This window comes from Actinobacillus succinogenes 130Z (assembly GCF_000017245.1).
GTDB lineage: Bacteria > Pseudomonadota > Gammaproteobacteria > Enterobacterales > Pasteurellaceae > Exercitatus > Exercitatus succinogenes.
In genome coordinates this window covers 1,900,906-1,958,576 of sequence record NC_009655.1, presented here as the reverse complement: position 1 = coordinate 1,958,576, position 57,671 = coordinate 1,900,906, and the positions used below count along the sequence as shown (strand labels likewise).

Genomic DNA, 57,671 nt, shown 5'->3' with positions numbered 1-57,671 from the left:
ATTTTTAAAATGGATAATGAATTCGACGAAACCAAGTTACACGTACGTTTGCCGCTGAATGATATTTTGGTGGGACGTTTCGGTTTGGAAGGTCGTTTGCAGGCGTTATTGCAAGGCTCGACACCGCAGTTTAGCAATATTGATTTGAAACTGGACGGACAGGCAAGAGAATTTATTGCGGGGCTGAAAACCGTTTTTTCCATTCGGGATAAACGGCAGAAATTAAGACGCATTGAAAATATCGTGTTAAACCGTTGGGATTGGAGTGTGCGGGGCAGTGCCGTGTGGAAAGCGTTAAAAACGCCGTTGAAAGTAAAAGGCGCGGGTTTCTGGGAGGGTGATCATGTGGAATTAACCACGCTACATGCCGATTCCGGTAATGTGGATACGGCCGGTGTGAAAATTCCTAAAATCGAACTGGAACTGAAAGATCGCCTTCGCTGGAATTACACGGAAAACCATTTACGCGGACTGATGCAAGCACGTGCCGATTGGGTGGAATTCGATTACGGCGGGCGCTTTATTCGTCCCGTATTCGGGGTGGGTGTGGACGGAAAAAGCATTTCGGACTTTAATTTAGCCGGTGATTTGAAAGCGGGTATGCTGGGACCGCTGGATGTTCGGGCGCACTACGGCGATAACAAAATGGTGGGGAAAATCGCTTGGAACGAACAATCCGCCCGAGTGTTCCAACCGCTTTTCCCGTATAAATGGGAATGGCGCATTCATCGGGGCACGATTAAAGGCGAAACGGATTTTATTATTGATGAAAACGGAGTGTTGATGGACGGCGATTTGAATGTGCGTAACGGTGAAATTTCTCTGCCGGACGGTGAAATCAAAGGCATTCGGATTCAGTTTCCGTTTCGTTATCACAATTATCAGTTGAGTGCCAATCGGAAACCGATTCAAGTGAGTATGCGTTCTCTCCGTTTGGGGGCGTTATCAATTGATGATGCGAAAATGACGGTACAGGGAGACTATCCTTATTCGACGGCCAAGCCGTTCAAATTGCGTAATATTTTTTTACGTGCCTTTGACGGAACAGTGGAAATTCCTCGTTTGAATTTTCCGCAAACCCGGATTTCCGAAGTCAAACTGCATGGGATTGATGTCGATAAAGTGCTGGGTATGGCGGATTATCACCACTTAACGCTGAAAGGACGGATTAATGCGTCATTACCGTTTTGGCTGAATGATCATGATTGCGTGATTTGTAACGGCACGATTGAACAGGCTGAAACCTTGTATCTTAAATTGGGCGACGAGTTGGTGACAGGGTTAAAATCCGGCGGTTGGACGGAAAGTATTTTGGCGGATTTGGTTCAGGAAATGAATTTAGAAAGCTTAAATGCATCCGTAAATCTGGCACCGGACGGCGTAATGAATCTGAAATCGCAAATAACCGGTTATAATCCGCAAAAGAAAAGTCACAATCCGATAACCTTGAATTATAATCATCGGGAAAATATGTACGAATTGTGGAGTATGATCGATTACGGGTCGCAATTTGAACAGAATTTAGAATATCAATTAAATCAATAATTATGAAAAAATCATCGAAATTCGGACCGCACTTTTGCGGGCGGTATATTGCATTTTTATTCGCTATTCCGGTGTTTAACGTGACGGGATTAACCGGCTGTACGCCGAAGGTTCAGCTGGAAACCCCTAAAGAGGGGATTACCATTAACATGAATGTGGTTGTGGATCACAATATCAGTGTAAAAATGGACGATAAAACCCGAGAGGCGGTAACGGAGCGATAGGATAAAAGTATGTTTGAACAAGAACAATGGCAGCCGACGGCAAATGTGGAAACTTTATTTGCCCGTGCAAAAATTATAAACAATATTCGCCGGTTTTTTACCGATCGCGGCGTATTGGAAGTGGAAACGCCGATATTAAGCGAGTTTGGCGTAACGGACGTGCATCTTTCCACTTTCAGTACGGAATTTGTGGCGCCACAGGCGGAACGGTCCAAAACCTTATGGCTGAATACCAGCCCCGAGTATCATATGAAACGCTTGCTCGCTGCCGGTACGGGTGCAATTTTTCAGCTTTGCCATGTTTTTCGTAACGAGGAGGCGGGCAGCCGTCACAATCCCGAATTTACCATGCTGGAATGGTATCGACCGCATTTCGATATGTACCGTCTGATTAATGAGGTGGACGATTTATTGCAACAGATTCTGGATTGCGAACCGGCGGAAAGTATGAGTTATCAGTTTGCTTTTCAGGAATTTGTCGGTGTCGATCCCCTTTCGGCGGAACGTCCTATTTTAGTGGAATTAGCGCGTAAATATAATTTTATGTGCGATTTAGACGAAGATCGCGATACCTTGCTGCAATTTTTATTCAGTACCGTAGTCGAACCGAAAATCGGACAGGAACGTCCTGTCGCCGTATATCATTTTCCGGCGACCCAAGCGGCGTTAGCGCAAATCAGTTCGGAAGATCACAGGGTGGCGGAACGTTTTGAGTTTTATTACAAAGGATTGGAGCTTGCCAACGGCTTCCATGAATTAACGGATCATCGCGAGCAATTACACCGCTTCGAACAGGATAACGTACAGCGGGCAAAATTAGCGCTGCCGCAGCGGGAAATCGATCGCCGTCTACTTGGTGCCTTACAGGCCGGCGTGCCGAACACTTCGGGGGTGGCGCTGGGCGTGGATCGCTTGGTAATGATCGCGCTGGATAAAAAACGTATTGAAGAGGTGATGGCATTCGCTATTAACAACGCTTAACGCCGATTTATCCCATGGTAACAAGTGCGGTGAAAAAATATTGTGTTTTTTCACCGCACTTTTCTTTCGGCGATATTAAGTCAATAAAATTAATTTGTTCCCCGTACCTCTAAAATAAATACTTCGGACTGGGAAGCCAACCGCATCGGCACGCCCCAGAATCCGTAACCCGAGGTGACGAAAAAATTCACATTGTTGATTTGCCTAAAGCCGTAATCCAACGGATAGGTCATTTTAATCAGCAGATTCGCCGGAAAAATCTGGCCTTTATGAGTGTGTCCCGATACCTGAATATCAATCGGTAACTGGCTGTGCGCCAACATATCCGTCGGGCGGTGATCCATCAGAAATACCGGTAAATCGGTGTTGACACCCTGTAGTAACGTTTTTGCGCTCGGACGGTTCGGCATAAGATCGTCATTACGACCGATAACGGTAAACTGACCGTTCACCTGCACCGCTTCATCCTTTAACAGATGAATGCCGGTTTTACGTATTTCATTTTCAATCCGCAGTTCGTCACCGAATAAATCATGATTTCCTAAAGTTGCATAAACGCCCAGCGGCGCCTGTAATTTGGCTAAATGGGGCTGCATTTTTTCCGCCAGATAGGTATCCACATTATCGTCCATAATATCACCGGGCAGTAAAATCAGATCCGCTTTTTCCCGCCGGAAAATTTCCGCCAATTTGTCCATTTGTTTGCCGCCGAAGTATTTGCCGAGATGAAAATCGCTGGCAACGCCAATACGTAAAGGCTGGATGGGTTTATTCAGGCGAACCTGATAATGGTGTACAACCGGAGTGTAGGCATTATACAGACTTAATCCGAACAAACCGATTAACGCCGGTACGTAAAGTATGCGCAGCACACGACTGAGTGTTTTCCGTTCAAACCAGATTTTACCGATATGAAATATCACAAATGTGACGAACCCGGTTAACGCGATGAAATATAAAACGACCAGAATTAAGGCGTTGAGCCGAAAATTTTGGTATAACCGGAAAAATATATTGGACAGAATAAAAACGTTGGCGGCAATCCCGAACCCGACAGAAATCCAGCGCAAGGATTTCGGATTGCATTTATCCTGCAGCAGCCAACGCAAGGTGTAATGAAACAGAACCAAAAAAAACTGCAGTGCCGTAATAATGACGGCAAAAATTATGTAATAACGTGTCTCCAAAATAAATCCTAAATTTTAAACCTTAAATATTGAATGTTATGCGTAGCGACACCGTCTTTCACGGAGAAAGACGCTACGTGTGTACGCGTGAACGAATTGCTCATGATTTTCGACAACCGCCGGAAAGTTTACGTTCACAAAACTTTGATTTTTATGACCGCACTTACCGAGGGCCATTTTAATGTTTATTTATCTTTATATTTTCGTCGTTTCGCCGGTTTCGGCAGTATATCTTTCGGCGCCATTTCCTGTTCCTGATAATCAAAAACCGGAAAGCCCCAACTGAAATAAATGGCAAGCAGGCGGAAGATGAAGCCGGCGGTTAAGGTGAACAAAATATTCAAATTCAGCGGCACATTGAGATTCTGCAAACCGATGTACAGACAAGCGGTAAGAAAGGCGATTACCGCATACAGTTCTTTCTGAAAGATCAGCGGAATACGGTTGCAGAGAATATCCCGTAATACGCCGCCGAATGCACCGGTTAAAATGGCGGAAATACTGGCGACGGTTAAACCGTAACCCATATCCAGCGCCACTTGTGTACCTAAAATGGAAAACAGGATGAGCCCCAATCCGTCCAAGACCAAAAAGACCGTGCGAAAGGAACGGTTAAAGTGGCTGATTAAAGGTGCGATTAAGACCGTAGCAAAGGCAGTGATGACGACAATCAATACATATTCCGGGTGGGCGATAAAGAAAAGCGGGTAGTGCCCAAGCACAATATCGCGCATGGCGCCGCCGCCCAATGCGGGCATGAAGGCGATGACCACCACACCGAAAATATCCATTTTTTCGCGTCCGGCGGATAGGGCGCCGGTCATGGCTTCGACAATCAAGCCGATAAAAAATAAAACGTCTAACATTATGAACGGGCTTTCTTTTTAATCTTGCTGATCCGGCTTTCGATGATACCGTCCGCAACTTGCGTTCGTAGGGTTTCATCCGGTCGGATTTGGGCGATGGAGGTAACGGCGATGCCTTGTTCGTTTTGTGCGATAGAGTAGCCGCGGGCAAGCACTTTCAGCGGGCTTAAACCGTCTAATTTACCGCACAGATTTGCCAGTTTGTGCCGCCGTACGGAAAGATTATTTTCAACGGCAAAATTCAGGCGGGCATGCAGTTGTTCCATGTATTGGCATTGTTTTTGCACTCGATAAGGCAGCGGATTTTGCCGCAGCCGGGTGGCAAGTGCGGTTAATTTATTGCGATTTTTTTCCATTAATCGCGTTATCGCCGCCGTCAAACGCTGGGTTAATAACGCCGTACGCTGCGACTGTATATTCAACTGATTTTGCGGATGTTGATTCTGCAACCGTAATATTAAACGTTGCAACCGCTGATGTTGCAGACTGATAATCCGATCCAACGCCATATCCAGCCGTTGCCGTTTATAGTTTAACTGTTGGCGCAGTTCGTCCTGATTACGACTGACTAATTCCGCCGCGGCGGAAGGCGTCGGTGCGCGTACGTCGGCGACAAAATCCGCAATGGTGACATCGGTTTCATGTCCTACGGCACTGATAACGGGCAAGGTGGAATCAAAAATCGCCCGTGCCACCGCTTCTTCGTTGAAACACCATAAATCTTCCAGCGAACCGCCGCCTCGCCCTACAATCAGTACGTCAACTTCCCGGCGGACATTTGCCAGTTCAATCATTTCCACGATTTCGCCGGCGGCCTCTTTTCCCTGTACGGCACAGGGATAAATCACCACTTTCAGATTAGGATCACGGCGTTTCAGAATGTGCAGGATATCCTGCAACGCGGCCCCGGTAGGTGAGGTGATGACCCCCACGGTTTTGCAAAAGTGCGGTAGATTTTTCTTTAGATTTTGCGCGAATAAACCTTCCGCCGCCAGTTTCATCTTAAGCTGTTCGAATTGCTGCTGTAACAAGCCTTCGCCCGCCGGATGCATAGATTCGATTATCAGTTGGTAATCGCCGCGCGGTTCATACAGACTGACAGCCGCCCGCACCAGTACCTGTATACCGTTTTGCGGACGAAAACCGACGCGCATATTTTTCATACGGAACATGGCGGCGCGCACCTGAGAATTTTCGTCTTTCAGCGTGAGATACCAATGTCCGGACACCGGCTGGCTGAAGTTGGAAATTTCGCCTGTCAGCCATACCAGACCGAGCTGTCCTTCCAACAGCATTTTTGCCGCATGGTTAAGTTGGGAAACGGAATAAATATTGGCGTTGTTCATAAGCCCTAATATCCGAGAAAAAAGCACGGCGAACCGTGCTATGTGAATTATTCGACGGTGACGGAGGTAATCACCACATCTTCTTTCGGCACATCCTGATGGAAACCGGCGTTGCCCGTTTTCACACCTTTGATTTTGTCTACCACATCCATGCCTTCGACCACTTCGCCGAAGACGGCATAGCCCCATTCCTGCACCACTTCGCGTCCGAACATTTCTTTCGCACGATAATCAAGGAACGTGTTATCCGCGACGTTGATGAAGAATTGCGCGGTGGCGGAATGCGGATCGGAGGTGCGCGCCATGGCGATGGTACCGCGTTTGTTGCTTAAACGGTTATTCGCTTCATTTTGAATCGGTGCGTTGGTGGCTTTTTCGCGCATACCGCTTTCCATGCCGCCGCCCTGAATCATAAATCCGTCGATAACGCGGTGGAAAATTGTGTTATCATAGAACCCCGATTTGCAGTAATCTTCGAAGTTTTTTGCCGTAACCGGCGCTTTCTCATGGTTTAACTCGATTTTAATGTCGCCGAAATTAGTGTGTAACGTAATCATTATTTTTCCTTTCTTTGGGGATTGAATTTCGGCTTGCATTATTCCATAAAAAGCCAATTAGTGCTATAAAGTGCGGTCAGATTTCACTGAATTTTAACGGACATTTTATGCTAAAAATTTTCAACACCCTCACTCGCGAAAAAGAAGAATTTAAGCCTATCAACCAGAATCAGGTAGGTATGTACGTATGCGGTGTGACCGTATACGATTTATGCCATTTCGGTCATGGGCGTACCTTTGTGTCTTTTGACGTGATTACCCGTTATCTCCGTTTTCTGGGTTATAACCTGCGTTATGTGCGCAACATTACCGATGTGGACGACAAAATCATCAAACGCGCGTTGGAAAACAATGAAACCTGCGATCAGTTGGTTGAGCGTATGATTGCGGAAATGCACAAAGATTTTGACGCATTAAATATTTTGCGACCGGATGCGGAGCCGCGCGCCACTAAGCATATACCCGAAATTATCGCCATGGTGGATGCCCTGCTGCAACGCGGACATGCTTATCTGGCGGCAGACGGCGATGTGATGTTCGATGTGGAGTCTTTTCAAAAATACGGCGCCCTTTCCCGCCAGAATTTGGAACAATTACAAGCCGGTGCGCGGGTGGAAATTAAATCGGTGAAGAAAAATCCGATGGATTTCGTGCTGTGGAAAATGTCCAAACCGAACGAACCGAGTTGGGATTCGCCTTGGGGTAAAGGCCGTCCGGGCTGGCATATCGAATGTTCGGCGATGAACAGTAAAGAACTCGGCAATCATTTTGATATTCACGGCGGCGGTTCGGATTTAATGTTTCCGCATCATGAAAACGAAATCGCTCAATCCTGTTGCGCGCACGACGGCGAATACGTGAATTACTGGCTGCATACGGGCATGCTGACGATTAATGAAGAAAAAATGTCCAAATCCCTCAATAATTTCTTTACTATTCGCGATATTTTAACTAAATACGATGCGGAAAGCGTACGCTATTTCTTTTTAACCGCTCAATACCGCAGTTTGCTGGATTACAGCGAAGAAAATATCGGCTTGGCGCGGAAAGCCCTGGAACGTTTGTATACGGCGCTGCGCGGTTGCGATTGGAATAGCGAACTGCCCGCCCAAGATCAATATGTCGGTGCATTTAAAGACGCTATGGATGATGATTTCAACACGCCTGGCGCATTAGCGGTGTTGTTTGAACTTGCCCGTGAAATCAATAAACTGAAAGCGGAAAATCCGGCGCAAGCGAATCACTTAGCGGCGCGTTTAAAACATCTGGCGGGCGTGCTGGGCTTATTGGAACAAGATCCCGAAGCCTTTTTACAAGGCGGTGCGGAGAATGAGGAAGTCGGCAAAATCGAAGCTTTAATCAAACAGCGTAATGACGCCCGCGCCGAGAAAAACTGGGCGGCTGCCGATGCCGCCCGCGATGCGTTGAAAGAAATGGGCGTAGTGCTGGAAGACGGCGCCAACGGCACCAGTTGGCGTAAGTTGTAAGCGGAATCCGGTTAAAATTATCAAGTGCGGTCAAAAATGTTACAGTTTTTCACCGCACTTTTTTCATCTTGTTATTTTATGTAACTTTTTGTTCTAAAAAACCGTGTTGTTTAGATTGAAATTAAACGGTTTCTGTTGTTAAATCATCAACAGATTGTGAATTTATTTTTGAAGGATTTTTATGTGCCAGTTACTCGGTATGAACTGCAACGTTCCCACCGATATTGTGTTCTCGTTTGAAGGCTTCCGCCGTCGTGCGGGGCTGACCGACACTCATTCCGACGGATTCGGGATCGCTTTTTTCGAAGGCAAAGGCGTGCGTATTTTTCGTGACGAAAAACCCGCCGCGGTTTCGCCTATCGCCGATTGTGTCAAACAGTACAATATCAAATCGCTGAATGTGATTGCGCATATCCGTAAAGCGACGCAGGGCGAAGTGAGCATTGTGAACACTCACCCGTTTATCCGTGAAATCTGGGGCGAAAATTGGGTATTCGCCCATAACGGTAATTTAAAGGCATTGCCGGATTTGTCAGGTTGTTATTGTCGTCCCATCGGTTCCACCGATTCCGAGGCGGCGTTTTGTTATATTGCCGATCAATTGAAAAAACGTTATTGCAGCAAACCGTCGGAAGACGAAATTTTCGGTATTATTCAGGAAATCACGCTGGAACTGGGGCGGTACGGCACCTTTAATTTTATTTTGTCCAACGGCGAATGGATGATTGCCCATTGTTCCACTAATCTGCATTATGTCACGCGTCGTGCGCCGTTTTGCAAGGTGCAGCGTGTCGACGACGACGGCGTGATCGATTTCAAAAATTACACCACGGAAAAAGACAAAGTCACCATTATCACCACTTTTCCGCTGACCAAAAATGAAAACTGGATCAAAATGGAACATGGCGGTTTTGTTTTCTTCAAAGACGGGGAAAAAATCCGGGAAATTATGGGCGTGAAAAAAGAACCGGCGGACGACGGCACGTTGGGCACGGCGTCGCGTTGATTGTTATCGGGCGAATTCGACGGTTCGTCCTTTATTGCGGCGATAAGAAAGGGCGTAGTGATACGCCCTGAAAAACAATGCAAAAAATCGACCGCACTTTAATCGATTTTATTTTCCGCTTTCGGCAGAATTAAATTCAGAATAATCGCCACAATGGCACACAGGCTGATTCCTTTGATGGACATGCCGCCCACATCCACAAACATACCGCCGATCCCGAAGGTCATCACCACGGAAATAATGCAGAGATTGCGTGCTTCCGTCACATCCACTTTGCCACGGATTAACGTACTCATGCCCACTACGGCGATGGAACCGAATACCAGCATCATAATGCCTCCCATGACGATAGTCGGAATAGAGCCGAGGAACGCCCCCACTTTGCCGCAGAAGGAAATAGCGATTGCCCAGATAGCCGCCCAAGTCATGATATTCGGATTGAAGTTACGCGTTAACATCACGGCGCCGGTAACTTCCGCATAAGTGGTATTCGGCGGACCGCCCAGCATGGATGCCGTTGCCGTTGCCACGCCGTCGCCCAGTAACGTACGGTGTAAACCCGGTTTTTTCAGGAAATCTTTGCCGGTAACGGAACTGATTGCCATAATGCCGCCTACGTGTTCCACCGCCGGTGCAATGGCGATAGGCAATAAGTATAAAATCGCTTCCAGTTTAAATTCCGGTGTAGTGATATTCGGCAGGCTGAACCAAGGCGCGTCGATGACCTTCTGGAAATCGATTAGCCCAAGGAATAAACATAATACATAGCCTACGGCGATACCGAACATAATCGGAATCAGTTTCATCATGCCTTTCCCGAACACCGCTACCAAAAGGGTAGTCAGCAAGGTGACAAGCGACACCAGAATGGCGTCGTTATAGGCATAAGCACTGCCTTTACCCACCGCCATATCCACCGCAACAGGCGCCAAGCCCATGCCGATAATAATGATTACCGGGCCGACCACCACCGGCGGGAAAATCCGTTCCAATGCCGCTACGCCGCGCAGTTTCACCAGCGTGCTTAACGCCAGATAAACCAAACCGGTACAGGCCAGACCGCCCATAGTAACGGCAATCCCCCAGGTTTGTACGCCGTATTGAATCGGTGCGATAAAGGCAAAGGAAGACGCCAGAAAAATCGGCACTTGTTTGCCCGTGCAGAATTGGAATAACAGCGTACCTACGCCGGCGGTGAGCAACGCCGTATTGGCATCCAGCCCGGTAATTAACGGCACCAGTACCAAGGCGCCGAAAGCCACGAACAGCATTTGCAAACCGACAAAAACTTGTTTGGCGCCGCTTTGTTTTTCTTCAATTTGAGTTGTCATTAGGTTCTCTCACAGACGAACATAGATAAGTTTGAGTTCGTCAAAAACATGGTAAAAATCGACCGCACTTTGCAGGTTAAGCCGACAAAAGTGCGGTCAAAAAAACGGTTATTTTGTTCCGAAAATTTTATCGCCTGCGTCACCTAAACCCGGCACGATGTAGCCTTGTTCGTTTAAGTGACTGTCGATTGATGCGGTATAGACTTCAATATCCGGATGTGCCGCTTCCAACGCTTTAATCCCTTCCGGCGCCGCCACCAGCACTAACACTTTGATTTGTTTACAGCCCTTTTGTTTTAACAGATCGATAGTGGCAATCATGGAACCGCCGGTCGCTAACATCGGGTCAACCACAATGGCTAAGCGCTCTTCCAAATCGCTCGCCAGTTTTTGGAAATAAGGTACCGGTTCAAGGGTTTCTTCGTTACGGTACATACCCACCACACTGATACGCGCGCTCGGAATATGTTCCAACACCCCGTCCATCATGCCAAGGCCGGCGCGTAAAATAGGTACTACGGTAACTTTTTTACCTTTAATGCGATCGATTTCCACATCGCCGCACCAACCGTCGATAATTACTTTTTCCGTTTCCAGATCCGAAGTGGCTTCATAGGTTAATAAGCTGCCCACTTCTGTGGCGAGTTCGCGGAAGTTTTTGGTACTGATGTCCGCCGCACGCATTAAACCTAATTTGTGTTTGACTAATGGATGTTTAACTTCGACTAATTTCATGGAATCTTCCTTCTTTTTTTGCAAAATTACTTGATTGTAAAGGAATTGCCGTACCACTTCAATGAAGTGCGTCACAATTCCCACAAAAAAGTGCGGTTAAATTTAACCGCACTTTTGTCTATTTATTGGAACCTTCAGGGTGTAAGCCGATGCCTTGATGACGTTCTTTAAGTTTGTCAATCACATCTCCCCAAGCTAAATTTTCGTTTTGCAGCAATACGGTTAAGTGATACAGCAAATCCGCCGCTTCGGAAACGGTTTCCGCACGATCTTTCGCCATTGCCGCCAAAACGGTTTCCACCGCTTCTTCGCCCACTTTCTGGGCAATTTTTTTGGTACCTTTATGATAGAGCTTCGCGGTGTAAGATACATTCGGATCCGCATTTTTCCGCTCGGCAAGTTCCCGTTCAAGCTTTGCAAACCACGTCCAATCGCCTTCCGATTGGGTTTCAAATTGGTGGAAACAGCTTTCTTTACCTGTGTGGCAGGTCGGACCGATAGGATTCGCCAGAATCAGTAAAGTATCGTTATCGCAATCCAAACTCATATCCACCACATTCAAAAAATGTCCCGAAGTCTCACCCTTCGTCCATAAGCGTTGCTTAGTGCGGGAGAAAAATGTCACGATCTTCTCATCACAGGTTTTAGCCAAGGCTTCTTCATTCATATAACCCAACATTAACACTTCGCAGGTTTGGAAGTGTTGGATGATGACGGGTAACAGTTGATCTACTTTTTGCCAATCTATATTTTTAATATTCATAATATACCTGTAGGGTGGGCATGCTTGCCCACCATTAAAATGTTTCGGTGGGCAAGCATGCCCACCCTACGACTATCGGCGAATCTCCACACCTTCTTTCGTAAGATACGCTTTCAATTCGCCAATATTAATAATTTGCTTATGAAACACGCTCGCTGCCAAGGCGCCGTCCACATTCGCTTCCACAAACGCATCTCGGAAGTGAACCGTTTCACCGGCACCACCGGAAGCGATAAGCGGTACTTTGCACACTTCACGCACTTTTTTCAGTTGTACTAAATCGTAACCGTTACGTACGCCGTCTTGGTTCATCATATTCAGCACGATTTCGCCTGCGCCACGTTGTTGCACTTCTTTGACCCAGTCGAGTAACTGCCAGTTGGTTTGGCGGGTGCGGCTTTCATCGCCCGTGTATTGATTGACCCAGTATTTGCCTGTTTCCTTTTCAAACCAGCTGTCTATGCCCACCACAATCGCCTGCACACCGAAACGATCTGCCAAAGCGGTGATTAAATTCGGATCGGCAAGTGCGGGTGAATTGATGGAAATTTTATCCGCCCCGAAAGCGAAAATCTGTTCCGCATCGGCAATGGTCTTAATTCCGCCCGCCACGCAAAACGGAATATCGATCACTTCCGCTACACGTTCCACCCAGCTTTTATCGACGGTGCGTCCGTCTGATGAGGCGGTAATATCGTAAAACACTAACTCGTCCGCCCCTTCTTCGGCATAGCGTTTTGCCAGCGGTACGATGTCGCCGATAATTTCGTGGTTACGGAACTGTACGCCTTTTACTACTTGCCCGTCCCGTACATCTAAACAAGGAATTATCCGTTTTGCCAACATTCGATCGCCTCCGCTACATTAAATTTACCTTCTAACAACGCACGCCCGACAATCACACCGGCCACCCCCAAGCCTTTTAACGCGGCAATATCGGCTAAACTACCAATTCCGCCCGATGATTGGAACTGAATTTCGGGGTATTTAGTACAAATTTCTTTGTACAAATTCACGTTTGAACCTGCCAGTGTGCCGTCACGGGAAATATCGGTGCATAACACGTGCTGCAAACCCACCGATTGATAATCTTCAATCAATTCTTCCAACGATACACCGCTGGCCTCTTGCCAGCCGCTAACCGCGATGATTTTTTGACCGCTGGCGTCAATGTTTACATCCAACGCCAGCACGAATTTCTCCGCCCCGTATTTCTCAAACCAGCCTTTTACCATTTCAGGCCGTTTAACCGCTGTGGAACCGATGACTACACGGTTTGCACCGACCGCTAACAGATCCGCTACATCTTGTTCTGTACGGATGCCGCCGCCTACTTGGATCTTGCATTTCGTAGCTTCGATAATTTTGCCGATGAGTTCGGTTTGGCGTTTAACCGGATCTTTTGCACCGGTTAAATCCACCAAGTGCAGTTGCTGCGCTCCTTGATCGACATAGCATTGAAACTGCGCGATAGGGTTATCGCTGTAAAGAGTTTGTTGTGCGTAATCCCCCTGGTACAGGCGGACAACCTGTCCTTCGATCAAGTCAAGCGCGGGAATAATTATTGATTTTTTCATGGTATTTTCCTGTATCTTTATTTCTGTTTTAAAATTCCGGCGTATTAAAAAATGCGCTTTCGCTTGATTTCTGAGCTAACTTATCCGCTTGTTTATAAAGCGTTTTCTTATAACCCTCCGCAAGCGGCGGGCAATCAATGGCTTTATCCAAAACGGTTTTGTCTAGGTCTTTTGCCGGTTGAGATAATAAACCGTGCACTACGGCGACCGTCATCTCCGGATAAGGGCGTTTAATTAGCTCGAGTTTATCGCCCGGTGAAATGACGCCGCTTTGCAACACCCGCACATACCAGCCGACTAAGCCCGTTTCCACTACGGTTTTGCGGGTTTCCGGCATTTCGGTATTTTTTGATAAGGTATTGCAGGGTTTACGCGGTTGACACACTTCCACAAGGGCAGAACCAATGCGATACCGATCGCCGATACAAACGCTGTTTTCATCTAATTCCGACACTACAAAATTTTCGCCGAAACGGGAATCCTGCAAATAATCGTAATTTAAGCGCAAAAGTGCGGTCAGTTTTTCTAAAGATTTTTGCGCCATAAAAAACAAGGCTTTATCCGTACCGCCGTGATGTTTTTTGTCGGCCACATCATTGCCTTGCGCACCAAGTCGGTGAACCCGTACGTTATTCACCGCTTTTTTCCGGATTGCCGTTACAATGTCGGAACCGTCGGAAAGCGAGAGTGTTTCCGCTTGGGCGACTTTAACCGCCAGAATATAAGACATTACAGATTCTCCACAAAATTTTTCAACAACAACGCCCCGTTTTTCCCCGATCTTTCAGGGTGAAACTGCACGCCGTAGAAGTTTTTGTTAGCAATCGCCGCCGAGAAATCCACGCCGTAATTACTCGTTGCAATCGTATTTTCATTCGGTAACACCGCATAACTATGCACAAAATAGAAATGGCTGTCTTGCTCGATACCGGTGAACAGCGGATGATTTTCCACATAACGCACACGATTCCAGCCCATATGCGGCAACGGCAGCCCTGTATTTGGGATTAGCTCGGTTTTGCCGCTCATTAGGTTGAGCGTGTCCAAATTGCCTTCTTCCGAAAATGCGGTCATCAACTGCATGCCTAAACAGATCCCAAGCATTGGCTGAGTGGCATTTTGAATGGTTTCAATCAGCTTACGTTCTTTTAAGATCCGCATCGCCGCCGCAGCCGTACCCACTCCGGGAAGCAATAGTTTATCGGCGGATTGAATTTTATTGAGATCTCGTGAAATTTCCGTTTGAATCTCCAAACGGTCGAATGCAAATTTTACAGATGACAGGTTTGCACAGCCTGTGTCGATGATGATTAAATTGGTCATAATTATTTTAATTTATTGATTGTTACAGCGCCTTCATGTTGATACGCTTGGAATAACTTCATAACTTTTGCCTGTTTCATTTATTGCAAACGGTAAAATTCTCAAAAACACCGTAAAAACCCGACCGCACTTTTCCCATGCCCGAAACCGTTTGCGCAAATTCTTCCCGATTCTATCAGATAAATCCGCAAAATGGTTTATATCTTTCGCGGTATTACGAAAAAGGCGATTGCCGCCAGTGCCGACATGGTGATGAACATGGTTTGCGGCGATAACGGGTAGATTTTTCCGCAGATCATGGTCATCACGGCGACGCCTAAACAGTTTGCCAAGCCGCTGTATAAGGACTGTAATTTGACGATGGCGTTTTGCGGTTGTCGGGCGATGTAACGGATCATAGCGAAGTGCATGACGGCGAAGGTGAGCGCGTGAAATGTCTGTAATAATGCCAGCCATGCAATAGACGTTGTGCCGCCGTACACCGCCCATCGAATGACGGCGGCGGAGGTTGCCAGTAACATTAAATTACGGACGGACCAATGCCCGAATAAGCGTTTAGAGAAGAAAAACAGCAGAATTTCCGCCGCCACGGCGCAACCCCATAGCAGACTGGTGAGCTGTACGGGAATGCCGTTTTCATTCCAGTAAAGCATGCTGTAAACGTAATAACCGGCGTGGGAACCCTGAATGAGAAAGGCCGCGAGCAACATTCCGGCGTGGTTCGAATTTTTCAGTAATGTCCGGTAATTGATCGAATTTTTGACCGCACTTTCCGCGTTGTCATGCGGTTTGGGGTGCGGGTTAAGCATTAACAGCAATGCATAGAACACAAAAAGTGCGGTCAGAATCCAGATAATATTTTGTTCGCCGGTGAAACGGATAAGTTGTCCGACCGTAATCAGCGCGATAGTGAACGCCAGCGAACCGAGCAGACGTGCTTTGCCGTAATCCAGTTCCAGCTGTTGTTGCCAAGTGTTGGCGAGGCTGTCGGTTAGCGGCATGCCGGCGGCGTTCAACATGCTGAAAATACCGATACTGACGAATAATAACCAGAAATTCTGCGCCGTCACCGCCATCACACAAGTCGTCGCTACCATTGTCCAAGCGATTAAACGCAGGGCGGTGAAAAGCTGGTGGCTGTGTTTAATCATTCGTCCGAAAAAAAAGCTGCCGATAAATCGGAAAAAATAGGACGAGGACAGAATAATGCCGACGAATTCTGCGTCGTAGGCGTGAGATTTTACCCACACCGGCAAATACGGCACCAGTACGCCGTAGGCGAGAAAGTAACCGAAAAAGGCGAATGCCAGCCAGTTGAAAGGAGAGAGTTGCATCAGAATAATTTTTCCATTTCCTGTGAACGGGCGACGCAAGCCTGCATGGCAAGCTGTAGGGTGCGGGCGAATTGATGTTCGTTGAACACCGCCAGCGCCGCGGCTGTCGTACCGCCTTTAGAGGTAACGTTTTCCCGTAACAGGGAAAGCGGCGTTTGCGGATTTTCAATCGCCATTTTAGCCGCACCCAGAGCAGATTGCTGAATCAGTTTGCGTGCTTGTTCATCGGTTAACCCCATGGTTAACAGCGTTTGCTGCATGGCTTCCATAAACAGGAAAAAGTAAGCGGGACTGGAACCGGAAGCGGCGGTGACGATGTGCATATCCGATTCCTTTTCCACCCAACAGATTTCTCCCACCGCTGTCAGCAATGCTGCCGCTTGCCGTTTTAATTCGTCAGGTACATTTTCCGGTGCGAATAAGCCGGACATGGCGGCCGATACTAGGGCGGGCGTATTCGGCATCACACGAACGATATAACGAACAGTCGGAAAAAGCGCGGTCAATCTTCGCACCGGAATTGCCGCCATAATGGAAATTAATAATTTATCGGAAAAATCGACCGCACTTAGGCTTTGTGCCAATTCCGCCGCAGCTTGCGGTTTTATTGCAAGCACCACGATTTCCGCCTGTACGGCGGCGGTTTCGGGATTTTGCGTTATTCGTACGCCTTGTGCGGCAAATAAATCGCGTTTGGCTTGGTTGCGGTCGCAAACGGTAATTTTGTCGGCGGGGTAGCCTTGTTTTAACAACCCGAAGACAATGGCCTGCGCCATATTGCCGCCGCCGATAAAATAGAGGGATTTATGTGACATGATTTTCAGCGCTTTTTCATTTTTTAAGGTAGATCACATTCTAATGAAATTTAGAAAAAACTAAACCCCGAGTTTAGTATTCTTTTTCAGGATTTATGATAGACTACCGCTCAGATTTGCCAATAGGCTTTAGGGAAATGAATATATGAGCGCCTTTTTAAATTTATACCGTAATACTTTATCGTGGCCGTTGTCTTTTTTGGTGAAAGACAATCCGATCCCCAACAATCCCGTTGAAGAACTGACACTTAATATCGAACAACCTATCGTTTATGTTTTGCCTTACACGTCGCAGACCGATCTCGTAGTATTGCGCAAAAACTGCCTTAGCCTAGGGTTGCCGGACCCTTTTCTGGATAATCGGATCGAAGGTAAAGTGCTGCCGCGTTATGTTTTTTTAGATGAAGGACACCAATTTTTCAAATCGAAAGGAGCAAAAAAGGAAACGGAGAAAGTTTTCAAAAATTATTTGGAATTGCACCGCACTTCGGCCGATTTAGACGTGCAGGTGGTGCCGGTTTCCGTGCTGTGGGGGCGTTCACCGGGGCGTGAAGATAAAGGTTTACCGAAACTGCGTTTATTGAACGGTTTGCAGAAAACTATCGCGGCGATTTGGTTCGGGCGGGATACTTTCGTGCGTTTTTCACAGGCGATGTCTATGCGTTATATGGTGAACGAATACGGTGAAGATGAAAAATTAGCGCAAAAATTGCCGCGTATCGCCAAAATGCACTTTGCCAAACAACGCATTTCCGCAACGGGACCGCGTTTACCGAACCGTCAGGCGATGTTCAATAAACTATTGCAGCATCCCGCCGTACTGCAGGCGATTGAAGACGAAGCGCGCGGTAAAAATATGACAAAAGAAAAAGCCCGTAAAGAAGCGGAAAAAATTCTGAACGAAATTGCCGCCGATACCAATTACAGCAGTTTGCGGGTAGCGGATCGTCTGTTGGGTTGGTTATGGAACAAACTTTATCAGGGGATTGAAGTAGAACATGCCGATCGCGTGCGTCGTTTGGCGTTGGAAGGGCATGAAATCGTTTATGTGCCGTGCCACCGCAGTCATATCGATTATTTGCTGCTTTCATATGTGCTGTATCACCAAGGGTTGGTGCCGCCTCATATTGCGGCGGGTATCAACCTGAATTTCTGGCCGGTGGGGCGTATTTTCCGTAGCTGGGGGGCGTTTTTTATTCGACGTACGTTTAAAGGCAACCGTCTGTATTCCACGCTTTTTCGCGAATATTTGGGCGAATTGTTCCATCGCGGTTATTCCGTGGAATATTTTATTGAAGGCGGACGTTCGCGTACCGGTCGTTTATTAACGCCGAAAACGGGGATGATGTCTATGACGCTGCAGGCGTTGCAGCAAGGTCAAACCCGTCCGATTTCCATTGTGCCGGTATATGTGGGGTATGAACACGTGCTGGAAGTGGATACCTACGCCAAAGAATTACGCGGTGCGGCGAAAGAAAAAGAAAATGCGGGTTTGGTGTTGCGGGTAATTAAAAAATTACGCAATCTTGGCCGCGGTTTTGTTAATTTCGGCGAGCCTATTACGCTCAGTACTTATTTAAATCGGCATTTCCCGGAATGGAAAAACGAAGGACGGGACGAACGCCCGCTCTGGTTTAATAAAGCGGTGGATGCCGTATCCCGCCAAGTGATGGTGAACATCAATAAAGCGGCGGCGGTAAATGCTATGAATTTAACGGGCACGGCGTTATTATCCTCCCGTCAGCGTGCGTTATCGCGCGAACAGTTGCTGGAGCAGCTGGAAAGTTATCAGCAATATTTGCTGAATGTCAGTTATTCCGACGACATTATTATTCCGAGCGCTCCACCGAAAGAATTGCTGGATCACGTATTGGGTTTGGATCGTGTCGGAATTCTGATCGAAAAAGACAATTTCGGCGAATTGGTGCGGTTGGAGCGTAATCATGCGGTATTGATGACCTATTATCGTAATAATATTCAGCATTTATTAGTGCTGCCGTCTTTGGTGGCCAGTATTGTGTTGCATCATGAGGCTATTCAGAAAGATCTGGTGTTGACATCGGTAGAAAAACTTTATCCGTTCTTAAAAGCCGAGCTGTTCATGCATTTGCCGCCGGAAGCTCTGCGCGAAAAAGTGGAACGTATTATTGCGGAACTGCATCGTCAGCAACTGATTAAACTGAATGAAAATATTTTAAGCATTAACCGTCCGCGTGTGCGTACGTTGCAATTATGGTCGGCGGGAATGCGCGAAATTTTACAGCGTTATTTGATTACTGTTGCTATTTTATTACAGGATCCGGCAATTTCGCGCGGCAAACTGGAAAAAGAAAGCCAGTCAATCGCTCAACGTTTGTCCGTACTGCACGGGATTAATTCGCCGGAATTCTTCGATAAAGCGGTGTTCTCCACCTTTATCGCCAGTTTGAAAGACAACGGCTATTTTGATACTTCCGGCAATGCGGATGTAACGAAACTGCAGGGCATGGCGGATATTCTTGAACACGTCATTTCCACCGAAATCAATTTAACCATTAAAAGTGCGGTGGAAACTGCGGTAGATTTGGATGAGATTGAGAGTGAATAAGCGGTGAAAGATTCGGCATTAGTAGAACTTTTTCTTAACGATATTTGGTTGGAAAAAGGACTGTCTGAAAATACTATTCAATCCTATCGGTTAGATTTAGCCGCGCTTTGCGATTGGTTGAACGCTCATAGTTTGTCTTTGATTTCACTGGATGCCGTGGATTTACAAAGTTTCTTAGGACAACGGGTGGAAGCGGGCTATAAAGCCACCAGTACCGCCCGTTTACTGAGTGCCATGCGCAAACTGTTTCAATATCTTTATCGGGAAAATTACCGCCCGGATGACCCCAGCGCTACGTTGAGTTCGCCTAAGTTGCCGACCCGGTTACCGAAATATTTAACGGAACAGCAGGTGAATGATTTGCTCAGCGTACCGAGTACCGATGTGCCGTTGGAATTGCGGGATAAAGCCATGTTGGAATTGCTTTACGCCACCGGTTTGCGGGTGACGGAACTGGTTTCCCTTTCCATGGATAATATCAGTTTGTCGCAAGGCGTGGTGCGGGTGATCGGAAAAGGCAATAAAGAGCGCATTGTGCCTATGGGGGAGGAGGCGGCGTATTGGGTGGGCGAGTTTATTCGTTACGGACGCGCGATGTTGCTGAACGGACAGAGCTCGGACGTGGTATTTCCCAGCCGTCGCGCTTTGCAGATGACGCGTCAGACTTTCTGGCACCGGATTAAATATTATGCGGTGTTGGCGGATATTGACGGCGACAGCCTGTCGCCTCACGTTTTGCGTCATGCTTTCGCTACTCATTTGGTAAATCACGGTGCGGATTTACGTGTGGTGCAGATGTTACTGGGGCACAGCGATTTATCCACTACACAAATTTACACGCACGTAGCTAAAGAACGGCTTAAGCGATTGCATGAAAAATTTCATCCGCGCGGTTAATCCGTTCTTTCTAAAAGATAAAAGTGCGGCTCGAAATTTAATGTTTTCGACCGCACTTTTTCTGTTATGAACATTAGGCTAATACGGCAAAAGCGTTATCAGCCGCTTTAAGCGTTTGTTCAATATCCGCATCGGAATGCGCGAGGGACATGAAACCGGCTTCGAAAGCGGAAGGGGCGAGATAGACGCCTTGTTCCAGCATTAAATGGAAGAAACGGTTGAATTTCGCGACGTCACATTTCATGACGTCCTGGAAATTGGTGACCTCCGGCACATCGGTAAAGAATAATCCGAACATACCGCCCACATATTGTGCAATGAAAGGCACTCCGTGTTTCTTCGCCAAGGTTTTCAAGCCTTCTGCCAGTTGTTGCGTTTTTTCCGCTAATTGTTGTTCATTGCCCGGTTTGGATAATTCGGTGAGGCAGGCTAGCCCCGCCGCCATGGCGATCGGATTACCCGATAGGGTTCCCGCCTGATAAACCGGACCGGTCGGTGCGATGTATTCCATAATTTCCCGTTTACCGCCGAACGCGCCTACCGGCATTCCGCCGCCGATAATTTTACCGAGCGCAGTTAAATCCGGCGTTACGCCGTAATAAGCTTGCGCACCGCCTAACGCCACACGGAAACCGGTCATGACTTCATCAATGATAAGTAATGCGCCGTATTGATCGCAGAGTTCGCGCACCCCTTGCAGGAATCCGGGTTTGGGCGGAACACAATTCATATTGCCCGCCACCGGTTCGATAATTAAGCAAGCGATGTCTTGCGGATATCGTTCGAAAGCGCATTTAACGGAATTCAGATCATTATACGTACAGGTTAAAGTATGTTTGGCAAAATCTTCCGGTACGCCGGGAGAACTGGGTTGTCCTAGGGTTAATGCGCCGGAACCGGCCTTTACTAATAGGGAATCGGAGTGACCGTGGTAGCAGCCTTCGAATTTAATTATTTTGTCACGTTTTGTGTAACCGCGAGCCAGACGAATCGCCGACATGGTGGCTTCCGTGCCGGAACTGACCATACGTACCAATTCGATAGAAGGAATCAGCCTGCATACTAATTCAGCCAAAGTGATTTCGCCTTCGGTCGGTGCGCCGAAGCTCAAACCGTTCGGCACGGCTTTCAATACGGCGTCGATAATGGCCGGATGATTGTGACCCAGTACCATCGGTCCCCATGAGCCGACATAATCTATGTATTGTTTGCCGTCCGTATCCGTAATATAGGCTCCCGCCGCTTTTTGGATAAAAACCGGGGTTCCGCCGACGCCTTTAAAAGCTCGTACAGGCGAGTTTACACCGCCCGGAATGACTTGTCGGGCGCGTTGAAAAAGTGCGGTCGAATTTGACATAATTTTTCCTGTAATCTGCAAAGTGAATGAAACAAAGGTTTCGGTATTGTACTTGAAAATGATAAAAAATGTTATCGTAAAATAGGGGTTTATGATATGCTTTCGAAGATTTTCGGAGAAGAAAATAAGGCGTGAAAATGTTGTGGCTTAGTTTTGTTTTAACCTTTGTTGTGTCGTTTGCAACCATAGTTTTGGGGCGTCCGGTGGCTGAAAAGATCGGTCTGGTGGATAAGCCCAATTACCGCAAACGCCATCAGGGAGCGATTCCGCTGTTGGGCGGTATTTCCCTGTTTATGGGAAATTTATGTTTTTACTTAATGCAATGGGAACAAACCCGTCTGCCTTATCTTTACCTGTTTTCCGTTACTGTTTTGCTGATTATCGGATTATTGGACGATCGTTTTGATTTAAGCGCCGCGCTACGTGCTTGTGTGCAGGCGGCATTATCGGTAGCGATGATTTACTTCGGGCAACTGTCACTGGATAATTTAGGACAGATTATCGGACCTTTCCAGGTAACTTTAGGCGGCGTCGGTTTTGTGATTACCGTGTTGGCGACCATTGCCGTGATCAATGCATTCAATATGATTGACGGAATTGACGGCTTATTGGGCGGATTATCCGGTGTCGGTTTTGCCGCCATGGGAATTTTACTGATTCTCGATAACCAATGGGATTTGGCAATTTGGTGTTTTGCTTTAATTGTGACGTTAATTCCATATTCTATGTTCAATCTTTGTATTCCGTTCGGTAGAAAATATAAAATCTTTATGGGGGACAGCGGCAGCACGCTAATCGGGTTTACCATGATTTGGATTCTATTGTTGAGTACTCAAGGTAAAGGACATCCGATGAATCCGGTGACGGCGTTGTGGATTATTGCCATTCCGTTAATTGACATGATTGCTGTGATTTACCGTCGGGTGCGCAAAGGAAAGAGTCCGTTTAAGCCGGATCGTTTGCATGTACATCATTTAATGGTTCGTGCGGGTTTGACATCGCGTCAGGCATTCTTGGTGATTACCCTGTTTGCCGCATTATGCGCAGGTTTTGGTATTCTCGGTGAAGTCTATTATCTGAACGAATGGTTTATGTTCGGTGCGTTTATCGTATTGTTTTTTCTGTATCTTTATTCTATTACCCGGGCGTGGCGCGTAACACGTTTTATTCGCCGCATGAAACGCCGTGCTTCACGACGAATCGAACGGTGAGGGGGTGTTAAACAAAAACGGGAATTTCCGGGAGAATTCCCGTTTTTTGTCGAACGGGTGAGTTACAGTTTGTCGCTCAGCAAGAACTGTAATACGCCGTCCATTCTCAAGTGCGGGATAGCCTCGCCCTTTTCCAATTGTCTGGGCTCAAAAGTATCGAATTCAAAGCGGCGGTTTTGCCAAAAATCCGCTTTCGGTAATTTACTCGGGACGCTGCCCGGGTAAAGCGTAACCGCTTGCAAATCCTGACTGCGAATGCCTTGGAGAGCTTTAAAAGTTTTACCGTTTTCAATGACATTTACTTGATTGGTGGCGCGAATAGCCGAAATGGCAGAATAGGCAATATCAATGCCTTCGAATTCCGCATAACGTCCGCCTTCTTGCACTAATTGACGCATTAAGCTGATTAAATTGGGCACTTGATCACTGGTGATATGATCCGCCTTGGTGGCGATGAACATTAATTTATCAATACGCGGAGAAAATAAACGGGAAAGCAGATTACGTTTGCCGTAATGAAAATTTTTAAACAGTTGATGCAATGCCATTTGCATATCTTCGAAGGCCGCATGGCTGTGATTAAGCGGCGTCAGACAATCTGCGAGGATAACCTGGCGATCGAAATGGGCGAAGTAATCTTCATAAAACCGTTTAACTACGCGTTTGCGGTAATAATCGTAACGTTTTTTCAAAATACCGAAATAACTGGCAGAGCCGGCATTTTTCTCCAGATTCGCCCATTCGGATACCGTTAAATAATCTAAGGGGAAAAATTGTAAAGCCGGCGCGCCCTCTAATTCGCCGGGTAACACAAAACGTCCGGGTTGAATAAAATGCAATCCTTGTTGCTTGCAGGCAAGCAGATAATCCGTGTAACTTTTGGCGATAGTGGCTAACGTTTCCTCATTGGCGGGTGCCGATAAATCCAATTTTCTCGCCTTGCCTTGCCAGCTCTGATTTAATTGCCGACGGGCCGGTGTAGTAAATTTCTGCAGAAATTGCGACCATTGGCGATAGTTTAAATCCAGCAACGGGAGATCCAGCAACCATTCGCCGGGATAATCGAAAATATCCAAATAAAGCGTGCCTTTTTCTTTAATGTAACTGAAAAGTCCCCGTTGGCGTTGATAACGAATAGCCAGTCGGGTTTCGCTGACGCCGCGGGTGGATTGGGGAAAGTGCGGTGGGTTTTGTTCAAGTTCCGCCAGGTTTCGCTCATAGTCGAAGCGGGGGACGCTGAGATCTGCTTGAGGAATACGCTTTACCCCTAAAATGGTTCCGTTACGCGCGCTTTCGAATAGTGGAAGATGCTTGTTGTCTGCCGAATTAATATGTAACAATTGATTAATCAGACTGGTAATAAACGCTGTTTTACCGCTACGACTGAGTCCCGTCACCGCCAGCCGTAAACTGCGATCGAAAGTGCGGTCAAAAATTTGATGAATTTCTTTTTGAATGGTATTAAACATTTTTATTTTTCAAATAGACCTAAATCCTTTAAACTTTATATAATTTATCACGAATAGTCAGTGTTATGCTTAAGATTTCAGTAACTTTGTTGTTTTTTTTAATAACGAGTTTTTCAGTTTTGTCCGCACCGCGGGTACCTGCGGAATTAACCGATAACGGGTTGATTTATTGTACGCATGCGACGGGCTTCTCGTTTAATCCGCAGACGGCAGATGCGGGTACCAGCATGAATGTAGTTACGGAACAGATTTATAACAAATTGTTTGAAATAAAAGCCAATAGTTCGCAAGTCGAGCCGTCTTTGGCACGATCATATAAAATTTCTTCCGACGGAAAAACGATTACTTTATATTTACGCCGAGGTGTGAAATTTCATCATACGCCATGGTTTACTCCAAGCCGCAATTTTAATGCCGATGATGTGGTTTTTTCCCTCAACCGGGTATTGGGACACAACACTTCTTTACCGGAATTCGAACTGGAGACCGAACAAAACATCGTCAATCGTCAATACAGTATTTTTCATGATTTAGCAAAAAAGACCCGTTTTCCTTATTTCGAAAGTATTAAATTAAATCAAAAAATTAATTATGTGGAAAGTGTCGATCCTTATACGGTACAAATTCATCTTTTTGAGCCGGATGCTTCCATTTTGTCTCATTTAGCGAGTCAATATGCGGTGATTTTCTCTCATGAATATGCATTGCAGTTAAATGCGGACGATAATTTGGAACAATTGGATACTTTACCGGTAGGAACCGGAGCTTACCAACTAAAAGAATATTTACGCGGTCAGTATGTTCGTTTGATGCCGAATCAGTATTATTGGCGAAAACCGGCGAAGATTGCCAATATTGTGATTGATTTATCTACCGATAAAATCGGCCGGATGGCAAAATTCTTTAATAACGAATGCCAGATTGCCGCTTTTCCCGAAGTGAGTCAGCTAGGGTTATTGCAACAAAGCGGGGCACAATTCAAAACGACTATCGCCGAAGGGATGAATCTTTCTTTTTTAGCATTTAATTTTTTGCGCCCGACCATGCGGAATACGGAGCTTCGCCGTGCTATCGCTTTAGCAATCAACCGTGAACGATTGATTAAGCATATTTACTATGATACGGCAGTGGTGGCAAATAATATTATTCCGGCAATATCGTGGGCGGCGGGCAATGAGGTTTCCCACTTCGATTATGATCCGAAAAAAGCGCGGGAAATGTTAGCCGACATGCAGATACCGCCGCTTGAAATGTGGTTGGTTCAGGAAGAACAAGTGTTCAACCCGGCGCCTATTAAAATGGCGGAAATGATTCGAACGGATTTAAATGCAGTGGGACTGAATGTTAAAGTGCGGTTAATTTCGCGTAATTTTTTAATGGAAAATCTGCATAATAAAACGGAAGATTATGATTTGATTTTAGCCGGTTGGCTGGCAAGCAGCTTGGATCCGGACAGCTTTTTACGTCCGATATTGAGTTGCGATACCACTGACGAAGTATCTAATGTCTCAAATTGGTGTTCGGAAAGTTTCGATCAACTGTTGGATTCGGCGTTAATCCGTTCGGATCCTCATGCGCGTGCGGTAGATTATGCCGTTGCCCAGCAGCAGGTTTTTTCCGAATTGCCGATTTTGCCGTTAGCTAATGTTAAACGTATTTTAATCTCGAATACCCGGGTGGACGGAATAGAAGTGACACCGTTCGGAAATATTCATTTCGAGAAATTATCCTTGAAAAAGGAGAAAAAGTAATGTTTTTTTCCCTGATTCGGCGCTTTTTACTGATATTAATCAATCTATTTTTATTGAGTATTATCAGTTATGCCATTTTCATGCGGGATCCCGCCAATGCAGTCTATGCGGAACCCAGTATTTATGATGGGTATAAGTCCTATTCGTGGAGTTTGTTACAGGGCGATTTAGGTATTACTTATAATGGCGGCGATTCTATCGCTTCCATGATTTTCACGGTGTTACCCGCTACCCTCGAACTTTGTTTCGTTGCGATTTTATTGGCACTGATTGTCGGTGTACCTCTGGGATTGCTGGGGGCTTTTCAACAAAATAATATGGTTGGGAAAACGATTAGTGCGGTTTCTTCTCTCGGGCTTTCTCTGCCTGTTTTTTGGATTGCGCCGATTTTACTATATTTTGCGGCGGTGAACCGGTGGGAAATTTCGGCGGTCGGACAGATGAATTTGCTGTATTCCGTTAAACCGATTACCGGATTTGCCATTATTGATGTGTGGTTTATGGATGTACCTTATAGATTGAAAGCAATTCAAAACGTATTACAGCATTTGGCGTTGCCGAGTATTGTTCTGATGATTTCCCCCACGATGGAAATTACCAAATTCGTTAAACAACGCACGGAATGGGTATTAAAGCAGAATTATATTAAATTTGCCGTGACGCGCGGTTGGTCAATGTTACGTATTCTGCATGTTTATGTCTTACGCAATATGTTACCGTTGCTGATTCCTCTGATTGCCCGTTTAGTCGGTTACGTTTTAGCATTATGTATGCTGGTGGAAGGCACCTTCGGTTGGCCGGGTATGGGGCGTTGGTTGATCGATGCCGTCGCCCAGCAAGATTACAACAGTATTTCCGTGGGGGTGATTGTTATCGGTGTATTTATTATGTCTATCAATCTGATTGCGGGACTGTGTTTGTTTCTGTTAGATCCGTTTGATAAAAAAGGGTGGTCCGGCGGTGTTAGATAAAGAGCCTTACGAATTCAGAGAAACGGAAACATTACGACGGATTTGGCTGGCGTTTCGTCGCGATCGTATTGCATTATTCAGTTTTTATCTTTTTTTGTTGCTGATTTTGACCGCACTTTTCAGCAAATTTGTTGCACCTTACGCCAGTGATATGCAATTTATCGGTAAAGAGTTAACTCCGCCGTCCTGGGTAGCGAGCGGGGAAGTGGCATACTTTTTCGGTACGGATGATTTGGGACGAGATGTGTTCAGTCGAATCATTAACGGTGTGAGCTATACTTTTGGTTCTGCTCTAATCGTTGTAATTTTTACGGCTGTAATCGGCGGCGGACTTGGGATTTTGGCCGGTATGTCGCGCGGTTTTAAATCTCGCGTATTAGGGCATTTTTTAGATGCGTTTTTGTCGGTGCCGATTCTGTTAATTTCTATTGTGATAGCCACATTAATGGAACCCGGATTGTCTAATGCCATGCTGGCGATAGCTTTGGCATTGTTGCCGCATTTTATTCATGAAATTTATCTGGCAATTCAGCAGGAACTGAAAAAGGATTATATTTTAACGATGCGGTTGGACGGCGCGCCTAACGGCATATTGCTGCGTGAAACTATTTTACCGAATATTATGGTGAGGTATATTCGAGAAATTATACAGGCGTTTGTTATTGCTCTGTTAGAGATTAGTGCGTTAAGTTTTATTTCGCTGGGCGCGCAACGCCCTACTCCGGAATGGGGGGCGATGATTCGTGACAGTTTAGAACTTATTTATATTGCGCCTTGGGCGGTAATTTTGCCAGGTATCGCAATTATTATTGTCCTGTTGATTGTAATCTTAATGGGCAACGGCATCTGCAAAACCCTTGAACGTTACGGCGAATAGGGTGAAGAGGAAATATTATGGCGTTATTGGATATTCGTAATCTGTGCATTGATGTTGAAACTCCGCAGGGATTAATTCGTATTATTGATAATGTCAATTTAACGATTAATGAGGGTGAAATTTGCGGTCTGGTTGGCGAATCCGGTTCGGGTAAAAGTATTATTGCTAAAGTGATTTGTAATGCATTCAAGGATAATTGGATTGTTTCGGCGGATCGGTTTCGTTTTAATGAAGTGGAATTACTGAAATTAAGTCCGCATAAGCGACGAAAACTGGTCGGTAAAAATATTTCTATGGTTTATCAACAACCACTAAGTTATTTGGACCCTAGTAAAAAAATCGGCAAGCAAATTATACAAACCTTTTCTAGCTGGTCTTACAAGGGGCCTTGGTGGAAATGGTTCGGTTGGAAAAAACGGCGGGCTATAGAGTTGCTGCACCGAGTCGGAATTCGCGATCACAAAGATATTATGCGCAGTTATCCCGATGAAATAACCGAGGGGGAAGGGCAAAAGGTGATGATTGCCATTGCGGTAGCGAATCAACCCCGCTTATTGATTGCCGATGAGGCCACCAACGCATTGGAATCATCTACTCAACTACAAATTTTCCGGTTACTTTCCGGCATGAATCAGAATAACGGAATGACTGTGTTGCTAGCCAGTAACGACATCACCAGCATTACGGAATGGTGCGACAGCTTTACCGTATTATATTGCGGACAAAATGCCGAAAGCGGACCGAAAGAAAGTATTCTGGAAAACCCGCATCATCCTTATACCTCCGCATTATTGCATGCTATCCCGGATTTCAGTTCGCCGTTGCCGCTTAAAAGCAAACTGAATACGCTGCGTGGAACGGTGCCCCTGCTGGAGCATATGCCGGTAGGGTGTCGGCTGGGACCGCGTTGTCCTTTCGCACAGAAAAAATGCATTAACCGACCGCCTTCCCGGCGGGTTAAACAGCATGAGTTCGCTTGCCATTATCCATTGAATATTCGGGAAAAATCTCTTGTGAAAGAACAGGTAAGTAGCCCGCTAACCTTAAATTTAGAGGCCAAAACGGAATAAATATGTCAGCACTGTTGCAAGTTAATGCATTATGCAAATTGTTCAAAGAACGGACGTCTTTTTTTGAAAAACGGGAATTTTATGCAGTAAAAGACATCAGTTTCAGTTTAGAACCACAAAAAACGCTGGCGATTATTGGTAATAACGGTTCGGGTAAATCGACGCTGGCTAAAATGATCGTAGGCATTAGCGAACCGACTTCCGGACAACTTTTTTTGAACGGAAAGCAGTTAATCTACGGTGATTATCAGTATCGAGCGAAATATATCCGTATGGTTTTTCAGGATCCGAATTTCAGTTTCAATCCGCGTTTAAATGTAGGACAAATATTGGATGTTCCGCTCCGCCTCACCACGGATCTAGACGAACAGGCAAGAAATAACCGAATTTTCGATACCTTGCGTTTGGTGGGACTGTATCCCGATCATGCCAATATCGGTATCAATACCATGTCGGTCAGCCAAAAGCAGCGTGTAGCATTAGCACAGGCTTTAATTTTAAATCCGAAAGTGATTATTGCCGACGATGCCCTGGGTATTCTGGATGCGTCGGTGAAAACTCAGCTGGTCAATCTCATGCTGGATATTCAGGAAAAACGCGAGATTTCCTATATTTATGTCGGTCAACATTTAGGTATTATCAAGCATATTGCCGATGAAGTATTGGTAATGGATGAAGGTAAAATGGTTGAATTCGGTAACACCCAAACGTTGTTTTGTTCGCCGCAGCATGAAGTCACCCGGCGGCTGGTGGAAGGCTTTTTTGGTCGAGTATTGGATAAAAATTCGTGGCAACCTGCGGATTGGGCAGTATGATTTTAAAGAATGAATTATTCGTGCAGGCGTCTGAATAAAAAAGCTACCTTCAGGTAGCTTTTTTATCTGAAGTGCGGTCAATTATTCTTTTGAATTTTCGACCGCGCTTCCTGTGTTTTCTACATCTTCACCGTCAAATTCATCGTCAGGTTCGGCGACGCGTTCCAAACTGACCACCTGTTCGTCTTCAGCAGTGCGAATCAGACGTACGCCTTGGGTGTTGCGTCCCACAACGCTGACTTCGGTAACGCGTGTACGAACCAGCGTACCGGCATCGGTAATCAACATAATTTGATCCGCTTCTTCCACTTGGGTGGCCGCGACTACTTTACCGTTTCGTTCGCTCACTTTAATGGAGATGACGCCTTTGGTGTTACGGGATTTGGTCGGATATTCTTCAAGTTTTGTCCGTTTACCGTAACCGTTTTGGGTAGCGGTGAGAATTTCACCGTCATTTTTCGGCACCACTAAAGAAACCACTTTGTCGATATTCAGATCTAAACTTTCTTGTGAATTATCTTCGGAAACTTCTTCAATTTCAACCGCACTTTCCTCATCGGATAAGTCGTTGGTTAACGCCAGTTTGATCCCGCGAACACCGGTTGCCGTCCGTCCCATTGCGCGCACGGCGGATTCGGCAAAGCGTACTACGCGGCCTTGTGACGAGAACAACATGATTTCATTTGATCCGTCGGTGATGTCCACGCCGATCAATTCGTCTTCATCACGTAAGTTGACGGCGATAATACCGTTTGAACGAGGACGGCTGAATTCGGTTAAAGCCGTTTTCTTCACAATACCGCCCGCAGTCGCCATTAAGACGAATTTATCTTCGTCATAACTTGCTACCGGCAGAATTGCGGTAATACGCTCATTTTCTTCCAACGGAAGAATATTCACGATCGGACGTCCGCGAGCACCGCGGCTGGCTTCCGGTAATTGGTAAACTTTTAACCAATATAAACGCCCGCGGCTGGAGAAACAGAGAATCGTATCATGAGTATTGGCGACCAGTAATTTTTCAATAAAATCGTCTTCCTTCATTTTAGTTGCGGATTTACCTTTGCCGCCGCGACGTTGCGCTTCGTAATCGGTTAACGGTTGATATTTCACGTAACCTTCGTGCGAAAGCGTGACGACGACATCTTCCTGAGCGATTAAATCCTCAAGATTAATATCGCTTGAAGCAGTGGTAATTTCCGTACGACGGGCGTCATTGAAATTAGTTTTAACCAATTCCAATTCTTCGCGAATGACTTCGCGTAAGCGTTCGATACTGGTTAAAATGTGCAAATATTCGCCGATTTGTACTAAAATTTCTTGGTATTCGCTAACGATTTTCTCGTGTTCTAAGCCGGTTAAACGATGCAAACGTAGCTCTAAAATCGCACGGGCTTGTGTTTCCGAAAGATAGTATTGACCCTCACGTACACCGCATTCCGCCGGTAAATCATCAGGGCGGGAAACATCTACGCCGGCAGCTTCGAGCATCGGAGCGACATTGCCGAGTTCCCAAGCGCGAGCTAACAACCCCTCACGGGCTTCGTCCGCCGTTTTGGATGCACGGATTAAATTGATAACGGGATCGATATTCGCCAATGCAATGGCTAAACCCTCTAAAATATGTGCACGTTCGCGTGCTTTGCGCAATTCGTACACGGTACGACGCGTTACCACTTCACGACGGTGTTTGACAAAGGCTTCGATAATTTGTTTTAAGTTGAACAGTTTCGGTTGACCGTGATCCAACGCCACCATGTTAATGCCGAAAGTCACCTGCATTTGGGTCAGCGCGTAAAGGTGATTTAATACCACTTCGCCTACCGCATCGCGTTTGATATCGATTTCGAGGCGAATACCTTCTTTGTTGGACAAATCTAAAATACCTGAAATTCCTTCGATTTTTTTCTCGCGAATCAATTCTCCGATTTTTTCGACCAGTTTCGCTTTGTTTACTTGATAAGGGATTTCGGTTACGACGATTTGCTCACGGCCTTTGTCGTTTGTGACAATTTCCGCTTTGGCGCGAACATAAACTTTGCCGCGTCCGGTTTTGTAGGCTTCTTCAATGCCTCGGCGGCCGTTAATCAATGCCGCCGTCGGAAAATCCGGACCGGGAATAAACTGCATAAGTTCATCGATACTGATGTCTTCGTTGTCGATATATGCCAAACAACCGTCCATCACTTCGCCCAAATTATGCGGCGGAATGTTGGTTGCCATCCCCACGGCAATACCTGATGAACCGTTCACCAGGAGGGCGGGGATTTTGGTCGGTAAGACGTCCGGAATCATTTCTTTGCCATCGTAGTTGGGCGAGAAATCCACAGTTTCTTTATCTAAATCCGTCAACAATTCCTGAGTGATTTTCTGCATGCGGACTTCGGTATAACGCATTGCCGCCGGCGCATCACCGTCGATAGAACCAAAGTTACCTTGACCGTCCACCAGCATATAACGCAACGAGAACGGTTGCGCCATACGTACGATTGTGTCGTAAACGGCGCTGTCACCGTGCGGGTGATATTTACCGATCACGTCACCTACTACACGCGCCGATTTTACATAGGCTTTATTGTGTGTGTTGCCGCTTTGATCCATGGAGAACAGCACACGGCGGTGAACCGGCTTTAAACCGTCGCGCACATCAGGCAGCGCCCGTCCGACTATCACGGACATGGCGTAATCGAGATATGACGATTTCAGTTCGTCTTCGATACTAACGGGCGTGATATCTTGGCTTAATTCAGACATTGAAATTTCCTAATTCTGAGATGAAAAAATTGTTTGAATTATAGCACAAATAGGGTGCTTTTACCTAAAGAAAACTCGAAAAGTGCGGTCAAATTTCGTGAAGTTTTAGATAAAATCGAACAACCGGACGATGAGCAAGAAAAGGGGCGTTTTTTTATAAGATTTGATATTATCGAATCATAGAAAAGCCCGAAAATCTCCGGGCTTTTCAAATATAAAATCAGTTAAACATCGCAGAAATAGATTCTTCGTTACTGATTCGACGAATTGCTTCGGAGAGCATTCCGGAGAGGGTTAATATACGAACTTTGCCAAGTGCGTTGATTTCCGGGGAAAGCGGGATGGTATCGGTTACAACCACTTCGTCTAATGCCGGATTGGCGATATTTTGTGCTGCGGAACCGGAGAAGACGGCATGAGTCGCATAAGCAAATACACGTTTTGCTCCGCGTTCTTTTAAGGCTTCCGCCGCTTTTACCAATGTACCGCCGGTATCGATCATGTCATCGACTAAGATACAGTCGCGACCGGCTACGTCACCGATAATGTGCATCACTTGCGATACGTTTGCTTTAGGGCGGCGTTTATCGATAATCGCCATATCCGTATCGTTCAATAATTTGGCTACTGCGCGGGCGCGAACCACACCGCCGATGTCCGGTGATACCACAATAGGGTTTTCTAAATCGGTTTTTTTCAAAATATCGTGAATTAATACGGGAGAACCGAAAACGTTATCTACCGGTACATCAAAGAAACCTTGAATTTGTTCTGCGTGCAGGTCGCAGGTCAGAACACGGTCAACTCCTACGCTGGAAAGGAAGTCCGCCACCACTTTGGCGGTGATCGGGACGCGAGCCGAACGTACGCGGCGATCCTGACGGGCATAGCCGAAATAAGGAATCACGGCGGTGATACGGCCTGCCGATGCGCGACGTAACGCATCAACCATGACAATGAGTTCCATTAAGTTATCGTTGGTCGGTGCGCAAGTGGACTGAATGATAAATACGTCGCAACCACGTACGTTTTCATTGATCTGCACTTGGATTTCGCCATCGCTAAAACGACCTACGGTAGCGTCACCTAAAGAAAGATATAGGCGTTCGGAAATTCGTTTTGCTAGTTCTGGCGTCGCATTACCAGCGAAGAGTTTTATGTCGGGCATTTTTAAATTGAACCTCAAGGTTTACTGTAAATAAAAAATAGTAGATTGACTGATCACGAAATTTTATCTAACCACTGATGAAGCGGGGAACGATTACAGCCTTTCGCAACAAAACCGGAAACCGAAGCGGGTTTCATATCAAACACGGCTTGAGCGGATTTTTCGTTATCGAATTCCGCAAACACGCAAGCGCCGGTTCCCGTCAATCTTGACGGTGCATATTTTAGCAACCACGTAAGGGTTTCTTCAACCTCGGGATAACAATTTCGTACAACTTTTTCGCAATCGTTACCGTATTCTTCGGTTAATAGCCGTGTTAGCGGACGTTTCGGCGTATTTCGCGGTAAGTCCGGATGGGTGAAGACAAGCGCCGTGGAAATAGAGGTTTCGGGTTTGAGCACCACAAACCATTTTTCAGGCGGTTCGCAATCCGTTAATTTTTCGCCGACACCTTCCGCAAAAGCGGCGTTACCGTGAATAAAAATCGGCACGTCGGCACCTAATTTTACGCCTAAATCGGCAAGTTCTGAGAGAGAGAGGCGGGTTTTCCAGAGATAATTTAACGCTACCAATACGGTTGCCGCATTGGACGAACCGCCGCCGACACCGCCGCCCATAGGCAGAATTTTGTCCAGCCGTATATCGGCACCGAGGGTGCAACCGGTGTTTTGTTGTAATATGTGAGCCGCGCGGTAAATTAAATTATCTTCTTCTTTCACACCGGGTAATTGGGGGGTTAGATGAATTTCACCGTCGGCGCGCGCACTGATTTCCAGCCAATCGCCGTAATCTAAAAACTGAAAAAGTGTTTGCAGCTCGTGATAACCGTCCGCCCTTTTTCCGTTAATATATAAAAATAAGTTCAATTTGGCGGGGCTGGGGAAACGCAAAGATTTTCCTTGGCGGAAAGAGTCGGCGGAAAATTGGGAAAGTGCGGTTGAAAATCGATAATTTTTTTTCATGGTAACATCCAGTTTTCAACCCGGATCTTTAGGGTTTGGTTATTATTTTTCAGCAGAATATCTCGGGGTAATGCCGGCGTGCGATCCTGATGATAAACCAAATAATCCGCGGTCCAGACTACACCGTCTATCGGATAGCTGAAACCGGCTAAATAATGATTTTCTCCCACCTGATAATCGGCATGTTCGTCGGGTTGTCCTTTCAGCCAGGTCGCAAGCCGCTCCAACGGCACTTCCATACCGACAATTTCACGAATCAGCATTTTGGCATCCGCTTCCGAACGTTGGTTTCCTTTGTTATCGGAAATCGTCATACCTGAAGGATGACGCTGCATTTCCAGACTGGTGGTGCTGATGGTGGAATATAATTTTAAAGTGTAATTCTGCGGGTTTTGGTATTGCCACTCAAAACGGCTGGAAAAGCGTTCCTGAGAGCTGATATAACCGATTTGACCTTGCGCGGAATAAGCTTTTATCTGCTTGAGCAGACTTAAATGCTGCTGCCAAGAGCGGTCAGTTTTTGAAATGGTTTTGATGTCGGTCGGGCGGTGTTCGCTGATATCCAATGACGAACAGCCGGTGAAAATAAATGCCGATACTAAAACGACGAAAAGAGATTTTAAACGCATAATATGTCCGGTATTTTGTGGTGATCGACCCATACCGCCGGAATCGAAATAATTTTAGATATAAAAAAAGCACCGCAAGGTGCTGTCTCTATCTTTTTCTGTCAAATGATTTCAAATGGTGCCCGAGGCCAGACTTGAACTGGCACGCCCCGAAAGGCGAGGGATTTTAAATCCCTTGCGTCTACCGATTCCGCCACTCGGGCATCACGCATTTAAAATTCATTTAAATAATTGGAGCGGGAAACGAGGCTCGAACTCGCGACCCCAACCTTGGCAAGGTTGTGCTCTACCAACTGAGCTATTCCCGCTCGGTTTCAGCTTATAGCCTTCAACGGGAGTGCATTTTACTTATTTTACAGGGACTGTCAAACAGAAATTTCAAAAAAAATCATAACTGTTTAAAAACAATACAAAAGTAGGATAATTCCCCCTTTCAGCGGAAAATAATTGTATAATTCTTTATCCGAATAACCATTTGAAAAAATGAGGAAGATAAAAATGACGGAAAATTTGACCGCACTTCAACAGGCGTTGGATAGTACGGTGACGGATACTATCCGGTTGACTCAATACAGTCACGGTGCGGGTTGAGGCTGTAAAATTTCGCCTAAGGTATTAGGGACTATTTTACAAACGAAACTCGAACAATTTATCGATCCTCATCTGTTAGTCGGTAACGATACCGCCGATGATGCGGCGGTTTATGATATCGGAAACGGCGTAGGCATTATCAGTACCACGGATTTTTTCATGCCGATTGTGGATGATCCCTTCGATTTCGGCCGTATTGCGGCGACGAACGCAATCAGCGACATTTTTGCCATGGGCGGAAAACCGATTATGGCGATTGCTATCCTCGGTTTTCCGATTAAATTATTGCCGGCCGAAGTGGCGCAACGCATAGTGGACGGCGGGCGTTTTGCCTGTAAGCAAGCGGGCATTGCCTTAGCGGGCGGGCATTCCATTGACGCACCGGAACCGATTTTCGGATTGGCGGTCACCGGTATGATTAATACGGATAAAGTGAAGAAGAATGCTTCCGCCCAAGCGGGCTGCAAGCTTTATCTGACCAAACCGCTGGGTATCGGCGTGCTGACCACGGCGGAGAAAAAAGGCAAATTAAAAGCCGAACATCAAAACTTGGCAACCCAAGTGATGTGCCAGATGAATTTGGTCGGTTCGGCGTTTTCCGAAATCGACGGTGTGACCGCCATGACGGACGTCACCGGATTCGGTTTGCTCGGTCATTTGATTGAGTTGTGTGAAGGGTCGCAGTTAAATGCCGTAGTGTATATGGACAAAATTCATACGTTGGACGGTGTTCGGGATTACCTTGAAAAAGGCTGCGTGCCGGGCGGTACGATGCGTAATTTCGACAGCTACGGGAATAAGGTTTCCACTATGACGGAAATACAAAAAGCTATCTTGTGTGATCCGCAAACTTCCGGCGGACTATTGGTGGCGGTGCGTCCCGATAGTGCTGAGGCTTTGTTGAACGTTGCACGCCAAGCCGATGTGGAAATTTTTGAGGTGGGCGAATTATTATCGCCGCAGGAAGGTGAAATCGTCGTCACCGTGAAATAAACCCGCATTGCCTGGATAATCCGTTAAACCGCAGCCGAACGACTGCGGTTTTTCTTTTGCCGGAAAGTCGGTATAATGCCCGCAATTTTTTCAGCAGAAATTTTAACCGAGCCAGCGAATGAAATTTATTATTAAACTTTTTCCCGAAATCATGATTAAAAGCGACAGTGTTCGCAAACGTTTCATCAAAATTTTAACCGGCAATATCCGAAATATATTGGATAAACATGACGATTCCGTGGCGGTGGTGCGTCATTGGGATTTCATTGAAGTGCGGTCAAAACACGAAGAAAATCGACCGCACTTAATCGAGTTGTTGCAATGTATACCGGGCATTCACCATTTTCTGGAAGTCGAAGAACGTCCGTTTACGGATTTGCATAATATTTTTGAACAAACCTTGGAACGCATGCGTGACGAGCTTGTGGATAAAACATTCTGTGTACGGGCAAAACGTCGAGGTAAACACAGTTTCAGTTCGCTGGAAATCGAACGTTATGTGGGCGGGGGATTAAATCAGCATATTGAAACGGCAAAAGTGAAATTGAAAAATCCGGATGTTACCGTACGTATTGAAGTAGATAATGACAAATTGCTGTTTATTCAAGCCCGTCACGAAGGTATCGGCGGTTATCCTATCGGTACGCAGGAAGATGTGTTGTCGCTGATTTCCGGCGGCTTTGATTCGGGTGTTTCCAGCTATATGCTGATTCGTCGCGGTTCCCGCGTACATTACTGTTTCTTTAATTTAGGCGGTGCGGCGCATGAAATCGGTGTGAAGCAAATGGTGTATCATCTTTGGAACCGTTACGGCAGTTCCCACAAAGTCCGTTTTATAGCCATTAATTTTGAAGCGGTAGTAGGCGAGATTCTGGAAAAAATCGATAACGGCCAAATGGGCGTGGTGCTGAAACGGATGATGGTGCGGGCAGCCGGTAAAGTGGCGCAACGTTTTGCCATTGAAGCTATTGTCACCGGAGAGGCGCTCGGTCAGGTCTCCAGTCAAACCTTAACCAATTTGCGATTGATTGACGAAGCGGCGGGCACTTTAGTTTTACGTCCGCTGATTACGCATGATAAAGAACAGATTATCGCTATGGCGAAACAAATCGGTACCGAAGATATCGCTAAATCCATGCCGGAATTCTGTGGCGTCATATCTAAAAATCCGACGGTAAAAGCGGTGCGCGAACGTATTCTGGCGGAAGAAGAACATTTCGATTTCGATATTCTGGAAAGTGCGGTGCAAAATGCCGAATATTTGGATATTCGGCAAATCGCGGAAGAAACGGCAAAAGGAGTGGTGGAAATCGATGGCGTTTCGGTTTTGGGCGAAAATGACGTGATTTTGGATATTCGCAGTCCGGAAGAAACGGATGAAAACCCGCTGGCGTTAGAGAATCGCCAGGTTATCGAACTGCCGTTTTATAAGGTTTCGTCACAATTCGGCGAGCTGGATCAAAGCAAAAATTACGTTTTATATTGCGAACGCGGTGTGATGAGTAAACTGCAAGCGCTGTACCTGAAAGAAAACGGCTTTAATAATGTGCAGGTTTTTGTCAAAGCCAAATAATGGAAATTCCAATCCCCTGAATAATCAGGGGATTTTTTTATCATTATTTCACCGCCAATTCCATCATTTTAATGATTACGTTCACGGCGTCCGCCATGCCTTCAAGGCTGATGAGTTCGTGTTTGCTGTGAAAGTTGTAACCGCCGGTAAAAATATTCGGGCAGGCTAAACCTTTTTCCGCCAGCCATGCGCCGTCCGTACCGCCGCGAATCGGTTTGTGAACGGGAGTGATATGGCACGCTTTCATGGCTTTATCCGCTAGATCAATGGATTGCGGTACGGTTTTTACTACGTCATACATATTTTTGTAACTGTCGGTTATAGTCACTTCGGCTTTTTGACGTAATTTTTTTTGCTGATTGAATTGCTCCACCGTCTGCCGGATAAAGGTTTTTCGTTGTTCGAATTTATCCGGATCAAAATCACGGATGAGATAATGTAATTCGGCTTTTTCAATATCGCCCGTTAACCGTTGTAAATGGAAAAAACCTTCTTTACCCTCGGTTTTTTCCGGTACTTCGTCAGCAGGAAGTCTTTGCTGAAAATCGCAGGCTAACGCCAGTGCGTTAATCAGCTTACCTTTTGCCGAACCCGGATGAATACTGCGCCCGTAAATGGTAACTTTTGCCGTTGCGGCATTAAAGTTTTCATATTCCAATTCGCCCGCTTCGCCGCCGTCGATGGTGTATGCCCAATCGCAAGGAAAGGCTTCCCACGGGAAATAGTGCATACCCAAACCGATTTCTTCATCGGGAGTGAAAGCAATACGAATATTACAGTGTGGCAGATTGCGTTTTTTTATCTCGGTAAGTGCGGTCAGAATTTCTGCAATTCCTGCTTTGTTATCCGCACCGAGCAACGTCGTGCCGTCGGCAACAATAAGGGTTTTACCGATTAGCTGGTGTAAAAAGGGATAATAAGCCGGACTGATAAATTCATCACCGATACCTAAGGCAATATCACCGCCGCGATAGTTTTCGATGACTTCGGCCCGAACGTTTTTACCGCTGCATTCGGGAGACGTATCGAGATGGGAAATTAAACCTATGGTCGGAGCGTTATTGACGTTAGCCGGAAAAAGTGCGGTCAAAATTCCGTGTTTTGTTAACGTAATTTCTTCCAGTCCGAGTTGTTGTAACTCCTGAGTTAAATGTTTGGCCAGTTTAACTTGTCCTTGTGTGCTGGGCGACGATTTGGCACCCACTTTTGATTGGGTATCAAAGGTGATATAGGTTAGAAATCGTTCCAGAAGTTGTTCGGTAAACGACATAGTATAAAATCTCCATAAAATATGCCTTACTGTATCAATTTTAGTCCGAGATTTTCTTGATATACGACAAAGATTTACCGTTATTTCAAGGGAATATGTTTTTTTATCGGAAAAATTATAAATTTTTTATACGAAATTTTACTGAAAACGGATTAATTTCTTTTCATCATGAAAGGTTAGCTATATCATATAGCATTTAATTTCTCAGGTGTCTGCAAATCGAAATTGCAGGCAGAATTTCATTTAGTTTGTTATGGAGAAAAACAAAGCTAGTGGAACAGACAAATCAAACTAAACCTATCGTCGAGCTGCGTTCTTTAAGAAAAGCTTATGGCGATAACACAATTATCAATAATTTTAATTTAACCATTAATAATGGTGAGTTTATTACCATTCTTGGTCCGTCGGGTTGCGGTAAAACCACGGTTTTACGTTTAATTGCGGGATTTGAGGAAGCGAATGGCGGACAGATTATTTTGGACGGCGAAGACGTGACGAATATCCCGGCCGAACAACGTCATGTGAATACGGTATTCCAAAGTTATGCGTTGTTTCCGCATATGACGATTTTTGATAATGTGGCATTTGGTTTACGTATGCAGAAAGTGCCTGAGAGCGAAATTAAAACACGCGTGCTCGAAGCGTTACGCATGGTGCAATTGGAAGATATGGCTAACCGTAAGCCGACTCAGCTTTCGGGCGGGCAACAACAACGTATTGCCATTGCGCGTGCGGTGGTGAACAAACCGAAAGTTTTGTTGCTGGACGAATCCTTATCCGCATTAGATTATAAATTACGTAAGAAAATGCAGAACGAATTGAAATCTTTGCAGCGGCAATTAGGCATTACCTTTATTTTTGTGACACATGATCAGGAAGAAGCGCTGACTATGTCGGATCGTATCATCGTGTTACGCAAAGGGAATATCGAGCAGGACGGCTCTCCGCGCGAGATTTATGAAGAACCGCGTAACTTATTTGTGGCTAAGTTTATCGGTGAAATCAATATCTTTGACGCAACCGTGATTGACCGCGTTGATGAGCAGCGTGTTAGGGCGAATGTGGAAGGACATATCTGTGATATTTATGCCTCTCAGCCGGTGCAACCGAAACAAAAACTGAAAGTATTGCTTCGTCCGGAAGACGTATTGCTTGAAGAATTAGATGAGAACGAGAAATCCAGTGCGATTATCGGCCATATTCGCGAACGTAATTATAAGGGAATGACACTGGAATCTACGGTAGAACTTGAGCATAACGGTAAACTGGTTCTGGTCAGCGAATTCTTTAACGAGGACGACCCGAATATCGATCACTCATTAGATCAGAAAGTGGCGGTCACTTGGATTGAAAAATGGGAAGTGGTATTGAATGATGAAAATGACGACCAATAAATTTCAGAAAATTACGGTTGGTATCATCTTCGCTTGGCTGATTTTCTTCGTCTTTGCGCCGAATTTTTTGGTGTTTATCGTCAGCTTCTTAAGCAAAGATGCCAGCAATTTTTACGCGTTACCGTTCACGTTTGAAAACTATACCCGCTTGTTCGAACCGTTGTACGGAACTGTGGTGTGGAATTCACTGTACATGTCGGCGATTGCGACCGTACTTTGTTTGGTAATCGGTTATCCTTTTGCATTTATCATGACTAAAATCAATGCAAAATATCGTCCGTTTTTAATGTTTTTGCTGGTATTACCGTTCTGGACAAACTCATTAATCCGTATTTACGGGATGAAAGTGTTTTTAGGTGTAAAGGGAATTTTGAACGAAGCGTTACTTTCAATCGGGTTGATTAACGAACCGATTCGTATTTTAAATACGGAAGTGGCGGTGATTATCGGGTTAGTATATTTGTTATTACCGTTTATGATTTTACCATTGTATTCCGCCATCGAAAAACTGGATTTGCGTTTGTTGGAAGCGGCGAAAGATTTAGGTGCAAATGCATTTCAACGTTTTGTGAAAATCATTATTCCGTTGACGATGCCGGGTATCGTTGCGGGGTGTCTGTTGGTGTTATTACCGGCGATGGGCATGTTCTATGTGGCGGATTTACTGGGCGGAGCAAAAGTACTGTTGGTGGGTAACGTAATTAAGAGCGAATTTCTGGTCTCCCGCAACTGGCCGTTCGGCGCCGCAATCAGTATCGGTCTGACCATTCTGATGGCATTGTTGATTTTCGTTTATTATAAAGCGAATAAATTACTGAATAAGAAAGTGGAGTTAGAATAATGAATCGTATGCTGCGTAATTTCTTTATGTTTGTGGTGTACGCTTATTTGTACATTCCAATTTTTATTTTGGTAGGTAATTCTTTTAACGGCGATCGTTACGGGTTAAGCTGGAAAGGCTTCAGCTGGAACTGGTATGAACGGTTGTTTAGTAACGATACCCTGATTCAAGCGGCGATTCATTCTGTAGTCATCGCTTTTGTGGGTGCCACATTAGCTACCGTTATCGGCAGCTTAACGGCGATTGCCCTTTACCGTTATAAATTCCGCGGTAAGCAGGCGGTAAGCGGTATGTTGTTCGTGGTAATGATGTCGCCGGATATTGTCATGGCGGTATCCTTACTGGCATTGTTTATGATTGTCGGTATTTCATTAGGCTTTTGGTCATTATTATTGGCGCATGTCACGTTTTGTTTGCCTTATGTCGTTGTCAGCGTCTTTTCGCGTCTGAAAGGTTTTGACATTCGCATGCTTGAAGCCGCACGCGATTTAGGTGCGAGTGAAGTTACGATTCTGCGTAAAATCATTTTGCCGCTGGCGTTACCCGCAATCGTATCCGGTTGGCTGTTAAGTTTTACCCTTTCGCTGGACGACGTAGTGGTGTCGTCTTTTGTGAGCGGTGCAAGCTATGAAATTTTACCGTTGAAGATTTATTCATTGGTAAAAACCGGGGTAACGCCCGAAGTTAACGCATTGGCAACTATTATGATCGTATTGTCATTGCTCTTGGTCATGCTAGGCCAATTAATCGGACGTAAAGACAAAGGGTAAAAAAACTTCGCCTGGACAAACCGCACTTTTATCCATACAATAGCGCCCGACCGGTAAGCTAGAAACTAGCCTAAAGTCAGGCGTTTTTTTATGTCTTTCTATCGGAAAGGCGGATACTCTTAACATCATCATTGGAGAAAATCTGAATGAAAAAATTAGCGGGTCTTTTCGCGGCTAGCTTAGTAGCGGTTGCGGTGACAGGTTGTAATGATAAAGACAGTAACGCTGACGGCGCAAACAACGCGCAGGCTTCAGGCGATAATGTCGTCAATCTTTACACCTGGACCGAATATGTACCGGACGGTTTATTGGACGAATTCACTAAAGAAACGGGCATTAAAGTAAACGTTTCCAGTCTGGAATCCAACGAAACCATGTATGCTAAAGTAAAATTGCAGACAAAAGGTGACGACGGCTATGACGTAATTGCACCTTCTAATTACTTTGTATCTAAAATGGCGCGTGAAGGCATGTTAACAGAATTGGATCACAGCAAATTACCGGTGATTGCCGAGCTTGATCCGGATTGGTTGAATAAATCTTATGATGAAGGTAATAAATACAGCCTGCCGCAGTTATTAGGCGCACCGGGTATCGCATTTAACGTGAATACTTACAAAGGCTCGGATTTTACTTCTTGGGGCGATTTGTGGAAGCCCGAATATGCCGGTAAAGTTCAATTATTAGATGATGCCCGTGAAGTATTCAACATTGCATTAGTAAAATTAGGGTTTAATCCGAATACTACGAATCCGGATGAAATCAAGGCGGCTTACGAAGAATTATTAAAATTACGTCCGAACGTGCTTTCGTTTAATTCCGATAATCCGGCCAATTCTTTCATCGCAGGAGAGGTGGAGTTAGGTCAATTATGGAACGGTTCGGTGCGTATCGCGAAAAAAGACGCACCGAATACCATCGACATGGTATTCCCGAAAGAAGGGCCGGTGTTGTGGGTTGATACATTAGCTATTCCGGCAAATGCCAAACATCCGGATGCGGCGCATAAATTAATCAACTATTTATTAAGTGAAAAAGTGGCAGAGAAATTAACCCTTGAAATCGGTTATCCGACTTCTAACTTAAAAGCCAAAGCCAAATTACCGGCTGAAATTACTCAGGATCCGGCAATTTATCCGGCTGCGGAGGTATTGCAAAACGCCCATTGGCAAGATGACGTAGGGGAAGCGGTAGAACTTTACGAAAAATATTATCAAGAGCTGAAAGCGGCAAGATAATAGGCAACAGTTGTTCGTTTAACTAAAAAGTGCGGTAAATTCGACCGCACTTTTCGGTATTCGGAATATTGAGTGATATTCAATACTTAAAAGGCTCCAATCGGAGCCTTTTTACATTGAAATGCCAAAGATTACAGCAGAAAATTACTGATAAAAATAACGGCAATAATCACCGGTACTACGAATTTCACGTAGTTAAACCAAACGGTGGTAAAGGTTGAATCCGGTGTAGGCGATAATTCTTTTTTGGCCTGATCTTTTAACACAAATCCAACAAATACGGCACAGCCGAGAGCGGTTAATAAAAACAGAATATTTCCGCTGATGTAATCAAAGGCATTAAAAATACTCATGCCGAACGGACGCACGTCTTTCAGCAGATTGTCACTCAATACGGACGGAATATTACCTATCAGAAAAATACCGCCTAATGTCAGAATAATGGCTTTACCGCGTCGCATACGCAGCTTTTCCTGTAATGCCGTAATCATCACTTCGTAAATGGTTATGGAAGTGGTGAGCGCAGCGATCAGCAATAAACTGAAAAAAACGATCGCAAAGAATGTACCCGCCCATAAATGGGAAAAAACAATAGGCAGGCTTTGGAACACTAAAGTCGGTCCCGAATCCGGCGCAATGCCGAAACTAAACAGCGACGGGAAAATCATAAATCCCGCCAACACGGCGATAATGGTGTTGGTGAAACCTGTGATCACAGCCGTTTGGATCAGGTTTTCTTGTTTGCTGAGATAACTGGATAGCGTAATGATGACGCCGAATCCCAGACTTAACGCAAAGAAAACCTGTCCTAATACTTTTATAAACAATTGTGGCGTGATTTTACCGAAATCGGGTTTCAAATAGTAAATAATCCCTTCCATCGCACCGGGCAGGGTAACGTTGCGGATAACCATACCGATTAAAAATACGAACAATAACGGCATAAGGAATTTTACCGAACGCTCAATACCGCCGATAATGCCTTTTGCCAGAATAATGTAGTTAACGGCGACAAAAATAAAGGTATAAACGGCAATTTGTAACGGACTATTACCAATACTCATATCATAGAAATTTTTTGCCGTATCTTTGGTGATCGGAACGGAAATATCCAGCGAACCGTTGATCAGACTGACGACATAGTTCATCACCCAGCCGCCGAGCACCATGTAGTACGCCATAATACCGAATGCGCCCAACAGTCCCGTGTAACCCAGAATTTTCCACCATTTGGAAATATGCTTATCATGAAGTTTGTCGCCAAAAGCATCAATGGAATTTACCCGCAAACGACGACCGATGACATTTTCCACCAGAATCATTGGAATACCGATAACAATCATCGCGATGCAGAAAAGCAGTACGTAGGCTCCGCCGCCGTTTTCCCCGACTAAATATGGAAACCGCCAGGTAGCGCCGAAGCCGACCGTCGCGCCCGCCACCGTCATTATATAGGTGAGTTTGCTTGACCAGGTTTGACGTTCTTGTTTTTGAGTCATGAATTTTATTTCCGTTAAGTTTAAAAAAAGCGCATTATTTTAACCGTACTTACACGATTTAGCAAAATAATGCCGGGAATCAGACATCGGTTTTACCTTTGTATTCGCACAAATCTTCAATAATACAGGAACCGCAACGCGGTTTGCGTGCAATGCAAGTATAACGCCCGTGTAAAATCAGCCAGTGATGGACGTCCACTTTGAACTCCGCCGGTACCACCTTATTCAGTTTTTCCTCGACTTTTACCACATCTTTACCCGGCGCGAAACCGGTACGGTTGGCTACCCGGAAAATGTGGGTATCCACCGCGATGGTGGGATATCCGAACGCGGTATTGAGTACCACGTTAGCCGTTTTACGCCCTACGCCCGCCAGGCTTTCCAATGCGGTGCGATTTTCCGGAATTTTACCGTTAAATTTTTCGATTAGATCGCGGCAGGTTTTGATGATGTTTTCCGCTTTGCTGTTATAAAGCCCGATGGTTTTGATGTATTCTTTCAAACTGTCGACCCCTAAAGCCAGAATGGCTTGCGGCGTATTTGCCACGGCAAACAGTTTTTTCGTGGCTTTGTTTACGCTTTTGTCGGTGGCTTGTGCCGATAAAATAACCGCGATCAATAGCTCAAAAGGCGAATTATAGACCAGTTCGGTGGTCGGCTCAGGCATTTCCTCCCGCAATCGGGTAAGAATTTCAATTCGTTTTTGCTGATTCATGCTCTATATTTATCCCAAATATTTTTTGCCGCTAGAATAATCCCCAACCCGATAAACGCCCCGGGGGGTAAAATGGCCAGTAACAGGTTGCTGTCATGATGAAAAAACTCAATACGGAACATTTTTGCCCAGTCGCCGAGCAATAAATGTAAACCGTCAAATAAGGTACCGTTACCTAAGATTTCCCGCAATGCACCTAATAAAAACAGACTGAGCGTCATACCCAATCCCATTGCAAAACCGTCGAAAGCGGAATGCAACACGCCGTTTTGGGAAGCGAAAGCTTCCGCACGACCAATCACAATACAGTTGGTGACAATCAGCGGAATAAAAATTCCGAGAGATTGATACAGGCTGTAGGTATAAGCGTTCATTAAAAGTTGTACCGCTGTCACCGTGGTGGCAATGATCAATACGTAAACAGGAATACGGATTTCATGGGGAATCTGTCTGCGCAGCAGTGACACCACGGTGTTTGTACAAGTCAGCACCAGTAATGTCGCTAATCCCAACCCCAGCGCATTCGTGGCGGAATTCGATACCGCCAGCAACGGACAAAGTCCGAGTAATTGGACGATGGCGGGATTGTTACGCCATAACCCCTGAGCGAATAACTCACGCCAAAAATTTTGGTTAGTCTGTTCTGTCATATAAAAAACTCACGTAATTTTGACCGCACTTTTAAATGCGGATTATTTATTTGATGTTTCCTTTGATTGCCGGTTTAATGCTTCCAGCGCCGAGCGTTTTACCTGGTTGACCACAGCCCGCGGCGTAATAGTTGCGCCGGCGAATTGATCAAATTTTCCGCCGTCTTTTTTTACCGCCCAATCCCGCAGGTTTTGCTGATCGATTTTTTTACGGGTGAAACTCAAAATCCAATCGGAAATCCGCGTTTCGATTTTATCGCCGAGCCCCGGCGTTTCATTATGTTCCAATACGCGAACGCCGAGAATCTCGCCTTCCGGCGTCATGCCTATCAGCAAACGGATTTTGCCTGAATACCCGTCCGGCGCCGTCGCTTCTATAGCGTAGGCCCGCACTTGACTGCCGGAAAGTGCGGTACAAATTTTGTCAATTTCGCGAGAATCCGGGGTCTCGCAGTTTGTCGTTACATCGTTATCGTAATAACCGTGGGGAATTACCTGTGCCAGCGAAGCCTGTTGTTGTTTGGCGATTTCGGCATTGATTTTATCTTTGGTGAGAAAATAAACGCCTGTGGAAATTGCCGTACAGATCAGAGCGACCAGACCTAAAACCACTCCGTATTTGAGCGAAATTTTTCCGGTGTTCATATTAATTTCTCCCATTCAAGCCGTAACCCGCCACTCGCGGACGGGTGTATTGATCGATTAACGGCACGCAAATGTTGGCAAGCAGAACCGCAAACGCCACGCCGTCCGGATAGTTGCCGAACTGACGGATTAAACATATCAACAAACCGATTAATATACCGAACACCCATTTGCCTTTCGGCGTCACCGGTGCGGTAACGGGATCGGTCGCAATAAAAAATGCACCGAACATCATGGCACCGCTGAACAGTTGAGCGAAAAAGCCGACTGCCTGTGCATTGCCGAAAAGATCAAATAGTCCGCAAAAAATACCGAGGGATAATAATATTGCAACCGGCGTTTGCCAGTGAATAGCTTTTTTCCAAATTAAAAATAATCCGCCGATGAAAAAGGCTAAATTGACTTGCAACCAACCCAAACCCGCCTCTAAACCAGGCAGAAAAATCGGTTGGTTCAGTAAATCCGTTGCCGATCCTCCGCTTTTCAGCCAGGTTTTGGCACTGTCTAAAGGCGTTGCGGAGCTGAGGCCGTCGATGGAAGATACCAGTTGTGACAGGCTGAATCCGTCACCGGTAACACCGGAAAAAATCAGACCGAGGCTGTCGCCAAAAGTCGGCGGTTCATGTAACAGGGAAATCGGCGGCATCCAGCCCGTCATTTGTACGGGAAATGAAATCAGCAACACGACATAACCTACCATGGCGGGATTGAATAAATTTTGTCCTAACCCGCCGTATACATGTTTACCCAAGATCACGGCGCAAAATGTACCGATCAGAATTACCCAATAAGGTGCGTAAGGCGGAATTGCCATAGCAAGAATCAGTGCGGTTAGTATTACGCTGAAATCGCTTATATAAAATAACGACGGTTTTTTACGTAATTTGGTGACCGCAAATTCCAGTATTAATGCCAAGGCAACGGCTAAACAAATTTGAATTAATACGCCGAAACCGAAATAGTAAACTTGTACCGCCAATGCCGGCAACATGCCGAAAATCACCCACAACATAATGCGTGCTGTGAGTTTGCCTGAATGAATATGAGGAGAACTGGTCAGTTTAAACATTTATTTTTACTCATCATTTAATACGGGTTAAGCTGTTGTCTATCGAGCCTTAACCGTTTGATCTTATTTTTTCTCACTTTCCGCCAGCATCGCCGCTTTTTTCGCTTTGGCACGGGCAATCGCCGCAGCCACGGCGGCTTTTTTCGGATCAGGTGCGGTCGGATTTTGCGCTGTTTTTTCCGTCGCGGTTTCGCCGGTTGTCGCTTGTGCGGCTTTTTTCGCTTTGGCACGGGCAATCGCCGCAGCCACAGCGGCTTTTTTCGGATCAGGTGCGGTCGGATTTTGCGCTGTTTTTTCCGTCACATTTTCCGTCACGGTTTCGCCGGTTGTCGTTTGCGCGGCTTTTTTCGCTTTGGCACGGGCAATCGCCACGGCCACGGCGGCTTTTTTCGGATCGGGTGCGGTCTGATTTTGCGCTGTTTTTGGTGTGGAATGCGTATTATCCGCCGAAATCGTGGCACTGTCGCTGTTGCTTGCCGAGCTAACCGGTGAATTGCCGTTTGTCTGTTGACGGGCTAAACGGCGGGCTCTGCGCAATGCCGTTATTTCACTGTTGTCCGGCACGCTTTGGCCTTTTTCCGTGCGAATAGTTTTAATGTGCGGTGCGCCTTGGGCGGAACCGCCTGTTTCCGGTGCTTCGCCGGCTTTTTTCGCTTTTAAGCGGGCGAGTGCGGCCTGTACGGGATCTTCGCCCTTATTGGCCGCCAATTCTTCGCGACGGGCGGCGGCGGCACGCTGACTGCGCGCTTTGCGAGCCTGTTCTTCCCGTTCCAGTCGCGCCTGACGGGCTTCGAAACGGATTTTGGCTTCTTCCGATTTTCTGGCTTTTGCCTCAATATCCCAAATTTTGGCTTTTTCCTGGCGGAAGTATTGAATAAGCGGGATATGGCTCGGGCAAACGTAAGCGCACAGACCGCATTCGATACAGTCCATGAGCTGATATTGATTGGATTTTTCGTGATCTTCGGCCCGGGCATACCAGTACATTTGCTGCGGCATCAGATGTACCGGACAAGCGTCGGAACAGGCGGAACAACGAATACAGGCTTGTTCGGTCGCTTGCGGATCATATTCGAAATGATCCGGCGCCAATAAACAGTTTGCCGTTTTGGTTATCGGTGCGCGTAAATCCGGTACGATCAGTCCCATCATCGGGCCGCCGACAAACACCGGGAAACGGTTATCGGGTTGATAACCGACATGTTTCAGAATGAAATCGATAGGCGTTCCTAAACGTACCCATTGATTACCTTTGTGCGGGATTTTGTCACCGGTAAGGGTGACGACCCGCTCAATCAAGGGCTCGTCGTTGATGACGGCGCGTTTAACGGCAAAGGCGGTTCCCACATTTTGCATTAATACGCCAATGCTGGACGAACGTTGACCGTGTGGCACTTCCATGCCGGTGAGCACGTAAATCAGCTGTTTGGCGGCTCCGGATGGGTATTTGGTCGGAATGACACGAATATCCATATCGTTTGCCCCTTGTAATGAGGTGCGCAGCGCGTTGACCGCTTCCGGTTTGTTATCTTCAATGGCTATTACCACTTTTTCCGGACGCAGAATGTAACGCAAAATACGTACGCCTTCAATAATTTCGGCGGCATAATCGCGCATGAGACGATCGTCGCAGGTGATATAGGGTTCGCATTCGGCGCCGTTAATGATCAGTAATTTGACTTTGCCTAACGCCGCATCGACTTTCGCTCCGGTTGGGAACACGGCGCCTCCCAAACCGGCAACGCCGGCACGATAAATTTTTTCGATAAGTCGCTCGGGTGTATGGGTAAAGTAATCTTCCGTCGGATTTTGCGGACGCCATTGGTCTTTGCCGTCGGCATGAATATGTACGGCAAGTTCGCTTAATCCGGACGGGTGTGCGGCGATATGGGGTTCGATTGCGACGACGGTACCGGATGTAGGCGCGTGCACCGGTAACACCCGCAAACCGTCACCTAAAGTGAGCGGTTGTCCTTTGAGTACGTAATCGCCTTCTTTTACCAGCAAATTACCGGCATTGCCTGCATGTTGCTTAACAGGTACATAATAATCTTCTGCTAAAAGTGCGGTAGAAATCGGTGTTGAATTGGACTGAGATTTCATTTCCGGCGGGTGAATGCCGCCGTCAAAATCCCAAAGTTTACCGGAATTATAGCGGGTTAATACATCAGTCATTTGGTTTTCCCTCCGCTGCATTTTTTACCGGGATGATATTGGGTGCCGATTTCCAGTCCCAATTTTCAATTTTAGGTTCGACTTTTTCCATCGTAATGCAATCTGTCGGGCAGGGGGCAACGCAAAGTTCGCAACCGGTGCAAAGCTCCGGAATCACGGTGTGCAGAGTTTTATTAGTTCCGATAATAGCGTCTACCGGGCAGGCTTGTACGCATTTCGTACAACCTATGCACATGTCTTCGTGGATAAATGCGACTTTAATTTCGGGTTCGGAAACACCGTCCATTGTCGGTACGTCTACGCCGAGAATCTCCGCAATTTTTACCACCGTCGGCTGACCGCCGGGAATACATTTAGTGATTTCATCGCCGTTGACAATGGCTTCGGCATAAGGTTTGCAACCGGGATAACCGCATTGTCCGCATTGACTTTGCGGGAGTACGGCGTCAATTTTTTCCGCCAACGGATCCGCCTCTACTTTGAGTTTTACGGAAGCAAGCCCCAAGATGACTCCGAAAATTAAGGCGAGAGCGGCGACAGCAAGCAGTATATACATCATCATTTATGCTCTCACTAAACCGGCAAAACCCATAAAGGCAAGCGACATTAAACCTGCGGTAATCAATGCGATGGAGGCGCCGCGGAACGGCACGGGCACATCGGCCGCAGCCAAGCGTTCCCGCAAAGCGGCGAATAAAATAAGTACAAAGGCGAAACCTAATGATGCGCCAAAACCATAAACTACGGATTGAGTAAGGTTATGAGTAAGATTTACGTTAAGCAGCGCTACGCCCAATACCGCGCAGTTTGTGGTGATAAGCGGCAGGAAAATGCCCAGTAAGCGATACAGTGTCGGACTGGTCTTGTTAATCGCCATTTCGGTGAATTGCACCACGACTGCAATTACCAAAATAAACACTAGCGTGCGTAAAAATTCCGCTTTTAACGGAATAAGCAAATAAGTATTGACCAAATAAGAACAGAGTGACGCTACGGTTAACACGAACATGGTCGCCAACCCCATGCCCACTGCGGTTTCGACTTTCTTCGACACCCCCATGAACGGGCAAAGACCTAAGAATTTTACCAGCACAAAATTGTTGATTAATGCGGTTGATACGATGAGTAGAATATATTCCATAGCTACATGTAAATTCGCGTTTTGCGAGAGAAAAGTAGAAATTAAACCGGTATTATCCTAGTTTTACCTGTTCAGAACAATAAAAAATTTGAGGTAATTTGTGTTGCGGAATATAGCGGACGGCGAGTCGGCAGGATTAGCGTTCGGGCAGCGGTCGGGGTAAATTTATACGATGAATAGGCGGCGGTAACGGTTCGGGCGGACCTAAAAAGTGCGGTTGTTTTTGGCGGAATAATTCCCACAGCATCAGCACGCGGGCAAAACTTTCCCGCACACGGGTATAGGATATGCTGTAAGGTGAACGGGCGACGAAACAGAGGGCGTCGATATGGTGGTATTTAGCGATGAATAACGCCCGTTCGCAATGAAAACGCTGGGTGATGATCGTCATAGGTTCGGCACGAAACACTTCTTTAGCACGGATAATGCTGTCGAGCGTGCGGAATCCAGCATAATCGGAAAATAAAAATTGGTCGGCAATGCCGAGTTTGCGTAAATCCCGTGTCATGGTACGCGGTTCGTTATATTGCAGAGTACGGTTATCGCCGCTCAGTAACAGATAATCGATTTTTCCCTGTTTGAATAAGGTATCGGCAGCTTGGATTCGATTAGCGTAAAATACGTTGGGCGTGCCTTTGGCCACGTATTTCGCCGTACCGAGTAATAATCCGTAAGGTCGGTAGGGCAAGCGGGACGGATCGGTATAAATGGCGTCTTTAACATAATAGGCGATCATTTGATCGACGGCGGTGAGTAATACGATAAATAGCGTAGCACCGATAGCCAGTATCCCGATAAGTCGTTGCAGCGAAAACGCCGTAAAAATCGACCGCACTTGATGAGCAAGCGAGATCAGGGGGCGGGAAATCAAACTCGGCATTAGGTAATTTTCTCCTTCTCAGGTGAGTAACCTTAAAGAAAAGTGCGGTCAAATTCAAGGGTAAATTTTAAACGGTGATTCCGGTTGTTATTTTTAGCCGTTTAGACGTCTAAAATTTCTTGACAAAAAATAACCTCGGCGGTAGCTTATACGCATCTTTTACCTTTTATTCTGTTTTTCGCTTTTGGATTTATCATGGCAGTACAAAAAGTGACGCTTTTCAACGATTGCCCGCTCAGCTTGATGTTCGGCGGGGAGCTAGACCACATTGAAGTGGCATATCAAACTTATGGAACGTTGAATGCGGACAAAAGCAATGCCGTTTTATTATGCCATGCTTTAACCGGCGATGCCGAACCTTATTTCCCCGACAACAGTCAAAACGGTTGGTGGCAACAGTTTATGGGGGAGGGACTGGCACTTGATACGGAAAAATATTTTTTTATCTGTTCCAACGTGCTGGGCGGTTGTAAAGGCAGCACGGGGCCGTCCTCCGTTAACCCGAAAACGGGTAAACCTTTCGGCAGTAGTTTTCCCAACATCATTGTGCAGGATATTGTGCGTGTTCAAAAAGCATTGATTGATCATCTCGGTATTCCGCATCTTCATGCGGTGATCGGCGGCTCTTTCGGCGGTATGCAGGCTACGCAGTGGGCGATTTATTATCCCGATTTTATGAATAACGTTATCAATCTGTGTTCTTCTTTAACGCTGAGTGCGGAGGCTATCGGTTTTAATCACGTCATGCGTCAGGCAATTATTAACGATCCTCATTTTCATCGCGGTGATTATTATGAAGGGGAACCGCCGGAAAAGGGACTTTCAATCGCCCGGATGTTGGGCATGTTAACCTACCGTACGGATATTCAGTTGGCGAAAGCTTTCGGGCGGGCGACAAAAGCGGAAGGCATGTATTGGGGCGATTATTTTCAAGTGGAAAGTTACTTGACTTATCAGGGAAAAAAATTTCTGGGGCGGTTTGACGCCAATACCTATTTGCATTTACTGCGTGCGCTGGATCTGTATGATCCGAGTATCGGATTTGAAAATATGCATGCTGCGCTTTCCCGTATCAAAGCGCGTTATACCCTGGTATCCGTCACTAATGATCAACTGTTCAAACTGGTGGATTTACGCAAAAGTAAAACGTTACTGGAGCAGGCGGGAGTGAATCTGTTGTATTATGAGTTTCCTTCCGATTACGGACATGATGCGTTTTTGGTGGACTATGACAGTTTCGACGGTAAGATTCGCGCAGGGCTGGAATAAAATAATCAAAAAATTGACCGCACTTTTTCATTGCTGCGGTCAATCTTTTTATACGAACGGTTATGGTTGAGACGGCGAAATAACAGTCAGTTGATGATGCGTAAAATTGCGTTTTAATTCAGCCACCGTTTTTCCGTCGGGCAGAATCCGTTCCAAGGCGATTTCAGCCAGCGGAACCACGACAAATTCGCGATTTTGCATATCGTAATGGGGAATCGTCAGTCGTTCGCTTTGTATTTTTACGTTATCGTATAGCAAAATATCCAAATCCAAGGTACGTTCGCCCCAACGGCGTAGACGTACCCGTCCCTGTTGGTTTTCGATACGCTGTAATTTGTCCAATAATGTCAGCGGCGACAACTCGGTTTGAATTTTTAATACCGCATTGACATAATCCGGCTGATCCTGCGGTCCCATGGGTTTACTGCCGTAGTAACTGCTGGTTTTTACAATAACGGTTTCCGGTAAAGAAGCGATGGCCTTGACCGCCGCATCCAACTGCTTCACCGGCTGATTCAGATTGCTGCCTAAAGCAATAAAAGCGGTAGCCATTATGCCGCCGCCTTCGGTTTACGCCGTTTACGCGGGCGATAATAACGTTTTTTCTTCGGTGCTTTTTTATTCTGTTCTTTTACCAAATGATGACGCTGTTCTTCATTACTGAATTGATATTCGTGCCACCAGATCGCCAATTCAATGGCTTCTCCGCCTTCGATTTCGGCCCGCATAGCCAACAGATCATAAGCCGCCCGGAATTTAGGGTGATTCATCGTAGTGGCGGGGAATCTGCCGGCCCGTTTCATTAATTGCAGCTGTAGGAACCAGATATCTCGGATCACGCTGGTGTGACGACGGGGAATCGCCAAAGCGGAACAACATTGTTCCAACATTTCATTAGTTGCGAGCGCATAGGCGTCATGGTTATTCAAACCGCCTTCATTTTTCAGCATTTCCACTTTTTCACGTAACGGATACCAAAAAAAGGCAGCGAATAAAAATGCCGGATTAATTCGTAGTTTATCCGCAATACGTTCATCGGTCGAAGTCAATGCTTTTTCGATCATACGTTCGGCAAAGCTATCGTTTTTTTCGGTGAAATAAGGCATTAATGCGGGGAAAAGTTGGTCAAATAATCCGTATTCGCACATTAAACGATAAGTTTTGAGACCGGCTCCGGCCTGCAATAATTTCAGACTTTCGTCGAATAATCGAGCCGGCGGAATATTTTTCAATAACGGTGCCAGTTTACGAATCGGTTCTTCGCTCGGTTTATCCAGAAACATATCCAGTTTCGCCATAAAACGAATGGAACGCAGCATCCGCACCGGATCTTCTTGATAACGGGTAGCCGGATCGCCGATTAAACGGAGTTTGCCGGCTTTGAGATCTTCAATGCCGTGGTAATAATCGTGAATAGTATTGTCTTTCGGATTGTAATACAGCGCATTAACGGTAAAATCACGGCGTTCGGCATCCTGTTCCAGGGTGCCGTATACATTATCCCGCAGCAGCATGCCGTCCTCGTTACGGCGTGCCTGATTTTCATTTTTGCTTTCCGCATGGTGAGCGCGGAAAGTCGCCACTTCGATAACGTCGCGACCGAACATCACATGCGCCAAACGGAAACGGCGTCCCACTAAACGGCATTGACGTTGAAAAACCGTTTGAATTTGCTCCGGACGGGCGTTTGTCGCTACATCGAAATCTTTCGGTTTTTTACCTAACAATAAATCCCGCAAACAGCCGCCGACTATATAGGCTTCGTAACCGTTACGATTGAGCTTTTCCACTACCGTGAGCGCGTTTTTGCTAATCATGCGCGGAGTAATACCCGCCACGCTGGCTTTAATGATATGTTTATTGTAGTGAGAGGCTTGTTTTTCGGATTTGAAATTTTTTTTAGATGAACGGGCGCGTTGAGCCGATTGAGAAATAAAGTGCGGTTCGTTTCGTTCGTGTTTTTTCGATTTTTCCTGTCTTGAATGCTTGCTGAACAGGTTTTTGAGGTAAGTTAAAATAATTTACTACTCCAATAAAAAGAGTGGGCATAATGCGCCCACCGTATCATTAGAAAATTAATAACCCATTTGTTTTTCGCGAACTTCCGCAAGGGTTTTACAATCAATACAGAGGTCCGCGGTCGGGCGCGCTTCCAAACGGCGGATACCGATTTCTTCACCGCAGGAATCGCAATAACCGAAATCTTCAGAGTCTAATTTTTTTAATGTGCTTTCGATTTTTTTCATGAGTTTACGTTCACGATCGCGTGTACGTAATTCCAGACTGAATTCTTCTTCCTGTGTTGCACGATCGGCAGGATCCGGAAAGTTTGCCGCTTCATCTTGCATGTGAGCCACAGTACGGCTTGCTTCTCCTACAATCTGATCGTGCCAGGCTTGCAGAATTTTGCGGAAGTGAAGAATTTGTTTTTCGTTCATGTATTCTTCACCGACTTTTTCTTGGTATGGTTCAACGCCAGCCAATGCCAAAAGACTTAAAGATGCCGAGTTTGTAGTTGCCATGTTTTTCTCCAAAACAGTAAATAAAATCCTGTACCAAAAACCCATGGTTTTTGAAAGGCGTATAAATAGCAGAAGTCGGATAAATAATCAAATAAAATCGTTATAAACTGCAAATTTTTACATTGAATTGACAAATTTGTGAACGAGATTCCAATTCTGCTTTAATCAAGTTTAATCCGCAGCATTTTTCCGTCATATTGCGTCAATCAGGCAAAATTCAAGAGAGTTGTACGGTGGAAAAATTCGTATTGGGCTGTATCGCCGGGGTTTTGAGCATTTTGTTTTTACCCGGATCAAGATTATTATCTTTAGATTCCTTATTTGGCGTTTTGTTCATTTTTATCGTTCTCAATGCTTATTTTTATTCTCGGCGTAAACCACGTGCGTTTTCCATTGCATTGCTCGGCTTAGGGGGTTGTGTCGGCGTAGCGATTTCCCATACGCAGGCTTTGCATTTGTTTGAACAGGCTCAGGCGGTTTCCGTGCGAAATATTACGGCGGAATTTCGTATTCAAAAAGTACAGCATTCCGGCGATTACCAAACCGCAATCGTAAGAAATACGGCGAACCGCCAACTGAATTATGTGACTTGGAATAATCCTCTTCCAGTGAAAGCCGGTGAAATCTGGCGGCTCGAAATGCGTCAACGTCCGTTGTCTTCCCGTTTGAATCAAGGCGGGAGCGATCGACAGGCGTGGTATTTTTCTCAGGGGATTACGGCTACGGGAACGGTGAAAAGTGCGGTCAAAATTCGTGATGATTTTTCATGGCGGGAAACTCGGTTTCATCAGGCATTCGAACGGACGGCTGCGTTATCGCAACAGGGATTGCTATTGGCGTT

Annotated in this window: 53 protein-coding genes and 2 tRNA genes (2 of these 55 only partly in view); 21 read left to right on the top strand and 34 right to left on the bottom strand. The window is 45.9% G+C overall.

Translation table 11 applies throughout. The features are described from left to right. The 3 genes in view from ASUC_RS09210 to epmA are tightly spaced (at most 9 nt apart) and all read left to right on the top strand, a layout consistent with a single transcriptional unit that may run on beyond the window. Positions 1-1,545: the 3' portion of a YdbH family protein gene (locus tag ASUC_RS09210; RefSeq protein ID WP_012073510.1), read on the top strand. The gene continues 1,161 nt to the left of window position 1, outside the view; only the last 1,545 of its 2,706 coding nucleotides appear in the window; its start codon lies off the left edge, out of view; it ends in the stop codon at positions 1,543-1,545. A gap of 2 nt (positions 1,546-1,547) precedes the next feature. Further along, a complete protein-coding gene (locus ASUC_RS09205; protein WP_012073509.1) occupies positions 1,548-1,769 on the top strand; it encodes a YnbE family lipoprotein in 222 nt (73 codons plus the stop codon). 9 nt (positions 1,770-1,778) lie between these two features. Beyond that, the gene (epmA, locus tag ASUC_RS09200; protein WP_012073508.1) at positions 1,779-2,750 is read left to right on the top strand and encodes an elongation factor P--(R)-beta-lysine ligase; all 972 of its coding nucleotides are present in this window, start codon (positions 1,779-1,781) and stop codon (positions 2,748-2,750) included. 89 nt (positions 2,751-2,839) lie between these two features. On the opposite strand, the gene ASUC_RS09195 is transcribed toward epmA, so the two are convergent. The 4 genes from ASUC_RS09195 to ASUC_RS09180 form a co-directional block, all read right to left on the bottom strand. Further along, positions 2,840-3,937, bottom strand: coding sequence for a metallophosphoesterase (locus tag ASUC_RS09195; protein ID WP_012073507.1), 1,098 nt, complete (start codon positions 3,935-3,937; stop codon positions 2,840-2,842). A 185-nt stretch (positions 3,938-4,122) separates the two neighbouring features. Then, positions 4,123-4,806: a trimeric intracellular cation channel family protein gene (locus tag ASUC_RS09190; RefSeq protein WP_041834664.1), complete on the bottom strand. Its 684-nt coding sequence runs from the start codon at positions 4,804-4,806 to the stop codon at positions 4,123-4,125. Beyond that, positions 4,803-6,149 (bottom strand): exodeoxyribonuclease VII large subunit, encoded by a 1,347-nt coding sequence (gene xseA, locus ASUC_RS09185; RefSeq protein WP_012073505.1) that lies wholly within the window; start codon positions 6,147-6,149, stop codon positions 4,803-4,805. Before xseA ends, ASUC_RS09190 begins: the two co-directional genes overlap by 4 nt. Positions 6,150-6,196: 47 nt before the next feature. Further along, positions 6,197-6,706, bottom strand: coding sequence for a peptidylprolyl isomerase (locus ASUC_RS09180; RefSeq protein ID WP_012073504.1), 510 nt, complete (start codon positions 6,704-6,706; stop codon positions 6,197-6,199). 107 nt (positions 6,707-6,813) lie between these two features. On the opposite strand from ASUC_RS09180, the gene cysS reads away from it, so the two are divergent. Together cysS and ASUC_RS09170 are read left to right on the top strand one after the other, a co-directional pair. Continuing rightward, a complete protein-coding gene (gene cysS, locus ASUC_RS09175) occupies positions 6,814-8,193 on the top strand; it encodes a cysteine--tRNA ligase (protein ID WP_012073503.1) in 1,380 nt (459 codons plus the stop codon). Positions 8,194-8,374: 181 nt separating this feature from the next. Beyond that, positions 8,375-9,199, top strand: a complete 825-nt coding sequence (locus ASUC_RS09170) for a class II glutamine amidotransferase (protein ID WP_012073502.1) — start codon at positions 8,375-8,377, stop codon at positions 9,197-9,199. A gap of 98 nt (positions 9,200-9,297) precedes the next feature. Here the strand turns inward: ASUC_RS09170 and ASUC_RS09165 are convergent, their stop codons facing one another. The 9 genes from ASUC_RS09165 to proC all read right to left on the bottom strand — a co-directional run bounded on the left by ASUC_RS09165 (position 9,298) and on the right by proC (position 17,077). Then, positions 9,298-10,530, bottom strand: coding sequence for a nucleobase:cation symporter-2 family protein (locus tag ASUC_RS09165; RefSeq protein WP_012073501.1), 1,233 nt, complete (start codon positions 10,528-10,530; stop codon positions 9,298-9,300). A gap of 108 nt (positions 10,531-10,638) precedes the next feature. Continuing rightward, complete coding sequence (gene upp / locus ASUC_RS09160; RefSeq protein ID WP_012073500.1) at positions 10,639-11,265, bottom strand: uracil phosphoribosyltransferase; 627 nt, start codon at positions 11,263-11,265, stop codon at positions 10,639-10,641. A 118-nt stretch (positions 11,266-11,383) separates the two neighbouring features. Beyond that, positions 11,384-12,028, bottom strand: a complete 645-nt coding sequence (hisIE, locus tag ASUC_RS09155) for a bifunctional phosphoribosyl-AMP cyclohydrolase/phosphoribosyl-ATP diphosphatase HisIE (RefSeq protein WP_012073499.1) — start codon at positions 12,026-12,028, stop codon at positions 11,384-11,386. Positions 12,029-12,100: 72 nt separating this feature from the next. After that, complete coding sequence (gene hisF / locus ASUC_RS09150) at positions 12,101-12,874, bottom strand: imidazole glycerol phosphate synthase subunit HisF (protein ID WP_012073498.1); 774 nt, start codon at positions 12,872-12,874, stop codon at positions 12,101-12,103. After that, positions 12,856-13,605: a 1-(5-phosphoribosyl)-5-[(5-phosphoribosylamino)methylideneamino]imidazole-4-carboxamide isomerase gene (gene hisA, locus ASUC_RS09145; protein ID WP_012073497.1), complete on the bottom strand. Its 750-nt coding sequence runs from the start codon at positions 13,603-13,605 to the stop codon at positions 12,856-12,858. Before hisA ends, hisF begins: the two co-directional genes overlap by 19 nt. Before the next feature lie 28 nt (positions 13,606-13,633). Beyond that, positions 13,634-14,335: an MOSC domain-containing protein gene (locus ASUC_RS09140; RefSeq protein WP_012073496.1), complete on the bottom strand. Its 702-nt coding sequence runs from the start codon at positions 14,333-14,335 to the stop codon at positions 13,634-13,636. After that, positions 14,335-14,928, bottom strand: coding sequence for an imidazole glycerol phosphate synthase subunit HisH (hisH, locus tag ASUC_RS09135; RefSeq protein ID WP_012073495.1), 594 nt, complete (start codon positions 14,926-14,928; stop codon positions 14,335-14,337). Before hisH ends, ASUC_RS09140 begins: the two co-directional genes overlap by 1 nt. A 197-nt stretch (positions 14,929-15,125) precedes the next feature. Beyond that, positions 15,126-16,262, bottom strand: coding sequence for a 3-phenylpropionate MFS transporter (locus tag ASUC_RS09130; protein ID WP_012073494.1), 1,137 nt, complete (start codon positions 16,260-16,262; stop codon positions 15,126-15,128). Then, positions 16,262-17,077 carry a pyrroline-5-carboxylate reductase gene (gene proC, locus ASUC_RS09125; protein ID WP_012073493.1) on the bottom strand — a complete coding sequence of 272 codons (816 nt, stop codon included), beginning with the start codon at positions 17,075-17,077 and terminating at the stop codon, positions 16,262-16,264. The genes ASUC_RS09130 and proC overlap by 1 nt, the downstream gene beginning before the upstream one ends. A gap of 145 nt (positions 17,078-17,222) precedes the next feature. On the opposite strand from proC, the gene plsB reads away from it, so the two are divergent. Both plsB and xerD read left to right on the top strand, forming a co-directional pair. Next, complete coding sequence (gene plsB / locus ASUC_RS09120) at positions 17,223-19,664, top strand: glycerol-3-phosphate 1-O-acyltransferase PlsB (RefSeq protein WP_012073492.1); 2,442 nt, start codon at positions 17,223-17,225, stop codon at positions 19,662-19,664. 3 nt (positions 19,665-19,667) lie between these two features. Continuing rightward, positions 19,668-20,561, top strand: a complete 894-nt coding sequence (xerD, locus tag ASUC_RS09115; RefSeq protein ID WP_012073491.1) for a site-specific tyrosine recombinase XerD — start codon at positions 19,668-19,670, stop codon at positions 20,559-20,561. 73 nt (positions 20,562-20,634) lie between these two features. On the opposite strand, the gene hemL is transcribed toward xerD, so the two are convergent. After that, a complete protein-coding gene (gene hemL, locus ASUC_RS09110; protein WP_012073490.1) occupies positions 20,635-21,918 on the bottom strand; it encodes a glutamate-1-semialdehyde 2,1-aminomutase in 1,284 nt (427 codons plus the stop codon). 137 nt (positions 21,919-22,055) lie between these two features. Here hemL and wecA point away from each other — a divergent pair, with 137 nt between their 5' ends. Next, positions 22,056-23,129, top strand: coding sequence for a UDP-N-acetylglucosamine--undecaprenyl-phosphate N-acetylglucosaminephosphotransferase (gene wecA / locus ASUC_RS09105; protein ID WP_012073489.1), 1,074 nt, complete (start codon positions 22,056-22,058; stop codon positions 23,127-23,129). Between the two features lie 62 nt (positions 23,130-23,191). On the opposite strand, the gene ASUC_RS09100 is transcribed toward wecA, so the two are convergent. Then, a complete protein-coding gene (locus ASUC_RS09100; protein WP_012073488.1) occupies positions 23,192-24,598 on the bottom strand; it encodes a YcjX family GTP-binding protein in 1,407 nt (468 codons plus the stop codon). 65 nt (positions 24,599-24,663) lie between these two features. Here ASUC_RS09100 and ASUC_RS09095 point away from each other — a divergent pair, with 65 nt between their 5' ends. From ASUC_RS09095 to ASUC_RS09075, 5 genes are read left to right on the top strand one after another with little or no spacing between them, the layout of a single operon-like run. Further along, positions 24,664-26,349: an ABC transporter substrate-binding protein gene (locus ASUC_RS09095; protein WP_012073487.1), complete on the top strand. Its 1,686-nt coding sequence runs from the start codon at positions 24,664-24,666 to the stop codon at positions 26,347-26,349. Further along, positions 26,349-27,320, top strand: a complete 972-nt coding sequence (locus ASUC_RS09090) for an ABC transporter permease (protein ID WP_012073486.1) — start codon at positions 26,349-26,351, stop codon at positions 27,318-27,320. Before ASUC_RS09095 ends, ASUC_RS09090 begins: the two co-directional genes overlap by 1 nt. Continuing rightward, positions 27,310-28,197, top strand: a complete 888-nt coding sequence (locus ASUC_RS09085) for an ABC transporter permease subunit (protein WP_012073485.1) — start codon at positions 27,310-27,312, stop codon at positions 28,195-28,197. The genes ASUC_RS09090 and ASUC_RS09085 overlap by 11 nt, the downstream gene beginning before the upstream one ends. Before the next feature lie 17 nt (positions 28,198-28,214). Then, positions 28,215-29,267: a peptide ABC transporter ATP-binding protein gene (locus ASUC_RS09080; protein WP_012073484.1), complete on the top strand. Its 1,053-nt coding sequence runs from the start codon at positions 28,215-28,217 to the stop codon at positions 29,265-29,267. 2 nt (positions 29,268-29,269) lie between these two features. Beyond that, complete coding sequence (locus tag ASUC_RS09075) at positions 29,270-30,082, top strand: peptide ABC transporter ATP-binding protein (protein WP_012073483.1); 813 nt, start codon at positions 29,270-29,272, stop codon at positions 30,080-30,082. A gap of 81 nt (positions 30,083-30,163) precedes the next feature. Here ASUC_RS09075 and gyrA read toward each other — a convergent pair whose 3' ends face one another. From gyrA to ASUC_RS09045, 6 genes are all read right to left on the bottom strand, one after another. Then, a complete protein-coding gene (gene gyrA, locus ASUC_RS09070) occupies positions 30,164-32,836 on the bottom strand; it encodes a DNA topoisomerase (ATP-hydrolyzing) subunit A (RefSeq protein WP_012073482.1) in 2,673 nt (890 codons plus the stop codon). A gap of 220 nt (positions 32,837-33,056) precedes the next feature. Beyond that, positions 33,057-34,004 carry a ribose-phosphate pyrophosphokinase gene (locus tag ASUC_RS09065; protein WP_012073481.1) on the bottom strand — a complete coding sequence of 316 codons (948 nt, stop codon included), beginning with the start codon at positions 34,002-34,004 and terminating at the stop codon, positions 33,057-33,059. A gap of 53 nt (positions 34,005-34,057) precedes the next feature. After that, positions 34,058-34,966 carry a 4-(cytidine 5'-diphospho)-2-C-methyl-D-erythritol kinase gene (gene ispE, locus ASUC_RS09060; protein WP_012073480.1) on the bottom strand — a complete coding sequence of 303 codons (909 nt, stop codon included), beginning with the start codon at positions 34,964-34,966 and terminating at the stop codon, positions 34,058-34,060. After that, positions 34,963-35,595: a lipoprotein insertase outer membrane protein LolB gene (lolB, locus tag ASUC_RS09055; RefSeq protein WP_083757694.1), complete on the bottom strand. Its 633-nt coding sequence runs from the start codon at positions 35,593-35,595 to the stop codon at positions 34,963-34,965. The genes ispE and lolB overlap by 4 nt, the downstream gene beginning before the upstream one ends. 116 nt (positions 35,596-35,711) lie before the next feature. Then, positions 35,712-35,798, bottom strand: a tRNA-Leu gene (locus ASUC_RS09050). A gap of 29 nt (positions 35,799-35,827) precedes the next feature. Further along, positions 35,828-35,903 (bottom strand) — tRNA-Gly (locus ASUC_RS09045). Between the two features lie 235 nt (positions 35,904-36,138). On the opposite strand from ASUC_RS09045, the gene selD reads away from it, so the two are divergent. After that, positions 36,139-37,179, top strand: coding sequence for a selenide, water dikinase SelD (gene selD / locus ASUC_RS09040; RefSeq protein WP_083757708.1), 1,041 nt, complete (start codon positions 36,139-36,141; stop codon positions 37,177-37,179). Between the two features lie 118 nt (positions 37,180-37,297). Beyond that, the gene (thiI, locus tag ASUC_RS09035) at positions 37,298-38,752 is read left to right on the top strand and encodes a tRNA uracil 4-sulfurtransferase ThiI (RefSeq protein WP_012073477.1); all 1,455 of its coding nucleotides are present in this window, start codon (positions 37,298-37,300) and stop codon (positions 38,750-38,752) included. A gap of 43 nt (positions 38,753-38,795) precedes the next feature. Here thiI and pepT read toward each other — a convergent pair whose 3' ends face one another. Beyond that, on the bottom strand, positions 38,796-40,022 hold the full coding sequence (gene pepT / locus ASUC_RS09030; protein ID WP_012073476.1) for a peptidase T: 1,227 nt from the start codon (positions 40,020-40,022) through the stop codon (positions 38,796-38,798). A gap of 272 nt (positions 40,023-40,294) precedes the next feature. Between pepT and potA the strand changes: the two genes are divergently transcribed. From potA to ASUC_RS09010, 4 genes are all read left to right on the top strand, one after another. Then, positions 40,295-41,416, top strand: coding sequence for a spermidine/putrescine ABC transporter ATP-binding protein PotA (gene potA / locus ASUC_RS09025; RefSeq protein WP_012073475.1), 1,122 nt, complete (start codon positions 40,295-40,297; stop codon positions 41,414-41,416). Further along, positions 41,397-42,257 carry a spermidine/putrescine ABC transporter permease PotB gene (gene potB, locus ASUC_RS09020; protein WP_041834810.1) on the top strand — a complete coding sequence of 287 codons (861 nt, stop codon included), beginning with the start codon at positions 41,397-41,399 and terminating at the stop codon, positions 42,255-42,257. The genes potA and potB overlap by 20 nt, the downstream gene beginning before the upstream one ends. Then, complete coding sequence (gene potC / locus ASUC_RS09015) at positions 42,257-43,027, top strand: spermidine/putrescine ABC transporter permease PotC (RefSeq protein ID WP_012073473.1); 771 nt, start codon at positions 42,257-42,259, stop codon at positions 43,025-43,027. The genes potB and potC overlap by 1 nt, the downstream gene beginning before the upstream one ends. Before the next feature lie 146 nt (positions 43,028-43,173). Further along, positions 43,174-44,265, top strand: a complete 1,092-nt coding sequence (locus tag ASUC_RS09010) for an extracellular solute-binding protein (RefSeq protein WP_012073472.1) — start codon at positions 43,174-43,176, stop codon at positions 44,263-44,265. 131 nt (positions 44,266-44,396) lie between these two features. Here the strand turns inward: ASUC_RS09010 and ASUC_RS09005 are convergent, their stop codons facing one another. From ASUC_RS09005 to ASUC_RS08965, 9 genes are all read right to left on the bottom strand, one after another. After that, the gene (locus tag ASUC_RS09005; protein ID WP_012073471.1) at positions 44,397-45,764 is read right to left on the bottom strand and encodes a sodium-dependent transporter; all 1,368 of its coding nucleotides are present in this window, start codon (positions 45,762-45,764) and stop codon (positions 44,397-44,399) included. Positions 45,765-45,843: 79 nt separating this feature from the next. Next, the gene (gene nth, locus ASUC_RS09000) at positions 45,844-46,479 is read right to left on the bottom strand and encodes an endonuclease III (protein WP_012073470.1); all 636 of its coding nucleotides are present in this window, start codon (positions 46,477-46,479) and stop codon (positions 45,844-45,846) included. After that, positions 46,476-47,129: an electron transport complex subunit E gene (locus tag ASUC_RS08995; RefSeq protein ID WP_012073469.1), complete on the bottom strand. Its 654-nt coding sequence runs from the start codon at positions 47,127-47,129 to the stop codon at positions 46,476-46,478. Before ASUC_RS08995 ends, nth begins: the two co-directional genes overlap by 4 nt. Before the next feature lie 42 nt (positions 47,130-47,171). Then, complete coding sequence (gene rsxG, locus ASUC_RS08990; protein WP_041834661.1) at positions 47,172-47,774, bottom strand: electron transport complex subunit RsxG; 603 nt, start codon at positions 47,772-47,774, stop codon at positions 47,172-47,174. Position 47,775: 1 nt separating this feature from the next. After that, positions 47,776-48,843, bottom strand: a complete 1,068-nt coding sequence (gene rsxD / locus ASUC_RS08985; RefSeq protein WP_012073467.1) for an electron transport complex subunit RsxD — start codon at positions 48,841-48,843, stop codon at positions 47,776-47,778. A gap of 63 nt (positions 48,844-48,906) precedes the next feature. Then, a complete protein-coding gene (gene rsxC, locus ASUC_RS08980) occupies positions 48,907-51,018 on the bottom strand; it encodes an electron transport complex subunit RsxC (RefSeq protein ID WP_012073466.1) in 2,112 nt (703 codons plus the stop codon). Next, a complete protein-coding gene (gene rsxB, locus ASUC_RS08975) occupies positions 51,011-51,574 on the bottom strand; it encodes an electron transport complex subunit RsxB (RefSeq protein WP_404799675.1) in 564 nt (187 codons plus the stop codon). Before rsxB ends, rsxC begins: the two co-directional genes overlap by 8 nt. A 6-nt stretch (positions 51,575-51,580) precedes the next feature. Continuing rightward, positions 51,581-52,159 carry an electron transport complex subunit RsxA gene (gene rsxA / locus ASUC_RS08970; RefSeq protein WP_012073464.1) on the bottom strand — a complete coding sequence of 193 codons (579 nt, stop codon included), beginning with the start codon at positions 52,157-52,159 and terminating at the stop codon, positions 51,581-51,583. Between the two features lie 136 nt (positions 52,160-52,295). Then, the gene (locus ASUC_RS08965; RefSeq protein WP_012073463.1) at positions 52,296-53,039 is read right to left on the bottom strand and encodes a SanA/YdcF family protein; all 744 of its coding nucleotides are present in this window, start codon (positions 53,037-53,039) and stop codon (positions 52,296-52,298) included. A gap of 195 nt (positions 53,040-53,234) precedes the next feature. Here ASUC_RS08965 and metX point away from each other — a divergent pair, with 195 nt between their 5' ends. Continuing rightward, entirely contained in the window at positions 53,235-54,308 is a 1,074-nt protein-coding gene (gene metX / locus ASUC_RS08960; protein WP_012073462.1) for a homoserine O-acetyltransferase MetX, read from the top strand. Positions 54,309-54,368: 60 nt separating this feature from the next. On the opposite strand, the gene folK is transcribed toward metX, so the two are convergent. From folK to dksA, 3 genes are all read right to left on the bottom strand, one after another. Continuing rightward, positions 54,369-54,860, bottom strand: coding sequence for a 2-amino-4-hydroxy-6-hydroxymethyldihydropteridine diphosphokinase (folK, locus tag ASUC_RS08955; protein WP_012073461.1), 492 nt, complete (start codon positions 54,858-54,860; stop codon positions 54,369-54,371). Then, positions 54,860-56,125 (bottom strand): polynucleotide adenylyltransferase PcnB, encoded by a 1,266-nt coding sequence (gene pcnB, locus ASUC_RS08950; protein WP_012073460.1) that lies wholly within the window; start codon positions 56,123-56,125, stop codon positions 54,860-54,862. Before pcnB ends, folK begins: the two co-directional genes overlap by 1 nt. Before the next feature lie 258 nt (positions 56,126-56,383). Then, the gene (gene dksA / locus ASUC_RS08945) at positions 56,384-56,830 is read right to left on the bottom strand and encodes an RNA polymerase-binding protein DksA (RefSeq protein WP_012073459.1); all 447 of its coding nucleotides are present in this window, start codon (positions 56,828-56,830) and stop codon (positions 56,384-56,386) included. 233 nt (positions 56,831-57,063) lie between these two features. On the opposite strand from dksA, the gene ASUC_RS08940 reads away from it, so the two are divergent. Beyond that, on the top strand, positions 57,064-57,671 hold the beginning of the coding sequence (locus tag ASUC_RS08940) for a DNA internalization-related competence protein ComEC/Rec2 (protein ID WP_049752192.1). It continues 1,756 nt past the right edge of the window; 608 of the gene's 2,364 nt are visible here — the first part of the coding sequence; the start codon lies at positions 57,064-57,066; its stop codon lies off the right edge, out of view.

Bases quoted from the DNA above. Each gene is read 5' to 3' on its own strand.
- nth (WP_012073470.1), bottom strand. From the start codon at position 46,479: ATGAATCAGCAAAAACGAATTGAAATTCTTACCCGATTGCGGGAGGAA.
- xseA (WP_012073505.1), bottom strand. From the start codon at position 6,149: ATGAACAACGCCAATATTTATTCCGTTTCCCAACTTAACCATGCGGCA.
- dksA (WP_012073459.1), bottom strand. From the start codon at position 56,830: ATGGCAACTACAAACTCGGCATCTTTAAGTCTTTTGGCATTGGCTGGC.
- hisA (WP_012073497.1), bottom strand. From the start codon at position 13,605: ATGAAAAAATCAATAATTATTCCCGCGCTTGACTTGATCGAAGGACAG.
- ASUC_RS09065 (WP_012073481.1), bottom strand. From the start codon at position 34,004: ATGCCCGACATAAAACTCTTCGCTGGTAATGCGACGCCAGAACTAGCA.
- pepT (WP_012073476.1), bottom strand. From the start codon at position 40,022: ATGTCGTTTACCGAACAACTTCTGGAACGATTTCTAACCTATATCACC.
- rsxD (WP_012073467.1), bottom strand. From the start codon at position 48,843: ATGTTTAAACTGACCAGTTCTCCTCATATTCATTCAGGCAAACTCACA.
- potB (WP_041834810.1), top strand. From the start codon at position 41,397: ATGAAAATGACGACCAATAAATTTCAGAAAATTACGGTTGGTATCATC.
- metX (WP_012073462.1), top strand. From the start codon at position 53,235: ATGGCAGTACAAAAAGTGACGCTTTTCAACGATTGCCCGCTCAGCTTG.
- epmA (WP_012073508.1), top strand. From the start codon at position 1,779: ATGTTTGAACAAGAACAATGGCAGCCGACGGCAAATGTGGAAACTTTA.
- cysS (WP_012073503.1), top strand. From the start codon at position 6,814: ATGCTAAAAATTTTCAACACCCTCACTCGCGAAAAAGAAGAATTTAAG.
- pcnB (WP_012073460.1), bottom strand. From the start codon at position 56,125: ATGATTAGCAAAAACGCGCTCACGGTAGTGGAAAAGCTCAATCGTAAC.
- rsxC (WP_012073466.1), bottom strand. From the start codon at position 51,018: ATGACTGATGTATTAACCCGCTATAATTCCGGTAAACTTTGGGATTTT.
- ASUC_RS09075 (WP_012073483.1), top strand. From the start codon at position 29,270: ATGTCAGCACTGTTGCAAGTTAATGCATTATGCAAATTGTTCAAAGAA.
- lolB (WP_083757694.1), bottom strand. From the start codon at position 35,595: ATGCGTTTAAAATCTCTTTTCGTCGTTTTAGTATCGGCATTTATTTTC.
- ASUC_RS09130 (WP_012073494.1), bottom strand. From the start codon at position 16,262: ATGCAACTCTCTCCTTTCAACTGGCTGGCATTCGCCTTTTTCGGTTAC.
- ASUC_RS09100 (WP_012073488.1), bottom strand. From the start codon at position 24,598: ATGTTTAATACCATTCAAAAAGAAATTCATCAAATTTTTGACCGCACT.
- folK (WP_012073461.1), bottom strand. From the start codon at position 54,860: ATGGCTACCGCTTTTATTGCTTTAGGCAGCAATCTGAATCAGCCGGTG.
- ispE (WP_012073480.1), bottom strand. From the start codon at position 34,966: ATGAAAAAAAATTATCGATTTTCAACCGCACTTTCCCAATTTTCCGCC.
- proC (WP_012073493.1), bottom strand. From the start codon at position 17,077: ATGTCACATAAATCCCTCTATTTTATCGGCGGCGGCAATATGGCGCAG.
- ASUC_RS09090 (WP_012073486.1), top strand. From the start codon at position 26,349: ATGTTTTTTTCCCTGATTCGGCGCTTTTTACTGATATTAATCAATCTA.
- upp (WP_012073500.1), bottom strand. From the start codon at position 11,265: ATGAAATTAGTCGAAGTTAAACATCCATTAGTCAAACACAAATTAGGT.
- plsB (WP_012073492.1), top strand. From the start codon at position 17,223: ATGAGCGCCTTTTTAAATTTATACCGTAATACTTTATCGTGGCCGTTG.
- ASUC_RS09095 (WP_012073487.1), top strand. From the start codon at position 24,664: ATGCTTAAGATTTCAGTAACTTTGTTGTTTTTTTTAATAACGAGTTTT.
- hemL (WP_012073490.1), bottom strand. From the start codon at position 21,918: ATGTCAAATTCGACCGCACTTTTTCAACGCGCCCGACAAGTCATTCCG.
- ASUC_RS08995 (WP_012073469.1), bottom strand. From the start codon at position 47,129: ATGACAGAACAGACTAACCAAAATTTTTGGCGTGAGTTATTCGCTCAG.
- ASUC_RS09010 (WP_012073472.1), top strand. From the start codon at position 43,174: ATGAAAAAATTAGCGGGTCTTTTCGCGGCTAGCTTAGTAGCGGTTGCG.
- hisIE (WP_012073499.1), bottom strand. From the start codon at position 12,028: ATGAATATTAAAAATATAGATTGGCAAAAAGTAGATCAACTGTTACCC.
- rsxG (WP_041834661.1), bottom strand. From the start codon at position 47,774: ATGAACACCGGAAAAATTTCGCTCAAATACGGAGTGGTTTTAGGTCTG.
- ASUC_RS09080 (WP_012073484.1), top strand. From the start codon at position 28,215: ATGGCGTTATTGGATATTCGTAATCTGTGCATTGATGTTGAAACTCCG.
- gyrA (WP_012073482.1), bottom strand. From the start codon at position 32,836: ATGTCTGAATTAAGCCAAGATATCACGCCCGTTAGTATCGAAGACGAA.
- wecA (WP_012073489.1), top strand. From the start codon at position 22,056: ATGTTGTGGCTTAGTTTTGTTTTAACCTTTGTTGTGTCGTTTGCAACC.
- potC (WP_012073473.1), top strand. From the start codon at position 42,257: ATGAATCGTATGCTGCGTAATTTCTTTATGTTTGTGGTGTACGCTTAT.
- ASUC_RS09140 (WP_012073496.1), bottom strand. From the start codon at position 14,335: ATGTCTTATATTCTGGCGGTTAAAGTCGCCCAAGCGGAAACACTCTCG.
- ASUC_RS09180 (WP_012073504.1), bottom strand. From the start codon at position 6,706: ATGATTACGTTACACACTAATTTCGGCGACATTAAAATCGAGTTAAAC.
- rsxB (WP_404799675.1), bottom strand. From the start codon at position 51,574: ATGTATATACTGCTTGCTGTCGCCGCTCTCGCCTTAATTTTCGGAGTC.
- rsxA (WP_012073464.1), bottom strand. From the start codon at position 52,159: ATGGAATATATTCTACTCATCGTATCAACCGCATTAATCAACAATTTT.
- ASUC_RS09170 (WP_012073502.1), top strand. From the start codon at position 8,375: ATGTGCCAGTTACTCGGTATGAACTGCAACGTTCCCACCGATATTGTG.
- ASUC_RS09165 (WP_012073501.1), bottom strand. From the start codon at position 10,530: ATGACAACTCAAATTGAAGAAAAACAAAGCGGCGCCAAACAAGTTTTT.
- hisH (WP_012073495.1), bottom strand. From the start codon at position 14,928: ATGACCAATTTAATCATCATCGACACAGGCTGTGCAAACCTGTCATCT.
- ASUC_RS08965 (WP_012073463.1), bottom strand. From the start codon at position 53,039: ATGCCGAGTTTGATTTCCCGCCCCCTGATCTCGCTTGCTCATCAAGTG.
- ASUC_RS09005 (WP_012073471.1), bottom strand. From the start codon at position 45,764: ATGACTCAAAAACAAGAACGTCAAACCTGGTCAAGCAAACTCACCTAT.
- thiI (WP_012073477.1), top strand. From the start codon at position 37,298: ATGAAATTTATTATTAAACTTTTTCCCGAAATCATGATTAAAAGCGAC.
- ASUC_RS09205 (WP_012073509.1), top strand. From the start codon at position 1,548: ATGAAAAAATCATCGAAATTCGGACCGCACTTTTGCGGGCGGTATATT.
- hisF (WP_012073498.1), bottom strand. From the start codon at position 12,874: ATGTTGGCAAAACGGATAATTCCTTGTTTAGATGTACGGGACGGGCAA.